The 57671-nt window shown below is 62.8% G+C and carries 48 protein-coding genes and 2 pseudogenes (1 of these 50 only partly in view); 34 read left to right on the top strand and 16 right to left on the bottom strand.

Going from position 1 to position 57671, the window contains the following annotated elements; all coding sequences use genetic code 11:
* Both ETW24_RS21185 and ETW24_RS21180 read left to right on the top strand, forming a co-directional pair.
* Positions 1-656, top strand: partial view of an SDR family NAD(P)-dependent oxidoreductase gene (locus ETW24_RS21185; protein WP_164982798.1) — the 3' portion only. It extends 79 nt beyond the left edge of the window; the window shows 656 of its 735 coding nt (coding positions 80-735); its start codon lies beyond the left edge, outside the window; it ends in the stop codon at positions 654-656.
* Entirely contained in the window at positions 653-1387 is a 735-nt protein-coding gene (locus tag ETW24_RS21180) for an SDR family NAD(P)-dependent oxidoreductase (RefSeq protein WP_129373083.1), read from the top strand. The genes ETW24_RS21185 and ETW24_RS21180 overlap by 4 nt, the downstream gene beginning before the upstream one ends.
* A gap of 93 nt (positions 1388-1480) precedes the next feature.
* Here ETW24_RS21180 and ETW24_RS21175 read toward each other — a convergent pair whose 3' ends face one another.
* The 4 genes from ETW24_RS21175 to ETW24_RS21160 are packed head-to-tail and all read right to left on the bottom strand — an operon-like array spanning position 1481 to position 5957.
* Positions 1481-2821 (bottom strand): NAD(P)/FAD-dependent oxidoreductase, encoded by a 1341-nt coding sequence (locus tag ETW24_RS21175; protein ID WP_129373082.1) that lies wholly within the window; start codon positions 2819-2821, stop codon positions 1481-1483.
* Positions 2818-4317, bottom strand: coding sequence for an aldehyde dehydrogenase (locus tag ETW24_RS21170; RefSeq protein WP_129373081.1), 1500 nt, complete (start codon positions 4315-4317; stop codon positions 2818-2820). Before ETW24_RS21170 ends, ETW24_RS21175 begins: the two co-directional genes overlap by 4 nt.
* 3 nt (positions 4318-4320) lie before the next feature.
* Positions 4321-5238, bottom strand: coding sequence for a dihydrodipicolinate synthase family protein (locus tag ETW24_RS21165; RefSeq protein ID WP_129373080.1), 918 nt, complete (start codon positions 5236-5238; stop codon positions 4321-4323).
* 8 nt (positions 5239-5246) lie between these two features.
* Entirely contained in the window at positions 5247-5957 is a 711-nt protein-coding gene (locus ETW24_RS21160; protein ID WP_129373079.1) for a GntR family transcriptional regulator, read from the bottom strand.
* A gap of 247 nt (positions 5958-6204) precedes the next feature.
* Here ETW24_RS21160 and ETW24_RS21155 point away from each other — a divergent pair, with 247 nt between their 5' ends.
* The 13 genes from ETW24_RS21155 (at position 6205) to nqrF (ending at position 19684) form a co-directional block, all read left to right on the top strand.
* Positions 6205-7155 (top strand): GlxA family transcriptional regulator, encoded by a 951-nt coding sequence (locus ETW24_RS21155; RefSeq protein WP_129373078.1) that lies wholly within the window; start codon positions 6205-6207, stop codon positions 7153-7155.
* A 109-nt stretch (positions 7156-7264) separates the two neighbouring features.
* Positions 7265-8179, top strand: coding sequence for a LysR substrate-binding domain-containing protein (locus ETW24_RS21150; protein ID WP_129373077.1), 915 nt, complete (start codon positions 7265-7267; stop codon positions 8177-8179).
* Positions 8180-8274: 95 nt separating this feature from the next.
* A complete protein-coding gene (locus ETW24_RS21145) occupies positions 8275-9429 on the top strand; it encodes an aromatic ring-hydroxylating oxygenase subunit alpha (protein WP_129373076.1) in 1155 nt (384 codons plus the stop codon).
* Positions 9426-10877, top strand: a complete 1452-nt coding sequence (locus ETW24_RS21140) for an aldehyde dehydrogenase family protein (RefSeq protein WP_129373075.1) — start codon at positions 9426-9428, stop codon at positions 10875-10877. The genes ETW24_RS21145 and ETW24_RS21140 overlap by 4 nt, the downstream gene beginning before the upstream one ends.
* 3 nt (positions 10878-10880) lie before the next feature.
* The gene (locus tag ETW24_RS21135) at positions 10881-11120 is read left to right on the top strand and encodes a hypothetical protein (RefSeq protein ID WP_129373074.1); all 240 of its coding nucleotides are present in this window, start codon (positions 10881-10883) and stop codon (positions 11118-11120) included.
* A 90-nt stretch (positions 11121-11210) separates the two neighbouring features.
* The gene (locus ETW24_RS21130) at positions 11211-12305 is read left to right on the top strand and encodes an alcohol dehydrogenase family protein (protein WP_129373073.1); all 1095 of its coding nucleotides are present in this window, start codon (positions 11211-11213) and stop codon (positions 12303-12305) included.
* Entirely contained in the window at positions 12302-13426 is a 1125-nt protein-coding gene (locus ETW24_RS21125) for a mandelate racemase/muconate lactonizing enzyme family protein (protein WP_129373072.1), read from the top strand. The genes ETW24_RS21130 and ETW24_RS21125 overlap by 4 nt, the downstream gene beginning before the upstream one ends.
* A gap of 404 nt (positions 13427-13830) precedes the next feature.
* Entirely contained in the window at positions 13831-15174 is a 1344-nt protein-coding gene (locus tag ETW24_RS21120) for a Na(+)-translocating NADH-quinone reductase subunit A (RefSeq protein ID WP_129373071.1), read from the top strand.
* Positions 15175-15179: 5 nt separating this feature from the next.
* On the top strand, positions 15180-16388 hold the full coding sequence (locus ETW24_RS21115; RefSeq protein WP_129373070.1) for an NADH:ubiquinone reductase (Na(+)-transporting) subunit B: 1209 nt from the start codon (positions 15180-15182) through the stop codon (positions 16386-16388).
* Positions 16381-17184: a Na(+)-translocating NADH-quinone reductase subunit C gene (locus ETW24_RS21110; protein ID WP_129373069.1), complete on the top strand. Its 804-nt coding sequence runs from the start codon at positions 16381-16383 to the stop codon at positions 17182-17184. The genes ETW24_RS21115 and ETW24_RS21110 overlap by 8 nt, the downstream gene beginning before the upstream one ends.
* Positions 17184-17837 (top strand): NADH:ubiquinone reductase (Na(+)-transporting) subunit D, encoded by a 654-nt coding sequence (locus tag ETW24_RS21105; RefSeq protein ID WP_129373068.1) that lies wholly within the window; start codon positions 17184-17186, stop codon positions 17835-17837. Before ETW24_RS21110 ends, ETW24_RS21105 begins: the two co-directional genes overlap by 1 nt.
* A complete protein-coding gene (gene nqrE / locus ETW24_RS21100; RefSeq protein ID WP_058284773.1) occupies positions 17837-18445 on the top strand; it encodes an NADH:ubiquinone reductase (Na(+)-transporting) subunit E in 609 nt (202 codons plus the stop codon). Before ETW24_RS21105 ends, nqrE begins: the two co-directional genes overlap by 1 nt.
* Positions 18446-18460: 15 nt before the next feature.
* The gene (gene nqrF, locus ETW24_RS21095; RefSeq protein ID WP_129373067.1) at positions 18461-19684 is read left to right on the top strand and encodes an NADH:ubiquinone reductase (Na(+)-transporting) subunit F; all 1224 of its coding nucleotides are present in this window, start codon (positions 18461-18463) and stop codon (positions 19682-19684) included.
* Between the two features lie 77 nt (positions 19685-19761).
* On the opposite strand, the gene ETW24_RS21090 is transcribed toward nqrF, so the two are convergent.
* Positions 19762-20340, bottom strand: coding sequence for a YceI family protein (locus tag ETW24_RS21090; protein WP_129373066.1), 579 nt, complete (start codon positions 20338-20340; stop codon positions 19762-19764).
* 156 nt (positions 20341-20496) lie between these two features.
* Between ETW24_RS21090 and ETW24_RS21085 the strand changes: the two genes are divergently transcribed.
* Positions 20497-20940, top strand: a complete 444-nt coding sequence (locus ETW24_RS21085; RefSeq protein ID WP_129373065.1) for a MarR family winged helix-turn-helix transcriptional regulator — start codon at positions 20497-20499, stop codon at positions 20938-20940.
* 19 nt (positions 20941-20959) lie between these two features.
* On the opposite strand, the gene ETW24_RS21080 is transcribed toward ETW24_RS21085, so the two are convergent.
* Entirely contained in the window at positions 20960-21484 is a 525-nt protein-coding gene (locus tag ETW24_RS21080) for a CBS domain-containing protein (protein WP_129373064.1), read from the bottom strand.
* Between the two features lie 110 nt (positions 21485-21594).
* Here ETW24_RS21080 and ETW24_RS21075 point away from each other — a divergent pair, with 110 nt between their 5' ends.
* The 3 genes from ETW24_RS21075 to nqrM all read left to right on the top strand — a co-directional run bounded on the left by ETW24_RS21075 (position 21595) and on the right by nqrM (position 23169).
* On the top strand, positions 21595-21783 hold the full coding sequence (locus ETW24_RS21075; protein ID WP_129373063.1) for a hypothetical protein: 189 nt from the start codon (positions 21595-21597) through the stop codon (positions 21781-21783).
* A gap of 76 nt (positions 21784-21859) precedes the next feature.
* Positions 21860-22894, top strand: a complete 1035-nt coding sequence (locus ETW24_RS21070) for an FAD:protein FMN transferase (RefSeq protein ID WP_129373062.1) — start codon at positions 21860-21862, stop codon at positions 22892-22894.
* A gap of 35 nt (positions 22895-22929) precedes the next feature.
* Positions 22930-23169 (top strand): (Na+)-NQR maturation NqrM, encoded by a 240-nt coding sequence (gene nqrM, locus ETW24_RS21065; RefSeq protein ID WP_129373061.1) that lies wholly within the window; start codon positions 22930-22932, stop codon positions 23167-23169.
* Between the two features lie 59 nt (positions 23170-23228).
* On the opposite strand, the gene ETW24_RS21060 is transcribed toward nqrM, so the two are convergent.
* A complete protein-coding gene (locus tag ETW24_RS21060) occupies positions 23229-24641 on the bottom strand; it encodes an efflux transporter outer membrane subunit (protein WP_129373060.1) in 1413 nt (470 codons plus the stop codon).
* 388 nt (positions 24642-25029) lie between these two features.
* Between ETW24_RS21060 and ETW24_RS21055 the strand changes: the two genes are divergently transcribed.
* From ETW24_RS21055 to ETW24_RS21035, 5 genes are all read left to right on the top strand, one after another.
* A complete protein-coding gene (locus ETW24_RS21055; RefSeq protein ID WP_129373059.1) occupies positions 25030-26451 on the top strand; it encodes an aldehyde dehydrogenase family protein in 1422 nt (473 codons plus the stop codon).
* Positions 26452-26713: 262 nt separating this feature from the next.
* On the top strand, positions 26714-28825 hold the full coding sequence (locus ETW24_RS21050) for a hydantoinase/oxoprolinase family protein (RefSeq protein ID WP_129373058.1): 2112 nt from the start codon (positions 26714-26716) through the stop codon (positions 28823-28825).
* The gene (locus tag ETW24_RS21045) at positions 28825-30486 is read left to right on the top strand and encodes a hydantoinase B/oxoprolinase family protein (protein WP_129373057.1); all 1662 of its coding nucleotides are present in this window, start codon (positions 28825-28827) and stop codon (positions 30484-30486) included. The genes ETW24_RS21050 and ETW24_RS21045 overlap by 1 nt, the downstream gene beginning before the upstream one ends.
* On the top strand, positions 30483-31550 hold the full coding sequence (locus tag ETW24_RS21040; protein WP_129373056.1) for a pyridoxal phosphate-dependent aminotransferase: 1068 nt from the start codon (positions 30483-30485) through the stop codon (positions 31548-31550). Before ETW24_RS21045 ends, ETW24_RS21040 begins: the two co-directional genes overlap by 4 nt.
* Positions 31547-32287, top strand: a complete 741-nt coding sequence (locus ETW24_RS21035) for a maleate cis-trans isomerase family protein (RefSeq protein ID WP_129373055.1) — start codon at positions 31547-31549, stop codon at positions 32285-32287. Before ETW24_RS21040 ends, ETW24_RS21035 begins: the two co-directional genes overlap by 4 nt.
* Before the next feature lie 94 nt (positions 32288-32381).
* Here ETW24_RS21035 and ETW24_RS21030 read toward each other — a convergent pair whose 3' ends face one another.
* Both ETW24_RS21030 and ETW24_RS21025 read right to left on the bottom strand, forming a co-directional pair.
* The gene (locus ETW24_RS21030; RefSeq protein WP_129373054.1) at positions 32382-33920 is read right to left on the bottom strand and encodes a trimethylamine methyltransferase family protein; all 1539 of its coding nucleotides are present in this window, start codon (positions 33918-33920) and stop codon (positions 32382-32384) included.
* Positions 33921-33950: 30 nt separating this feature from the next.
* On the bottom strand, positions 33951-35303 hold the full coding sequence (locus tag ETW24_RS21025; protein ID WP_129373053.1) for an MmgE/PrpD family protein: 1353 nt from the start codon (positions 35301-35303) through the stop codon (positions 33951-33953).
* A 210-nt stretch (positions 35304-35513) separates the two neighbouring features.
* Between ETW24_RS21025 and ETW24_RS21020 the strand changes: the two genes are divergently transcribed.
* From ETW24_RS21020 to ETW24_RS21010, 3 genes are all read left to right on the top strand, one after another.
* Positions 35514-36401: a LysR substrate-binding domain-containing protein gene (locus ETW24_RS21020; RefSeq protein WP_129373052.1), complete on the top strand. Its 888-nt coding sequence runs from the start codon at positions 35514-35516 to the stop codon at positions 36399-36401.
* A 79-nt stretch (positions 36402-36480) separates the two neighbouring features.
* Positions 36481-36705 (top strand): AbrB/MazE/SpoVT family DNA-binding domain-containing protein, encoded by a 225-nt coding sequence (locus ETW24_RS21015; RefSeq protein WP_024092785.1) that lies wholly within the window; start codon positions 36481-36483, stop codon positions 36703-36705.
* Positions 36702-37088: a type II toxin-antitoxin system death-on-curing family toxin gene (locus ETW24_RS21010; protein ID WP_129373051.1), complete on the top strand. Its 387-nt coding sequence runs from the start codon at positions 36702-36704 to the stop codon at positions 37086-37088. The genes ETW24_RS21015 and ETW24_RS21010 overlap by 4 nt, the downstream gene beginning before the upstream one ends.
* Before the next feature lie 98 nt (positions 37089-37186).
* Here the strand turns inward: ETW24_RS21010 and ETW24_RS21005 are convergent, their stop codons facing one another.
* A complete protein-coding gene (locus tag ETW24_RS21005) occupies positions 37187-39604 on the bottom strand; it encodes a GcvT family protein (RefSeq protein WP_129373050.1) in 2418 nt (805 codons plus the stop codon).
* A gap of 549 nt (positions 39605-40153) precedes the next feature.
* On the opposite strand from ETW24_RS21005, the pseudogene ETW24_RS21000 reads away from it, so the two are divergent.
* Together ETW24_RS21000 and ETW24_RS20995 are read left to right on the top strand one after the other, a co-directional pair.
* A pseudogene (locus tag ETW24_RS21000) lies at positions 40154-40993 on the top strand (IS5 family transposase).
* A 75-nt stretch (positions 40994-41068) separates the two neighbouring features.
* Positions 41069-41907: pseudogene (locus tag ETW24_RS20995) on the top strand (IS5 family transposase).
* Between the two features lie 738 nt (positions 41908-42645).
* Here the strand turns inward: ETW24_RS20995 and ETW24_RS20985 are convergent.
* The 5 genes from ETW24_RS20985 to ETW24_RS20965 form a co-directional block, all read right to left on the bottom strand.
* The gene (locus ETW24_RS20985; RefSeq protein WP_129373049.1) at positions 42646-43899 is read right to left on the bottom strand and encodes an aminotransferase class V-fold PLP-dependent enzyme; all 1254 of its coding nucleotides are present in this window, start codon (positions 43897-43899) and stop codon (positions 42646-42648) included.
* A 172-nt stretch (positions 43900-44071) separates the two neighbouring features.
* Positions 44072-44800: an aspartate/glutamate racemase family protein gene (locus ETW24_RS20980; protein WP_129373048.1), complete on the bottom strand. Its 729-nt coding sequence runs from the start codon at positions 44798-44800 to the stop codon at positions 44072-44074.
* The gene (locus tag ETW24_RS20975) at positions 44797-46062 is read right to left on the bottom strand and encodes an NAD(P)/FAD-dependent oxidoreductase (protein ID WP_129373047.1); all 1266 of its coding nucleotides are present in this window, start codon (positions 46060-46062) and stop codon (positions 44797-44799) included. The genes ETW24_RS20980 and ETW24_RS20975 overlap by 4 nt, the downstream gene beginning before the upstream one ends.
* Positions 46059-48284 (bottom strand): TRAP transporter permease, encoded by a 2226-nt coding sequence (locus tag ETW24_RS20970; protein WP_129373046.1) that lies wholly within the window; start codon positions 48282-48284, stop codon positions 46059-46061. Before ETW24_RS20970 ends, ETW24_RS20975 begins: the two co-directional genes overlap by 4 nt.
* A 137-nt stretch (positions 48285-48421) precedes the next feature.
* Positions 48422-49432: a TAXI family TRAP transporter solute-binding subunit gene (locus tag ETW24_RS20965; protein WP_129373045.1), complete on the bottom strand. Its 1011-nt coding sequence runs from the start codon at positions 49430-49432 to the stop codon at positions 48422-48424.
* Between the two features lie 138 nt (positions 49433-49570).
* Here ETW24_RS20965 and ETW24_RS20960 point away from each other — a divergent pair, with 138 nt between their 5' ends.
* From ETW24_RS20960 to ETW24_RS20950, 3 genes are all read left to right on the top strand, one after another.
* A complete protein-coding gene (locus tag ETW24_RS20960; protein WP_129373044.1) occupies positions 49571-50482 on the top strand; it encodes a LysR family transcriptional regulator in 912 nt (303 codons plus the stop codon).
* Between the two features lie 157 nt (positions 50483-50639).
* Complete coding sequence (locus ETW24_RS20955; RefSeq protein ID WP_129373117.1) at positions 50640-52331, top strand: thiamine pyrophosphate-binding protein; 1692 nt, start codon at positions 50640-50642, stop codon at positions 52329-52331.
* A 116-nt stretch (positions 52332-52447) separates the two neighbouring features.
* Positions 52448-53563, top strand: coding sequence for a cystathionine gamma-lyase (locus ETW24_RS20950; RefSeq protein ID WP_129373043.1), 1116 nt, complete (start codon positions 52448-52450; stop codon positions 53561-53563).
* Between the two features lie 166 nt (positions 53564-53729).
* On the opposite strand, the gene ETW24_RS20945 is transcribed toward ETW24_RS20950, so the two are convergent.
* Positions 53730-54620 (bottom strand): LysR substrate-binding domain-containing protein, encoded by an 891-nt coding sequence (locus ETW24_RS20945; RefSeq protein ID WP_129373042.1) that lies wholly within the window; start codon positions 54618-54620, stop codon positions 53730-53732.
* A gap of 102 nt (positions 54621-54722) precedes the next feature.
* Here ETW24_RS20945 and ETW24_RS20940 point away from each other — a divergent pair, with 102 nt between their 5' ends.
* Both ETW24_RS20940 and ETW24_RS20935 read left to right on the top strand, forming a co-directional pair.
* Positions 54723-56381, top strand: a complete 1659-nt coding sequence (locus tag ETW24_RS20940; RefSeq protein WP_129373041.1) for a GMC family oxidoreductase — start codon at positions 54723-54725, stop codon at positions 56379-56381.
* A 14-nt stretch (positions 56382-56395) separates the two neighbouring features.
* Complete coding sequence (locus ETW24_RS20935; protein WP_129373116.1) at positions 56396-57604, top strand: mandelate racemase/muconate lactonizing enzyme family protein; 1209 nt, start codon at positions 56396-56398, stop codon at positions 57602-57604.
* Positions 57605-57671 lie beyond the last annotated feature (67 nt).

The following is a 57671-nucleotide window of genomic DNA, read 5'->3' as shown; positions in this document are numbered from 1 at the left end:
CCGCTGGCGTCAAGGTGGCGGTTGCCGACCGCGACACCAGCGGTATTGAGGCCGAAGCGCATCTGCCCGGCGATCTGCTGGACGCGGATTATGCCAACACCCTGCCGCTGGCCACCGCAGAGGCGCTTGGCGGGCTGGATATTGTTATCAACAACGCCGGCGTCATCACCCGCGGCCCGGTGACAGAGACCTCGGATGCCGACTGGGACCTGTCGATGGGCGTCAATGTGCAGGCGCCGTTCCGCATCTGCCGCGCCGCAATCCCGCTGATGGCTGAAACCGGCGGCGGCGCCATCGTCAACACCGCGTCCTGCTGGGGCGGCAAGGCTCCGGGGCTGAACCACGCGCTTTACTGCATGACCAAGGCGGCAATTGCCTCGCTGACCCAATGCATGGGGATGGACCATGCGCATCAGGGCATCCGCATCAACGCGGTCTGCCCGAACGAGGTGAACACGCCGATGCTGCGTTCGGGCTTTGCCAAACGCGGCTTTGACCCGGACTCGGCAGTGGCCGAGCTGGGCAAATCGGTGCCGCTGGGCCGGATTGCCGAGCCCGAGGATATCGCCGATGTGGTGCTGTTCCTCGCCTCGGACGCCGCCCGCTACATGTGCGGCGCGCTGGTTGAGGTGAACGGCGGGAAACCGGTGTCATGAGCCGGTTTGAAGGCAAGGTTGCGCTGGTCACCGGCGGCCGCAGCGGTATCGGCCAGGCCATCGCCCACCGTCTGCGCGACGAGGGCGCCCGCGTCTTCACTGCGCAGCGCGGCACGGATGCAAATTTTGAGGGCATCGCCGCCGATTTCACCGAACCGGACAGCCCGGCGCAGGTCATCGCCGAGGCCGTCAACAGGGCAGGGCGCCTTGATGTGCTGGTCAACAACGCCGGCATGATGCAGGAGGCCCGGGTCGAGGACATGACCCTCGCCGACTGGCAACGCAATTTGACCGTGAACCTGACGGCACCCTTCCTGATGATCCAGGCCGCCCTGCCGCATCTGCGCAAATCCAAGGGCAGTATCGTCAACACCGGATCCATCGAAGGCCTGGGCAGCAACCCCGGCCACGCCGCCTATTGCGCCTCCAAGGCCGGGCTGCATGGCCTCACCCGCGCGGTGGCGGTGGATCACGGAGCGGAAGGCATCCGCTGCAACGCGGTGGCGCCGGGCTGGATCGACACCGAGCTGAACCTCGATTTCATCGGCGCCATGCCCGATCCGGAGGCCTTCCGCCGCGATATCGCCGGCATCCACCCGGTGGCCCGCACCGGCAAGCCGCAAGAAGTGGCGGCGCTGGTGGCTTTCCTGGCATCAGACGACGCGGGCTTCATCACCGGCCAGGTCTATACCGTTGACGGCGGGCGAATGGCCAAGCTGAGCCTGCCTTGAACCAACAGCCGGACCTTCAAGGCCCGGCCCCGCTTCATCTTTGCAAAAATACTCCGGGGGAGGCCGCAGGCCGGGGGCAGCGCCCCCAACGCCTTATTCCTTCCCGGACCGCCATTCCTTCCACATCAGATAGGTGTTCGCCCCAAGCGAGGCAAAGGGTTCCGGCGGCAGCCTCGGCGGCTCCGGCTGGGCTAGAAAATGGCTGGCAATCTCCGATCCGCCCTGCAGCAGCAGTTCAGCCGCCCCCATCCCCTGCTGGGTGCCGCGGGCAATGCCAAGGCCGTTCTGGCAGCAGGCGGAAAAGACACCCTGTTCCAGCTCGCCAAACGCCGCAGACCCGTTGCGGCTGAGGCACAGCATCCCGGCCCAGCGGTGCTCCATCTGCACATCCCCCAGATGCGGGAAGCGTTCGCGGAACTTGCGGTCATGCACCCAGCCGGCATTGCGCAGGCGCATCCGGCTGGTCTCAATCGTGGGGTGAAAACTGGCGCAGGTGCGGATCAGGATGCGGTCGCCGTATGAGCCGGAAATTCGCCGCACCGAGGTGCCGACCGGGTCCGATGGCGTCACCGACCAGCGCGCTTCGCCGCCCAGCCGGGTGATCTGTTCCGGTGTCAGGCGTTTGGTCATCGAGGCATATAGGCAGATATGCATCAGGCGGCGCTGGTAAAAGCCGAAGCTTTCCAGATGGCCGTTGTTGGCCAGGATAATCCTGCCGGTGCTGATGCGGCCCTTGGGGGTGGAAACCAGCCAGCCTCTGCCCTGTTTTTCGAACCCCGTGGCGGGGGTGTTTTCAAAGACGCTGATTTGCCTGGCCAGATGTGCCGACAAGGCCCTGATATAGCCCGCGGGCTGGATCATCACCGTACCCGGCGCATAAAGGCCGGAGGTGTAATGCGGGCTGCCTGTCAGCGCCTGCATTTCCGTTTGCGAGTAGAGCGTATGCGGCTCGCCCAGCCGCTCCAGATGGGCGGCAAAGTCGCGGTTGTGCCGATCGCCTGCACGGGTGGCGGCGGCGTTGATTTTACCGGCGGGATCAAAGATCTCCTGCGGCAGCGCACAGTCTTCGGCGATGCCCTTGGCAAACGCGATGGCCTGGCGGTTCAGGGCAATGGCGGCGCGGTCGGCCTCCAACGCGTCGCCGGCGTAATTGTCCGAGGCCAGATCATGCGGCAGGTCGATCATAAAGCCGGAATTGCGTCCGGCAGAGCCTTCGGCGAATTGCCCGGCTTCCAGTACCGCGACCGTCAGGGACGGGTCCAGCTGATGCAGGCGCCGGGCCGCCGACAGTCCGGCAAATCCGCCGCCGATGATGGTCACATCGGCGGTCAGATCCTGGTCCAGCACCGGCAGCGGATCTTGCGGCGGCAGGATGGCATTCCATCCCGCCGCTGCGGTCTGCCGGGGCAGGCGTTTGGCGGTGTAGGTGCTCAATCCACGGCCTCATCTGCGTCGTCGGCCAGATCAATCCAGATGGTTTTCAGCTGGGTGTACTGGTCATGGGCATGGACCGAGTTGTCGCGGCCGCCAAAACCCGACTGCTTGTAGCCGCCAAATGGCGTGGAGATGTCACCCTCGCCAAAGCTGTTCACCGTCACCGTGCCCGCCCGGATAGCCCGCGCGCCGCGGATGGCGCGTTTGGCATTGGCGGTGAAGATCGACGCACAGAGGCCATAGTCGGTGTCATTGGCGATCCGGATAGCCTCGTCAAAGCCAGTGACTTCGATCACCGACAGGACGGGGCCGAAAATCTCTTCGCGCGCCAGCACCGCATCATTGCCGGGCACTTCAACCACCGTGGGTTCGACAAAGGCGCCATCATGCGATTTGCCGCCCAGAACCACGTTTTCCGCCTGCTCCAGATAGCCGCAGACCTTGTCGAAATGCGCGGGTGAGACCAGCGCGCCCATGCGGACCTCCGGGTCCAGCGGATCACCGATGTTCCACTGCTTGGCGTGATGCGCAATCCGCTCCAAAAGCTCGGCCTTCACGTCCTTATGCACGATCAGCCGCGAGGAGGCCGAGCAATTCTCGCCCATGTTCCAAAACGCGCCGTTCACCACATGGGCGGCAACCCGGTCCAGGTTTTCGGCGTCGTCCATCACGATGGCGGGGTTCTTGCCGCCCATCTCCAGCACCACTTCCTTGGCGTTGCTTTCGGCCGAATAGGACAGGAACCGCTTGCCGGTCACGGTGGAGCCGGTGAAGGACACCATGTCGATATCCATATGCCGCCCGATGGGCTCGCCCACGTTGGCGCCGCCGCCGGGAACAATGTTCAAGACACCGCGGGGCAGGCCGGCTTCCATCGCCAGTTCCGCCACCCTCAGGGCGGTCAGGGTGGTCTCCGCCGCAGGCTTCACCACAACCGAGCAGCCCGCCGCCAGCGCCGGGCCGATCTTCCACGCCAGCATCAAGAGCGGAAAATTCCACGGCAGCACCAGGCCGACCACGCCGATGGGTTCGCGCACCACCATGGCGATGTGATCATCCGAGGCAGGCGATACCTGGTCGTAGATCTTGTCGATCGCCTCGGCGTGCCATTTGATGCAGTGGATGGTCTCCGGCACATCAACGGTTTCGCAGTCATAGATGGTTTTGCCGCTGTCGATGCTCTCCATCACCGCCAGTTCACGCGCGTTGCGGGTCATCAGCTTGGCCAGCCGGATCAGCACGTCCTTGCGCTCAGACGGGTGCAGGCGGGACCAGCGCCCGTCGTCAAAGGCTTCGCGGGATTTTTCAACCGCGAAATCAACATCCTCGGCGCTGCAGGCGGCAATATCGGCGAGTTTCACTCCAGTGGCCGGGTTCACCGTTTCAAAGGTGTTTCCCGAAGCTGCCGGGCGGAATTTACCGTCGATGAAGGCACCAGTGGGCAGGGCCAGCCCTGCGGCGATGGATGTGTATTCGTCCTGGGTCAGCAATGTCATGGCTCAGCCCTCCGCCTGAATGTCGGCAATTTTCTGTTTCAGCACCCGCACAACCTGTTCCAATGCGCGTTTGTCGTCCTTGTTCAGCCCTTTCAGCGGAGCACGCATGGCACCGGCTGCGATGCCGTTCAGGGTGACGCCGTGTTTGATGGTCTGGATGAACTTGCCGCCCTGCTCCAGCACATGCATCAAGGGCATCATCGCCGACATGATGCGGCGGCCCTTGGTGTAATTGCCCTCCACCACGCAGGCGTTATACAGCGCCACATGTTCGGCCGGCAGGAAGTTCGATCCGCCGCAGACCCAGAACGGCGCGCCCCAGGCAAAGAATTCCAGCGCCTGATCATCCATGCCGCAGCCCAGCTGGATATGCGGATAGTCGCGGGCCAGCAGGTGCACCCGGTTGATATCGCCCGAGCTTTCCTTGATGCCGCAGAAATTGCGGCTGCGCCCGACCCGGTCCAGGAACTCCTCGCCCATCATGGTGCCGGTGCGGTGCGGGTAATTGTACAGCATCACCGGCAGATCAGCAGCCTTGTCGATGGCCAGCGCATTCAGCGCGTTTTCGCGGTCGGTCGGTACCGAATAGGGGGGCGAGGCCAAGAGGATACTGTCGGCGCCGATGTCGCGGGCACCCGCGGCCAGCGCCACGGAGTCGCCGGTCAGCATCGCGCCGGTGCCGACAACCAGCGGCAGCCGGCCCTTGAGCTGCTCATGGGTGAACTTTGCCAGCTCCAGCCGTTCCTCGACGGTCTGGGCATAGTTTTCACCGGTCGAGCCGCCGGAGATCAGGCCATGCACGCCGTTTTCAACCAGGTATTCGATCACCTCGGCCTGCGCGTCCCAATTGACGCTGCCGTCCTCGTGATAGGGCGTCACCACAGGGGTGTAGATCCCTTCAAAGCGGAATATTGGGGTCATTTTGTCCTCTATGCAGGGGTTTTGCGTGCGACCGTGCCCAGCGGCACGTCCAGCCCGGCGGGCATGACAAACAGTTCAATCCGGTCGCGTGACAGGTTCCAGTGATCAATCGCCAGCTGCGCCGCCGCCGCCTCGTCGCCCGTCTCAATCGCGGTGATGATGGCGTCATGCTGGGCGCTGGCTTCCGAGACGTTTTCAGCCATCTCGGGGCTTTGCGGCCGGTAAAAGGTCATCGAAATACGGGCGTGATCAATCAGCAGCCGCTGAAACGAGGGCAGCAGATAGATGTTGTCGGCCATCTCGCCGGTCACTTCGTGGAAACGGTTGTTGGCCATCGCCCGCTCGGCGCTGGAGCCGCTGCGCAGGGCGGCTTTGAAATCCTCCTGCGCGGCCTTCAGCACCTCGATCTGGGCGGGCGTTGCGTGTTTCGCCGCCAGTTGCAGCACCGCGCCATAGATCATTGGCGCCGCCAGGAAGAAATCGCGCAGGGTCATATGCGACATCTCGCTGACCCGGGCACCGCGGTTTTCGCGCAGATCCACATAGCCTTCGCCTGCCAGCTGGCGCAGCACTTCGCGCAAAGGCGTGCGCGACAGGCCGGTATCCTCGGACAGTTTCGCCTCGTCCAGATCGGCGCCCGGGCGCAGCTCCAGCGTCATGATGGCCGCCTTGAGACGGCTGTGCAGCTCGGCCTTACGGGTCTTGGAGGCGTCTTTCATGGATCTCTCTCCTGCCGCTGTTGCGGGTGGGATTCGTCGGGTCGCAGTCTCTATGTCATGACTATATGCGCCCTGTACAGAAAAAATACATATTGTGTACACGGAAAAAATATGATGTGTGCAGTTTGCGGGCGCTTTGCGCTGTGCAGCAGCTTGCGGCGGACGGGGCAGGGGGCGTAGCCTGCCCGGACCGCAGGGCTGTGTTGCACAGGGCGGTCCCGCGCGGTTTTTGTCAGGCGGTCACACCATGTCCAACACCCAGCATTTTGCCTTTCTTCTGGTCGAGGAATTCTCGCATCTCGCCTTTTCCTGCGCGGTGGAGCCCTTGCGTATTGCCAATCTGGTCAGCGGGCAGGACTTGTATGACTGGTCGTTCGGATCAGAGAACGGCGAGACCGCGACCTGTTCCAATGGCTCGGTGACGCTGGTGCATTACGGCTTTGATGCGATCCCGAAATGCCGCCAGCTGTTTGCCCTGTCCGGCATCCATATGCGCAACCATGTGACCAAGCCGCTGCTGGCAGCGTTGCGGCGCGAACGGGCGCGCGGTACGCGGATCGGCGCCCTGTGTTCCGGCGCCTGGGTGCTGGCTGAAGCCGGGTTTCTCAACGGCATGCAGGCGGCAATCCACTGGGAATACCACGACAGTTTCATGGAGGGCTTTCCGGAGGTGAACCTGGTGCGCAGCGTCTTTGTGGCCGATGAAAAGCACATGACCGCCTCGGGCGGCACCGCCACAGCGGATCTGATGCTGCACCTGATCGAACGCGATCACGGCTATGACCTGGCGGTCGCGGTGGCGGATCAGATGGTTTACAACGCGGTGCGCAATGCAACTGCCGAGCAGAAGGTTTCGCTGCAATCGCGCAACGGCATGCGCAACCGGCATCTGGCGCGGGCGATCCAGATGATGCACGACCATATCAGCGATCCCATCTCGCCTGCGCTGATTGCCGAGGATATCGGCATCTCCACCCGCCAGCTGGAACGGCTGTTCGGCAAATACCTGAACACCTCGCCCAAGAAATATTCAATGGAGATGCGGTTGGAGCGCGCCCGCAATCTGTTGATCCAGACCGAATCTTCGGTGACCGAGGTGGCGTTGTCCTGCGGGTTTGACAGCCCCGGCCATTTCTCAAGGGTGTACAAGGCTGCCTTTAACGTGACGCCAATGCTGCAACGGGGCCGGATCGACTAGGCGCACCGGAACAGCGCGCGCGTCCGCAAATTCCGTGCTGGTAATCAAAGGCGTATTTCCCATATTGAAATGAAGCCCTCTCATCCGAGCCGCATGCCAGGAGCCGCAGATGTCCCGCCGCCATTACAGCCTGCCGCCGCTGACCACCCTGGCCGCGTTTGAGGCCGCCGCCCGGCATCTCAGCTTTAAGAATGCCGCGCAGGAGCTGTCCGTCACCCCCGGCGCCGTCAGCCATCAGGTCAAGGCGCTGGAGGCCGAACTGCAGGTGCCGCTGTTTCAGCGCAAGCACCGCGGAGTCGAGCTGACTGAGGAAGGCGAGGCGTTGTTTGATACGCTGGCGACCTCGTTTTCCAAGATCTCGCTTAGCCTGAAAACCATCCGCGACCGCCATACCGGCGACACAGTGACCATCGGTTCCACCTCTGCGGTGGCCTCATTGTGGCTGTCGCCGTCGGTGGTGCGGTTCTGGCGCCGGCACCCGGATGTGAACGTCAACCAAATCGTCAACGACCGGCCCTTGCGCAGTATGCCCGACGTGGATTTCTACATCCGCTACGGGCGCGAGCGCGACACCAGGCTGCAACAGACCGAGTTGTACCGCGACCACCTGGTGCCGGTGGGCAACCGGGAACTGGCTGAAAAGCTGACCGGCTGCCCGCTGGAGGAACTGGCGCAGCAGCGGCTGCTGCATCTGGAATCCGACGACAAAAGCTGGACCACCTGGGCCGACTGGTTCCAGCAGCAGGGCTATGACGGCCCCATCGCGCCAGGGGTGCGGGTCAACAACTACTCGGTCGCGCTGCAGGCCGCGCAGGACGGAACCGGGCTGGCGCTGGGGTGGCAGCGCCTGCTGAACCCCTTGCTGACCACGGGCCAGCTGGTGCCGATCGGCCCGCATGTGCTGGCCGCCCCGCACGGGTTCCACCTGGTGGGCCGCCCGGATGCGGAAATGTCGGAATCCGCCCGGTTGCTTCGCAATTGGGTGATTGACGAGCTGAGTCACGCCTCAGATGAATCCAGCTAAGGTCAGCGCGAAGTTTTCTGATATTGAGTGAATCCGCTCTCTCCTTTCAATGGCGCACAACGCGCACATCTTTATTCAGGTTTGGAGAGACCCAGATGAACAAGCATGACACGCTTGCCCCGGTGATGGCTCCGGTCAACGTGGCCAACGGCCTGCCGAACGCCCATTACATCGACCCCGCCGTCTTTGCCGAAGAGAAACGCTCGGTGCTGTTTGCCAATTGGTCCGGCATCGGCTTTGGCAAGGATGTGCCGGAACCGGGCTATGCCAAACCGGTGGATTTCCTCGGGATGCCGCTGTTGATCGTGCGCGACAATGATGGCGAAGTCGGCGTTTTTCAGAACACTTGCCGCCACCGCGGCATGATCCTGGTTGAAAAACCCGGCAAGATCCGGGGCGCCATCCGCTGCCCCTATCACAGCTGGTGCTATGGCCTGAACGGCCGCCTGGTCTCAACCCCGCATGTGGGCGGCCCCGGCAACAACAAGCATGAAGACATCAAGCTGGACGAGCTGGGCCTGGTCCGCATCCGTTCCTATGTCTGGCGCGACGTGATCTTTGCCAATGTCGACGGCAACGCGCCCGCGTTTGAAGACGCCCACGCTGGCCTTCTGGAACGCTGGAAGGAATTTGAGACCCCGGTGCATCACGGCGGCGAAACCTCGGGCTTTCAGCTGGAGGTCAAAACCAACTGGAAACTGGCGGTTGAGAACTACTGCGAAAGCTACCACCTGCCCTGGGTGCATCCGGGGCTGAACAGCTATTCCCGGCTGGAAGACCATTACAACATCGAGGTTCCGGGCCATTATTCTGGCCAGGGCACCCTGGTCTACCGCCAGATGAAGGGCGAAGACGGCACAATGTTCCCGGATTTCGAAGGGCTGAGCAGCAAATGGGACGAGGGCGGCGAATATGTGGCCGTCTACCCGAACGTGCTGCTGGGTGTGCAGCGTGACCATGCCTTTGCGATCATCCTTGAGCCGGTCGACACCGAAAACACCGTTGAACACATCGAGCTCTATTACGCCAAATCCGCCGATGACACGCCGGACCTGGAACAGCTGCGCGATGAGAACGCCAAACTGTGGAAGACCGTGTTCGAGGAAGACGTCTTTGTCGTCGAGGGCATGCAGAAGGGCCGCCACGGCGAGCTGTTCGACGGCGGCCGTTTCTCGCCCGCGATGGACGGGCCGACCCATAACTTCCACGCCTGGGTGGCCGATCAGGTGACCAAGGGCCGCGCGGCATGAGCCGTTTTTTAAACGACGGTCTGGCCAGGAATTTCCTGGCCGGAGCCTGGGCCGAGGGCGATGGCGGCAAACGCATCGCCGTTGAGGACCCTGGCAACGGCCGCCATGTGGCTGATTGCGCACTGGCGGGCGAGGAAAGCCTGGCCCGCGCACTGGAAGCCGCCCGCGCCAGTTTTGACCGCGGCGATCTGGCGGCCATGAAGCCCGCAAAACGCGGCCAGCTGATGCAGCGCATTGCAGCGGAAATCCGCGGCATCGCGGGTGAGGGCGCAGAGCTTTTGTGCCGCGAAAGCGGCAAGAGCCTCAGCGCGGCGCATGACGAATTCGAAGAAGCCGCGCAGTATTTCGAATATTACGGCGGCATGGCCGACAAGATCGAAGGCAAGTCGATCCCGCTTGGCCCGGATTACGCTGATTTTACGGTCTATGAGCCTTATGGCGTCTCTGCCCAGATCGTGCCTTGGAACTTCCCGGTTTCGATTGCCGCACGCTCGCTGGCGCCTGCGATGGCGGCGGGCAACTCGGTGATCATCAAATCGCCGGAGCTGGACCCGATGGCGCTGGCGATGCTGGGTGTCGCATTGGAACGCGCTGATGTCCCCGCGGGGACAGTGTCGATTCTGAACGGCATCGGTGCAGACCTTGGCGCGCGGCTGGTGGAAAGCAGCCAAATCGACCAGATCGTCTTTACCGGCTCGGTGCCGACCGGCCAGGCGATCCTGCGCGCCGCGGCCAATCCGGTGACGCCCGCGCTGATGGAGCTGGGCGGCAAATCCGCGGCTGTGGCGTTTGAGGATGCCAACCTCGACACGCTGATGTCCAGCTTGCAAAGCGGCATCTTCTATAACGCCGGTCAGGTGTGTTCGGCGATGTCTCGGGTGCTGGTGCACCGTTCGATCTATGACGAGGCGGTGGAACGCGCCGCGGCGCTGGCAAATGGTCTCAGCGTTGGCCACGGATTGGACAACCCCGGCCTCACCCCGGTGATCTCGGCGCGTCAGCTGGACGGCATCGAAACACTGGTGGCCACCGCCCGCCAAAGCGGTGCCCGCGCAGCATCTGGCGGTGCCCGGCTGGAACGCGACGGCTACTTTATGGCGCCGACCATTCTGGCGGATGTGGATCCCGCGTCCCGTGTCGCGCAGGAAGAGATCTTTGGCCCCGTCACCTGCTTCACCCCCTTCGACACCGAGGCCGAGGCGATCGCCATGGCCAACGGCACCGCGTTCGGGCTGGTGGCCGGCGTCTTTACCCGAGACCTCGCACGGGCGCACCGGGTCGCGAACCGCCTGCGCGCCGGGCAGGTGTTTGTGAACGAATGGTTCGCTGGCGGCATCTCGACCCCGTTCGGCGGCGTTGGCAAATCGGGCTTTGGTCGTGAAAAGGGATTGGAGGCGCTTTATAATTATGTGCGCACCAAGAACATCGCGATCTCGCTGAAGGGCTGAGGGATGGAGCGTGCAGATCTCGACCGCGCACTTTTGCAGGCGCATGAAGATAAGGACAATGCCGAGCTGGTGCGGCTCTATACGCTGGCCGGGGACAGGGCTGAGGAGGCAGGCAATATCGACGCCGCCTGCTTCTACCTGACCCACGCATTTGTCTTTGCGCTGGAAGCGGGTCTGCCGGAAGCCAGGGAACTGAACCGCCGCCTGGCGGAGCGGGGCCGGGCGCATCCGCTGGATCTATGACACAGGTTTCAGGGTGTTGTCCCCACGGGGACAGCAGCCTGTTTGGCCGGCAGGGGAGGGCCGGCCAGTTTTATTCAGGGAGAGACACTCATGATCCCCAGTAAAATGGCAGCCGTGCTGCTAACCGGCCACGGCGGTATCGGCAAACTGGACTACCGCACCGATGTGCCGGTGCCGCAGCCCAAGGCCGGCGAGGTGCTGATCCGCATTGCGGCGGCGGGCATTAACAACACCGACATCAACACCCGGATCGGCTGGTACTCCAAGGCGGTGGATGCGGACACCAATGCGGGCGGCGCCACCGGGTTTGACAGCGTCGATGACGACGATGCCAGCTGGTCCGGCAAGCCGCTGGAATTCCCGCGCATTCAGGGCGCGGATGCCTGCGGGCACATCGCAGCGGTGGGGGAGAGGGTCGACCCGTCCCGTATCGGCGAGCGGGTGCTGGTGCGCAACATGCTGCGCTCTTACGTCGATTACCGCCCCTTTGAGTGCTGGACCTTCGGCAGCGAATGCGACGGCGGTTTTGCCCAGTTCGCGGTCGCCCCGGCGCGCGAGACCCATGCAGTGAACTGCAACTGGTCCGATGCCGAGCTGGCCTCGATCCCTTGCGCCTATTCGACGGCTGAGAACATGCTGCACCGGGTTGGCCTTGGCGCCGAAACCGTGCTGATCTCGGGCGCGTCGGGCGGCGTCGGCTCTGCCGCCGTGCAATTGGCCAAGCGCCGCGGTGCCACCGTGATCGCGCTGTCCTCTGCTGCGAAGGCGGAGGAGGTGCTGGCGCTTGGCGCCGACCGTGTGGTGGACCGCAACGCTGATCTGCGCACAGAGCTGGGCGAGGGATCCGTCGATGTGGTGGTCGATCTGGTCGCTGGCCCGCAGTGGCCTGCGTTTATGGACGTTTTACGGCGCGGCGGGCGTTATGCCACCGCCGGCGCCATTGCAGGGCCGATTGCTGAGATCGACGTGCGCACGCTGTACCTGAAGGACCTGACCCTGATGGGCTGCACCTTTCAGGAGGATGAGGTGTTCGCCAATCTGATCTCATATATCGAGGCCGGGGAAATCCGCCCGCTGGTCGCCAAGACTTATCCGCTGGCTGAGATTGCAACCGCGCAGGAGGACTTCCTGAGCAAGAAACATACCGGCAAGCTGGTGCTGATGATCCCGGAGGCCGAGGCGTGAAGATCAAGAAAATCGAATTGTATCAGCTGGACCTGCCCTATTCCGGCGGCACCTACATGCTGTCAGGCGGACGGGAGTACCGCAGTTTTGATGCCTCTTTTGTGCGGATCACCACCGACACCGGACTGGAAGGCTGGGGCGAGAGCACGCCGTTCGGCGCCACCTATATCGCCGCGCACGCCTTGGGTGCGCGAGCGGGGATCGTCGAGATTGCGCCGTATCTGCTGGACCGTGATCCGCGGCAGATGGACCGCATCAACGATGCGATGGACGAGGCGCTGCTGGGCCACAATCACGCCAAATCGGCAATTGATCTGGCCTGCTGGGACCTGTTCGGGAAATCGGTGAACCTGCCGGTCTGCGAATTGCTGGGCGGCTCTACGGGCAAACGCCTGCCGGTGATCTCTTCGATCTATGCGGGCAGCCCTGAGGACATGCGCGCGCGCGTCGCGCAGCACCGCGAGATGGGCTATCTGGGGCATTCGGTCAAGGTCGGCGCGCTGGACAGCGAAGGCGGCCCGGCGCTGGACGCGGAGCGTATCCGCGCGTCCTTGGCGGACCGGCAGCCGGGGGAGTTCTTTCTGGTCGATGCCAATGGCGGGCTGACGCCGGAGACCGCCTTGCGGATACTGCGGATGCTGCCCGAGGGGCTGGATTTTGTGCTGGAGGCGCCTTGCAAGACCTGGCGCGAGACGATGTCGCTGCGCAAGCGCTGCAGCGTGCCGATCATCCTGGATGAGCTGGTGCAGCAGGATGAGGACATCGCGCTGATGCTGGTCGAGGACGTGGCCGACGGCATCGGCCTCAAGATCTCCAAGGCGGGCGGGCTGACCCATGGACGGCGGCACCGGGACATGTGCCTGGCTGCCGGTGCGACGGTCAGTGTGCAGGATACCGTCGGCTCTGCCGTGGCGTTTTCCGCCATTGCGCATCTGGGCGCCACGGTGCCGGAGCGGTCCCTGCGCTGCATTTTGGACTGCCGCGATATGGTGACGCTGAAAACCGCGGAATTCGACGCGCCTGTGCAGGACGGCGGCGTGCTGGTGCCGGATGCGCCGGGGCTTGGGATCACCGTTGACCGTGATCTGATGGGCGCGCCGCAGGCTGTCTGGGAAGCGTGAGATTAGCGCAAAATCCGCAGGCCTGTCGCGAATCACATGCGGGCTGCCGCAGGCGTTAGCGCCATCACATTGGACCGCCCCGGCAAGCGTTGCTTGGACGGGGTGTTTTGTCCACAGGCAGGGCGTGCGATTGCCGCTTCCGGGTGGCGCATCTGACGTATTGGCAGGCTGCAGATGCGGCATTCTGGCTTAGAAGCTGCGATCACGGAGGAATCTGCCCGGCAAGCAGGGGGGCGGCCTTGCCATTCGGCGGCAAATTTGATTCGAGTGCGCCCGATCAAACAGGGCCGGACCCGGCTGGTGAAGAGTCAAAAGCGACCGTATCTTGCGTTTTCTTTGTCTCCGCCGCCGGAAACAGATAAGTACCGCCACGGGAATCGGCCTCACAAGGACGTAGCGCAAATATGAAGACATTTAACTTGAGGAAGGGGCTGGATCTGCCGGTGACAGGCGCGCCGGAACAGACCATTCACCCCGGCCCGGCCATCACTTCGGTGGCGGTTCTGGGCCCCGATTATCTGGGTTTGAAACCCCGCATGCTGGTGCAGGAAGGCGAGGAGGTCCAGCGCGGAACTCCGCTGTTCTGCCACAAGGATGCCGAAGCCGCGATGATGGTCGCGCCGATGACCGGCAAGGTCGTGGCAATCAACCGCGGTGCGCGCCGGGTGCTGGAAAGCGTGGTGATCGCGGTTTCCGATGCGGACGACAACGGCGTTGATTTCTCGGCCACCGGCAATGCCGATACTGCCGAGGGGCTGACCGAAAAGCTGTGCGCGGCTGGTCTGTGGACCGCGTTCCGCACCCGTCCTTATTCCAAGATGCCGCAGCCGGGTTCCAAGCCGGGCGCGATCTTTGTGACTGCGATCGACAGCGAGCCGCTGGCGGCTGACGCTGCCGTGATCATCAATGATGCGGCTGAGGCATTTGCGGCAGGTCTGAAAGCGCTGACCCTGCTGACCGAGGGCACCACCTATCTGTGCCAGAAGGCTGGCGACAGCATTCCGGGCACCGATGTTGCCGGGGTTGAGGCGGCGGCCTTCTCCGGCCCGCACCCTGCAGGTCTTGCCGGGACCCACATCCATTTCCTGAAACCGCTGCGCGCCGAGGATCAGGTCTGGACGATTTCCTATCAGGATGTGATCGCCATCGGCCGCCTGCTGCTGACCGGCCATCTGGACCCTTCCATTGTTGTTGCGCTCGCCGGGCCTGCGGCGCGCGAGCCGCGTCTGGTCCGCACCGTGATGGGGGCCTCCACCGATGAGCTGACCCGCGGCGAGATTGCTGCGGACGGCCCGGTGCGGGTGATCTCCGGCTCTATCCTGTCGGGCCGTCAGGCTGCGGGCTCGTTTGCATATCTGGGCCGGTTCGCCCGTCAGGTTGCCCTGATGGAAGAAGACCGCAAGCAGATCCCGCTGGGCTGGATCCGCCCCATGGGCGGCAAATACGCGGTGCAGCCTGTGCTGGGGTCCGCCCTGTCGCGCAAGCTGTTCAGCCTGACCAGCAATCTGAACGGCGGCCGCCGCGCGATGGTGCCCACCGGCACGTTTGAGCAGCTGATGCCGCAGGACTATCTGCCGACACAGCTGTTGCGGGCATTGCTGGTGATGGACACCGACACCGCGCAGGCGCTGGGTGCGCTGGAGCTGGACGAAGAGGACATGGGCCTCGTCGGTTTTGCCTGCCCCGCCAAATATGAATACGGGCAAGCGCTGCGCGACTGCCTCGCCAAGATTGAAAAGGAGGGCTGAGCCGGATGGGATTGCGCAGCTTCTTTGACAGGATCGAGCCGCACTTTGAAAAGGGCGGCAAATACGAGAAACTCTTCCCCGTCTATGAGATGGTGGAGAGCTTTCTTTACACCCCCAAGACTGTGACCACCGCAGCGCCGCATGCGCGTTCATACGTCGATATGAAGCGGATCATGACCTATGTGGTGATCGCCACTATCCCCTGCATTCTGTGGGGTATGTGGAACACCGGCTATCAGGCGAACGCGGCGATTGCCGGGCTTGGCGCTGATGCCGCGACCGGCTGGCGCATTGCCATTCTGCAGATGTTCGGCATTTCGCTGGATGCGGCGAACCCGATGGCCAATATCGCGCACGGGTTCCTGTATTTCCTGCCGATCTATTTGGTGACGCTGATTGCCGGCGGCATTTTCGAGGTGATCTTTGCCACCGTGCGCGGCCACGAGGTGAACGAGGGCTTCCTTGTGACTTCGATGCTTTACACGCTGATCATGCCGGCCTCGGCGCCGCTGTGGCAGGTGGCATTGGGCATCATCTTTGGCGTGGTGATCGGCAAGGAAGTTTTTGGCGGCACCGGCAAGAACTTTCTGAACCCCGCATTGACCGGCAGGGCGTTCCTGTATTTCGCCTATCCGGCGAACATGTCGGGCGACAGTGTCTGGACCCCGGTTGACGGGTTTTCCGGCGCCACCGCGCTGGGTGTGACAGCCGCCGACGGTGTGCAGGCGCTGGCTGCCAAGGGCATCGAATGGTCGGACGCCTTCATTGGCACCATTCAGGGCAGCTTTGGCGAGACCTCGACCGTGGCCTGCGCCATTGGTCTGGCCTTCCTGCTGTTCACCAAGATCGCCAACTGGCGCCTGATCGCGGGCTGTTTGGGCGGGATGATTGCGTTCTCGCTGCTGCTGAACCTCATCGGCTCCGACACCAACCCGATGTTTGCAATGCCGTGGTACTGGCACCTGGTGCTGGGCGGCTATGCGTTCGGTCTGGTGTTCATGGTCACGGAACCTGTGTCCGCATCGCACACCAACGCGGGCCGCTATATCTATGGTGCTCTCATCGGTGTGATGGTTGTGCTGATCCGGGTGCTGAACCCGGCCTTCCCCGAAGGCATGATGCTGGCGATCCTGTTCGGCAACGTCTTTGCACCGCTGATCGACTACTTCGTCGTGCAGGCCAACATCAAACGGAGGGCGCGCCGCCATGGCTGATACCCAAAGCAAGGGCCTGATCGGCCGTTTCCTTGCCGCATCGCCGGATTCGGTTGGCAAGACCGTGTTCATTGCTGTCGCCGTCTGTCTGGTGGCCTCGATGATCGTGTCCTCCGCCGCTGTCAGCTTGCGCCCGGTGCAGGAAACCAACCGCAAACGCGACAAGCAGCTGAACGTGCTGCAGGTGGCGGGATTGTATGAGCCGGGCACAGATGTCGCCGAAGCTTTTGCCGCGTTTGAACCGCAGGTGCTGGATCTGCAGACCGGTGAATTCACCGATCAGTTCGACGCCGCCAGCTTTGACGGTCTGGCCGCCGCGCAGGACCCGGAGCTGAGCCGCGCGCTGGACAATGATCCGGCCGGCATCGGCCGCCAGTCGCGCTACAAGACCGTTTACCTGCTGCGCGACGACGCGGGTGCGCTGGACAAGGTGATCCTGCCGATCCACGGCTATGGCCTGTGGTCGACCCTCTATGGCTTTATCGCGGTTGAGGAGAACGGCAACGACATCTTTGGTCTGCAATTCTACCAGCACGGCGAAACCCCCGGCCTGGGCGCCGAGGTGGACAACCCGCGCTGGAAATCCCTGTGGAGCGGCAAGAAGCTGCATGACGCTGATGGCGAATTGCAGATCACCGTTGCCAAGGCGCAAGGCCCGGCCGGGCCGGAGCACCACATTGATGCGCTGGCCGGCGCGACGCTGACCTCTGTCGGTGTCGACAACCTGGTGAAATTCTGGATGGGCGAAGAGGGTTACGCACCCTTCCTGACCGCCCTGCAAGCGGGAGACTTCTGATGTCGCAGACCAAGAAGGAAATGCTGGTCGACCCGCTGGTCGACAACAACCCGATCACGCTGCAGGTTCTGGGCATCTGCTCGGCGCTGGCGGTGACATCGTCGCTGCAGGTGGCCTTTGTTATGACCCTGGCGGTGACTTTTGTGACCGCGTTCTCGTCAATGTTCATCTCGGTCCTGCGCAACCAGATCCCCGGCTCGATCCGGATCATCGTGCAGATGGTGATCATCGCGTCCCTGGTGATCCTGGTGGATCAGGTGCTGAAGGCCTATGCGTTCGAGATCTCAAAAACCCTGTCGGTCTTTGTTGGCCTGATCATCACCAACTGTATCGTGATGGGCCGCGCCGAAGCGTTTGCGATGAAGAACCCGCCGGTCGCGTCCTTTATCGACGGCATCGGCAACGGTCTGGGCTATGGGTTGATCCTGATGCTGGTCGGCGTGATCCGAGAGCTGTTCGGCTCTGGCTCGCTGTTCGGGATCACCATCCTGGAGACCGTGAACAACGGCGGCTGGTATGTGCCCAACGGCCTGCTGCTGCTGCCGCCCTCGGCGTTCTTTGTCATCGGCTTGCTGATCTGGGGCTTCCGCACTTGGAAACCGAACCAGGTGGAAGAGCGTGAATATAAAATCCAAACCGTGGAGGCGCACTGATGGAAGGGCTGATTTCACTCGCCGTCAAGGCCATCTTTGTTGAAAACCTGGCGCTGTCCTTCTTCCTGGGTATGTGTACCTTCATTGCGGTGTCGAAAAAGATCTCGACCGCGCTGGGGCTGGGGATTTCGGTCATGGTGGTGCAGGCCATCACCGTGCCGGCCAACAACCTGCTGCTGACTTACCTGCTGAAACCCGGCGCGCTGGCCTGGGCCGGCTTCCCGGATGTGGATCTGACCTTTCTTGGTCTGATTTCGTACATCGGGGTGATTGCGGCGATGGTGCAGATCCTGGAGATGATCCTGGATAAGTATTTCCCGCCGCTCTACAACGCGCTGGGGATCTTCCTGCCGCTGATCACGGTGAACTGCGCCATTCTGGGCGGTTCGCTGTTCATGGTGGAACGCGATTACAATTTTGCCGAAGCAACCACCTATGGCCTGTCTTCCGGCTTTGGCTGGGCGCTGGCGATCACCGCGATGGCCGGTGTGCGCGAGAAGCTGAAGTATTCCGACGTGCCGGACGGTCTGCAGGGCCTTGGCATCACCTTTATCACCGCGGGACTGATGGCGATGGCCTTTATGTCCTTCAGCGGCGTCAAACTGTAAGGAGAGCGCGGAAACATGGAAACTTTCACGCTCGGCGTAGCCCTTTTCACGGTGATCGTGCTGGCGCTGGTGACCATCATCCTGGTCGCCCGTTCCCGCCTGGTCTCAACCGGCAACGTCAATATCACCATCAACGGTGAAAAAACCATCTCGGTGCCTGCGGGCGGCAAGCTGCTGCAAACGCTGGCGGCGGAAAAACTGTTCGTCCCCTCCGCCTGCGGCGGCGGCGGCACCTGTGCCCAGTGCCGGGTGCGGGTGCATTCGGGCGGCGGGTCGATCCTGCCGACCGAGGAAAGCCATATAACCAAGCGCGAAGCGGGCTGCGGCGACCGCCTGTCCTGCCAGGTTGCGGTCAAGCAGGACATGGAAGTCGAAGTCCCCGAGGAAGTCTTTGGCGTCAAGAAGTGGCGCTGCAAGGTGCGCTCGAACGACAACGTGGCGACCTTTATCAAGGCGCTGGTGCTGGAACTGCCCGAAGGCGAGGATGTGAACTTCCGCGCCGGCGGCTACATCCAGATCGAGGCACCCGCGCACCAGCTGGCCTATACCGATTTCGACATCCAGGAAGAATACCGCGAGGACTGGGACCGTTTCAATCTGTGGCAGTATAAGTCCCAGGTGAACGAACCGGTTGAACGCGCCTATTCAATGGCGAACTACCCGGACGAAAAGGGCATTATCATGCTGAACGTCCGTGTCGCCTCGCCGCCTCCGGGCTCCGAGGGCATTCCTGCGGGCATGATGTCGTCCTACATCTTTAACCTGAAGCCGGGTGATGAAGTCACTATTTCCGGTCCGTTCGGCGAATTCTTTGCCCGCGACACCCAAAAGGAAATGGTGTTCATCGGCGGCGGTGCCGGCATGGCGCCGATGCGCAGCCACATCTTCGACCAGCTGAAGCGGCTGCAAAACCGCGACCGCAAGATCAGCTTCTGGTACGGTGCGCGTTCCAAGAAAGAGATGTTCTTTGTCGAGGATTTCGACAGCCTGGCCGAGGAGTTCGACAACTTTGACTGGCATGTGGCGCTGTCGGATGCCCAGCCCGAGGACGATTGGAAAGGCTATACCGGCTTTATCCATAACGTTCTGTTCGAGGAATACCTCAAGAACCATCCGGCGCCGGAAGACTGCGAATTCTACATGTGCGGCCCGCCGATCATGAACCAGTCGGTTATCAACATGCTGCTGGATCTGGGTGTGGACCGCGAGGACATCATGCTGGACGACTTCGGCGGCTAAGCCGGAACGCAGCGCGGAAAATCAAAAGCCCCGGATGTTTTCTCCGGGGCTTTCTTTGTTCCAACGCCTGGCGGCGTTTACTGTGCTCTCATCTCGGTGCTGATGCGGATGGTGATCGGCCCGGTGGAAAAGCCGCCGACGCCGAAGGCCTGATGGTCGATGGTGGTGCTGGCCTTAAATGCGGCCCAATCGCCCTGGTAATATTCAATCGCGCCGCCCAGCGGATGCGGGCCGAAATGGGTCATGGTGGTTTCCAGCACAACCGGCTTGGTGGTGCCATGGATGGTCAGGTCGCCGGTGACATTGGCCGTGTTTTCGCCGGTCTTTTCAACGCTGGTGCTGACAAAGGTGATTTCGGGATAGGTCGCAACCTCCAGAAAATCGGCGCTGGAAATGTGATCGTCCAGCGGGCCAAAGCCGGTGGCCAGGCTGTCTGTCTTGATGGTGACATTCAACGATGCGGCTTCGGGGTTTTCGGGGTCGATTTCCAGCGTGCCCTCGGCTTGGGTGAACTCGCCGGACTGGACCGAAACGCCGGCGTGGCTCCAGCTGAACTGAACTTCGGTGTGGCCCTGATCGGTTTTATACGTGGCAGCAAAAGCGGCGGGCGCGGCCAGCAGTGCGGCGGCGGCAAGCGGTGCAATCTTGATCAGCATGACGGTATCCCTGTTTGGATTTGCCCTTGGGGCGGTATTGAATTGCGGGGTTCAATCCTGGCGCGGAACCCCGTATAGATGTTATGGCATCTATTCCGCCGCATCCGCATGCAAAAATGCCTGCCGCGTGCTTCGTTCACCAATTCGTGATTGCCTATGACGCCGAGCAAACGGGAAACCGAGATATGGATCCTGCTGAACCGGGCCTGCCGGCAGACCCATCGGGATATTGAAACGGAACTGCGCGAGGCGGGGCTGCCCGGCATGCGCTGGTACGACGTGCTGTGGGGGATCGAATTGGCGGGGGACGGCGGGGTGCGTGCTTTTGAGCTGACCAGGAACCTGCTGTTTGAGCAATCGAACCTGTCGCGCATCCTGGCACAGATGGCAAAGCAGGGTCTGGTGCGCGAAGCGGTCTATGAACACGACCGGCGCGGCAAGGTGCTGCACCTGACCGCGGCTGGCGCAGCGCTGCGCCTGCGGATGTGGGGGATCTACGGACCGGCAATCAAACGCAGCATGGCGGCGCTGGCCGAAGCAGAAGATGTTCAGTCGTTCCTGACCATTCTGCAGGAAACAGGCGGCGGGCCGTTTCCGTGACCCGCCGCCGTCAAAAACCTTAGCCGACGATCATCTGTTTCATCCGCAGGGTTTCATATTCCAGCTCTTTCAGGCGGAAATTCACCACGTCGCCCACGGTGATCATGCCGGCCAGCTTGCCGTCCTTCAGGACTGGCATGTGGCGGAAGCGGCCTTCGCTCATGGTTTTCAGCACGTCATGCAGATAGTCATCGGGGGTGCAGGATTTGACGGCTGTGGTCATCAGCGCCGAAACTTCCTGCGGCAGGGTGTGGCCGGGCGTTTCCGCCATCCGCCGCACGATGTCGCGTTCCGACAGGATGCCCTGCAGGTCGCCGTTCTGATCGGTCACCACCAGCGCGCCGATGTGCTTTTCCTTCAGCACATCCACCACATGGCCGATGGTATCATTGGGGCGCACCGCAAAGATGGCATCGCCCTTGCCCTCCAGCAGCTTGGCCACTGTTGTCTGCGAATGCGACAGGTTTGACTCGGCGGACTGGCTGTATGTGTGCTTGTCCTCCTTGTCGCCCCGCATCGGAGCTTGGTATGAGGTCGGTGCCATTGCGCGGGTCTCCTCCTATCCTGGATCAGGTGATATGCTCATCTTAACGCGGGATTACGATCCGGGAAGGGGCGAAATGACGCGAGCGCTAACATAGGCCGGAAAACAACATGTTCGACACCCTTTATCTGACCCCCGTGACCGGTGCGCTGACCGTGTTCCTGGTGGTGGTCTGCGGCCATATGTACCGGCAGACCTGGAAGAGCGAAGCGCCGAACGGTCGGCTGCGGGCCTGGCTGTTCGGGGTGCCTGCCGCCTTGGGCCTGCTGGCGCTGGCTTTTGTGCCGCTGAAGTTCTGATCCTTGGTGCGCCAAATTTGACTCTGGCGCAGGGCGGGGGCATAGCAGCGCCAGTTTTGCCGCCGGAGATGTACCAATGCCCAGAAGGTTTTTGTTTGCCCTGATCCTGCCCGCGGTGCTGGCGGTGTCCGGCTGCTGGTTCGAAAGCGCGCCGCAAGAGGTGCGGCTGTCGGGTGAAACCATGGGCACCACTTACAGCGTGATAGCGATTGGCGAGGATCTGGACGCCGAGGCGCTGGGGTCCGCGGTGGAGGGCACCCTGGCGGCAGTCAATGCCAAGATGTCGAACTGGGATCCGGCCTCGGAGGTCTCCACCTTCTCGGCCGAGCGCAGCACTGCGCCGGTGCGGGTGTCGCCGGAGTTTGCCCATGTGCTGGCTGCGGCCAATGATGTGCATGAAAAGACAGGCGGCAAGTTTGACGTGACCCTGGGGCCGCTGATCGAGCTGTGGGGCTTCGGCCCGCGCCAGCCCGAGGATCCGGTGCCATCCGATGCCGCTATTGCCAAGGCGCTGGAAAATGTGGGACAGGCCCGGCTGCTGGTGCTGGATGCTGCGGCGGGCACGCTGAAGAAATCCGCGCCGGGCACCGGCATCAACCTGTCCGCCATCGCCAAGGGCTATGGCGTTGATGCGGTGGCCGGGGCTTTGCAGGGGTTCGGTATCGAGCACTACATGGTGGAAATCGGCGGCGATTTGGTGACCAAGGGCGAAAACGCCAAAGGCGAGGCATGGCGCATCGGCATCGAAAAACCCGATGCGGCGGCGCAGACGGTGCAACTGATTGTGCCGGTCAGCAATCTGGGGCTGGCGACATCCGGTGATTACCGGAATTACTTTGAGCATGAGGGCACGCGCTATTCCCATATCCTGGATCCGGTGGCGGGGCGGCCGGTGACGCACAGCACCACTTCTGTCACGGTGATTGCGGAAAACGCGATGCTGGCGGATGCCTGGGCCACCGCGATGCTGGTTTTGGGCCGCGAAAACGGGCTTAAGCTTGCCCAAGAGCATAAACTTGCCGTGTTTTTCATTGATCGGGACGTGCAAGCCGGTGCGGATGCCTATATGACCACTGCCAGCAGCGCATTCGAGGCGCTGACCGGAAACTGAAGCCGCGCACCAAGCCATCCTGCGAGGGACCACACATGAGCACCTTTCTTCTGGCCTTCATCCTGCTGCTGATCGTCACCCTGGGGATGTCGCTGGGCGTGATCCTGATGGGCAAGAAGATCAAGGGCAGCTGCGGCGGGCTGAATGCGATCTCGGGCGCCGACAAATGCGTGGTCTGCTCGAAGGACATCGACCCCGACAGCCCGCTGCGCGACAAGCTGCAGTGCAAGCGCGCGCGCCGGATGGTCGAACAGATGCAGCAGGAACAGGCCTGAGACCGCTCGGGACCTATCCCGCGCTGAACCTGCTCTGCACCGGAACAAGACGCCTGAAGTTACTCAGCCTTTGCTGACAAAGCTGCTGCTGCGCTGGCCGGGGTTTGATCCGGTGCCCAGCCTTTGCCCAGTGAAATCTGCAGCCCGGCCCAGGCCAGCGCCAGGTCACGGCGGGCGGAGATCAGGTTCAGCTCGTTGGCACGCAGTGCTTCTTCGGTGTTGAGCAGGTCGAACAAGGTGATTTCGCTGGCGGTGAAGGTTTCGCGCGCCAGATCGGCAACTTTGGTGCCCAGATTGACCGCCCGGACCTGCGCCGCGGTGCGCTGGCGGGCGGCGCGCAGCGTGCTTTGCTGGGACTGGACTTCTTCAACGGCGCCGCGCACGGCTGCGCGGTAATCGTACTCCGTCGCTTTGGCCTCGGCGATGGCCCGTTTGTGGAAGGCACGCAGCACAGGACGGTTGAACAGCGGGAAATTCAGGCTCGGACCGATGGAGTAGAGATCGGGCACATGCCGGACCGCCTGCACCGAGCCGGTAATTTCCAGCGACGGGTAGAGTTCCGCCTCGGTGACGCCGATATCGGCGGTGGCGCTGCGCAGCTGGGCCTCGGCCAGCAGGATGTCCGGGCGGTTGCGCAGCAGGGTGGCGGGCACGCCCAGTTCCGGCTTGGTCGCCGGGTAGGGCTGGCTGTAGCTGCCCTTCATCATCGCAAAAACTTCGGACGCGTCGCGGTCCAGCAAGGTGGCCAGGGCAAACACCGAGGATTCATAGCTGGCAATAAAGCCGGGCAGGTCTGCCTTGGCACTGGCAACCTGCAGTTTGGTGCGTTCCACATCCAGCGCCAGCACGGCGCGGGCTTCCTGCAGTTCAACCACGGTTCCCAGTATCTGTTCGCGCAGGCGGATCGTCTTGCGGGTGACAGCTGCGCCGCGCTGGAAAAAGCGGGCCTGGATATAGGTGCGGGTGATCGCGTCGGTGATCGCCAGCCGGGTGGTGGCCATCTGATAAAACTGCGCGTCCCGGTCGGCAACGGCGCGTTCAGAGCGGCGTTCGAATTCGCCGAACAGGTCAAAGACGTAGGTTGCGCCAACCTCGGCAACATCCTGGCTGGAGGAATTGTTCTGGGATTCGCGGCGCGAAAAGATCGAACTGCCTTCCAGGCTGCCGCTGACCTGCTGCGGCCGGCCGCTGCCGCGGCGCAGGGCTTCGGCGGCTTTCAGGCGTTCGCGGGCGGCCTTGATGCCAAGGTTTTGCGCCAGGCCTGCGTCAACCATGCGGTTCAGCGTGGCATCGTTCAGCCCCTGCCACCAGGTCTCAGCCGCGCCCTGCGCGGTCGCATAGCTGCGGGATTGGTAATAGGCCGCCGGCACCGCAAAGTCCGGGCGCTGGTAGTCAACGCCAACAACGGTGCAGCTGCACAGGATGGTCCCGGCCAGCAGCACACAACGGGCTGTCCACTTGGATCTGCTCATGACTTGCCTCTAGACGCCCGGTCTTTTTGGTGCGGGCTTTTGAAAAACCTAAACCGGGCAGCGCGGGCCGCGAACAGATTCCTGCCGCAATCGGCGTCTTTGTCGGGCACTGATGCGCGCAACCCACAACCCGGGGACTGCGCAAAATGATGTCGTCTTGCCGTTTTTGCTGTGCCGGCGCGGCGCCAGGCCGGTCATTCTCCGGTGTCAGCACGCGCAGCCCGGGAGGGCTGGAAGAGTTTACAGCAGGGCTGTCCCTGCGCTTGACGGCGGCAGGGCCCCCGTCCACTGTTTCTGAAACGGCTGAGGTGCGCCCGGTGCCGGCGCATCGGCCCCGGCTCCTTGAGCTTCTGAACCGAAATCACCACGCAAAAGTGAGACTGATCTGATGGACCTGCAAAAATTCTATATCGGCGGCGCCTGGGTGACACCGCATTCCAGCCGCGAATTCCCGGTTCTGAACCCCGCGACCGAGGGCCGGATCGGGACAATAATCCTGGGCGACGAAGTGGATGTGAACGCCGCGGTGGCGGCGGCCAAAGCGGCGTTTGAGAGTTTCTCCCGCACTTCGCGCGATGAGCGGATCGCGCTTTTGGAGCGGTTGCTGGAGATCAGCAACGCGCGCCGCGAGGAGATGGCGCAGGCATTGAGCGCGGAAATGGGCGCGCCGATCTCGATGGCGCGCGACGCCCAGGCGGATGCGGGCATCGGCCATTTGGAGGGGATTCTTGAGGCGCTGAAAACCCAGGAGCTGCGCGAAACCCTGCCCAACGGCGACATTCTGGTACGCGAGCCGATTGGCGTTTGCGGGTTGATCACGCCGTGGAACTGGCCGGTGAACCAGATCGCGCTGAAGGTGCTGCCGGCGCTTGCGACCGGGTCCACCTGCGTGCTGAAACCGTCAGAGCACACGCCGGTGTCGGCAGCGGTCTATGCGCAGATGATCCATGATGCGGGCTATCCCGCCGGTGTGTTCAACCTGATCCATGGCGACGGGCCAACCGTGGGTGCGGGGCTGTCGCGGCACAGGGACGTGGACATGATGTCCTTTACCGGTTCAACCCGGGCGGGCGTTGCGGTGGCCAAGGATTCCGCGGAAACGGTCAAACGGGTGACGCTGGAACTGGGGGGCAAGTCCCCGAACCTGGTGTTCGCCGATGCCGATCTGCCGGAGAAGGTAACGGCCTCGGTGCTGGAGTGCATGTATAACACCGGCCAAAGCTGTGACGCGCCGACCCGGATGCTGGTGGAGCGCAGCTGTTACGATCAAGTGCTGGAGATTGCCAAGGCGGCAGCTGAAGGGCAGGCGGTTGGTGATCCTGCGCAGGAGGGCGGCCACATCGGCCCGATGTTCGACCGCATCCAGTTCGACCGGGTACAGTCGATGATCCAAACGGGCATTGACGAAGGCGCCACGGTACTGGCGGGCGGACTGGGCCGTCCCGAAGGGCTGGACAAGGGCTGGTACGTGCGCCCGACGGTTTTTGCCGATGTGACCAACGGGATGGCGATCGCGCAGCAAGAGATCTTTGGCCCGGTCCTGGTGATCATCCCGTTTGAGGATGAAGAAGACGCCATCCGCATCGCCAACGACACGCCTTATGGCCTGGCGGCCTATTTGCAGACCGGCAACCCGGAACGCGCGGAACGTGTCGCCGCCCGCCTGCGGGCAGGTGCCGTGCATATCAACGGCGGCGGCTTCAACTACGGCTCGCCTTTTGGCGGCTACAAACAGTCCGGCAACGGCCGCGAAGGCGGCATGCTGGGGCTGGAGGACTATCAGGAAGTCAAAACCCTGCACTTCGGCTAAGTCATTTCCCCTTCCGGCGGAATTTGCTGCCGGGAGGGGAAGGCTGCTGCCTGTGGGTTTTGCGGCGCAATCAGACAATTTACATGTCGCAATCCGCCAAGCTGTCCGAGGGGCTGCACCGCAGAATACAAGCATGAAGCACACCTTCATTCCCAAACGCATGGATCGCCGCGCAACCGGATGCAATCTGGTCGCTGCCTGAAGTCTGTCAGCCCTGACCGGGCGTTGGACGGATCCCTAAAGGCAGACTTTGGAATGAAACATGACAGCCTCAAACACGCTGCGCCTTGCCATTGATATAGGCGGCACCTTTACCGACACTGTTCTGGTGGCGGGCGAAGACACGATTCTGGCCTCGGCCAAGACCCTGACCACCCATCAGAACCCGGCAGACGGCGCCATGGAAGGTGCCGCACGGGTGATGGCGCAATCGGGGCGTTCTCTGGGGGAAGTGACGGGCTTCATCCATGGCACCACGCTGGCCACCAACGCGCTGATCGAGCGGCGCGGGGCAACGGTGGCGACGGTGACCACCGAGGGGTTCCGGGACATTCTGGAAATCGCCTATGAGCGGCGTTATTCGCAGTATGACATCAATCTGGAAAAGCCCGGCCTGCTGGTGCCGCGCGAACGCGCGCTGACCATCCGCGAACGGATGTCGGCCGCGGGCGAGGTGCTGATCGGCATGGAGGACAGCGCGGTCGACGCGCTGATTGCCGGGCTGGATGCCTGCAGTGCTGATGCGGTGGCGGTCTGCCTGATGCATTCTTACGCCAATCCGGATCATGAACGCTGGCTGCGGGATGCCTTGGCTGAGCGCCGTCCCGGCCTGACGGTGTCGATCTCGTCCGAGGTCAGCCCCGAGGCGCGGGAATTCGACCGGCTTTGCACCACCGTGGCCAATGCCTGTATCCAGCCGCTGATGGAGACCTACCTCGCGCGCTTTGCCGACCAGTTTGCGGCGGAAGGCGTGACCTGCCCGATCCTGATGATGACCGCCGGCGGCGGCATGTGCACCATCCAGACCGCGGCGCGCTTTCCGGTCCGGCTGGTGGAGAGCGGACCCGCCGGCGGTGCAATCCTTGCCGCCCGTATCGCGGCACAGGCGGGGCTGGATCAGGTCTTGTCATTCGACGTCGGCGGCACCACAGCCAAGCTGTGCCTGATTGATAACGCCCGCCCGCAAACCTCGCGCCAGTTTGAAATCGCCCGCGCGGCGCGGTTCATCAAAGGGTCGGGCATGCCGGTGCGCATCCCGGTGATCGAGATGATCGAGATTGGTGCGGGCGGCGGCTCCATTGCCGGGGTGGACCGGCTGGGGCGGCTGACCGTGGGGCCGAAATCAGCGGGGTCTGAACCCGGCCCGGTGGCGTTCGGGCGCGGCGGGACGGAACCGACGGTGACCGACAGCGACATTACGCTGGGCTACATCGTGCCGGATACTTTTGCCGAAGGGTTTATCAAGATCGACCCGGCAGCCTCCAAGGAGGCGCTGGGGCGGGTGATCGGTTCACGGCTGGAGCTGGACGGCGTTGGCGCCGCCGATGGCGTCAGCCGCATTGTTGATGAAAGCATGGCCAGCGCCGGGCGGATGCATGCCGTGGAATCGGGCAAGGATCTGGGGCCGCGCACCATGATTGCATTTGGCGGCAACGGCCCGCTGCATGCAAGCCGGGTGGCGCGCTCGGCAGGCGTGTCGCGCATCTTGATCCCGCCGAACCCGGGTGTCGGGTCGGCTGTGGGGTTCCTGTTTGCGCCGGTCAGTTTCGAGATCGTGCGCTCGCGTTATTCGCTGCTCGAAACCATGGGTTTGGGCGGCATCAACAGCCTGTTTGCCCAGATGATCGACGAGGCGAAATCGGTGGTGGCACAGGGCGCTGGCGACGCGGAAACAGAGATCCGGCGCACCGCCTTCATGCGTTATAACGGGCAGGGGCATGAGATTGAGATCACCCTGCCGGACCGCGATCTGACGGCTGAGGATCGTGGCCCCCTGACCGCGGCGTTTGAGCGTGAGTACGCCAAGCAGTTCTCGCGCCCGGTGCCGGGTATGAAGATCGAGATCCTGAACTGGGCGGTGCGGGTGGCGACGCCGGACGCTGGGGTCACGGCGGTGCCGGAAACGCCGGAACTCAAGAACATCTGTGCCGCAGCCTTCCGCCCGATCACCTGCGACGTGGATGGCACGGTGAAGCAAGCAGCATTTGTCCCGCGCGACAGCTTGCGGCCCGGCGACCAGGTTTGCGGCCCCGCTCTGATCACCGAACCGCAAACCACCACGCTGGTCTCGGCGGATTTCTCTGCCCATGTGGACGCAATTGGCAACCTCGTCCTGATCCAGGATCAGAAAGACGACCAGAAAGGAGGCGCATGATGGCCGACCTCTCACACGATCTCTCGCCGGCCCGCCTTCAAGTCATGTGGAACCGCCTGCTAGCGGTGGTTGAGGAGCAGGGCCAGACCCTGATCCGCGCCGCGTTTAGCCCCATCGTGCGTGAATGCGGCGACATCTCGGCCGGCATCTTTGATGTGCAGGGCCGGATGCTGGCCCAGGCCGTGACCGGCACGCCCGGCCATATCAACACCATGGCCGAAGCGGTGCTGCATCTGCGCGAACGCTTCCCGGTGCAGACCATGAAGCCCGGCGATATCTACATGACCAACGATCCCTGGCTGGCCTCAGGGCATCTGAACGACTTCCTTTTGATGATGCCCGCCTTCAAGGGGGGCAAGGTGGTGGGCTTCACCTCCTGCACCTCGCATCTGGTGGATCTGGGCGGTCTGGGCATGGGGCCGGAGGGCTCCGACATCTATGACGAGGGTCTGCTGATCCCGCCCTGCAAGCTGGTCGAGGAAGGCGAGCTGAATGCGCTGCTGATGGACATCATCCGTGCCAACAGCCGCGAGCCGGTTGCCAATGAGGGCGATATTTACGCGCTGATTGCCTGCTGCGAGGCGGGGGCGGCGCGGCTTGTGGACATGATGGAGGAGTTCCGCATCGATGATCTGGATGCCTTGGGCGCCTACATCATCGACACCTCCCGCCGCGGCACGCTGGAGGCGATCGCGGAAGTGCCAGAAGGCGTCTACAAGAACGTCCTGAAAATGGACGGCTATGAGAATGAGCTGGAGCTGCACGCAACGCTGACGGTCTCCAAAACCGGAATGCATGTGGATTTCACCGGCACCTCGGGCTGTTCCAAGAAGGGTATCAACGTGCCCTTGAACTATGCCACCGCCTATACCGTGTTTGCGCTGCGCTGCATTGTGGGGCCGGATATTCCCAACAATGCCGGGTCTTTGGAGCTGTTCACGGTGGATGGCCCCAAGGGCTGCATCCTGAACGCGCGACGCCCGGTGCCGGTCGCGATGCGCCACACGCTGGGGCAGGTGACGCCGGATCTGGTGCTGGGTTGCTTGCATCAGGCGCTGCCCGATCAGGTGCCGGCCGAAGGCGCCAGCTGCATGTTCGACCTGCCGATGCGCCACGCACCCGAAGTGGCCCGAGGCGGCGGCCGCGAATTCGCCATTGAGCCGGTCCACAATGGCGGCACCGGAGCGCGGCCCAACGCGGACGGGCTGTCGGCGACTGCCTATCCCTCTGGCGTCTATGGCAGCCAGGTGGAAATCACCGAGTCGGTTGCCCCGGTCATCCTGTGGCGGCGAGAGCTGCGGCCTGACTCCGGCGGGGCCGGCAAATATCGCGGCGGGCTGGGCCAGCGGATCGAAATGACCGCCTCCAACGATGCGCCCTTCATCGTGTTCCTGTCGGTGGAGCGGCTGAAGTTCCCGGCGCTTGGCAGGATGGGCGGTTTACCCGGCGCCCCGGGCCGCATCCGCTTGCGCGATGGCGGGCAGGACATCCCCGGCAAGGGCGAGCTGCGGGTGGAGGCAGGCGACTATCTGATCTTTGAAACCCCAGGCGGCGGCGGTTTTGGCGACCCGGCGGAACGCGACCCGGACGCCCTGGCGCTGGATCTGAAACGCGGGCTGGTGACCGCGGAAGGCGCAAGCGCCTATGGAGGTGCCAAATGATCCGCGCCGTTCCGCATGTTGCCGCCATGGCGCCTTATGCGCTGGCGGATCTCGGCGGCGAGGGGGTCATTTCCCTCGCCCAGAACGAAAGCGCCTTTGCTGCCAGCCCGGCGGCGATTGCGGCAGGCAAGAGGGTGCTGGATCAGATGCCGCTTTATCCGGACCCGGAATGGCCCGATCTGCGCGCCGCGGTGGCGGAGGTACACAGGCTGGACCCGGCCAAGGTGCTGTGCGGCGCCGGTTCGATGGAGCTGATCACCTGCCTGATCCGCGCCTTTGCCGGGCCGGGCGACAGGGTCTTGGGCACCGATTACGGCTATGCCTTTGTGTCCTCGGCCTCGGCCCAGGTGCAGGCGGAGTACGTCAAGGCGCGGGAACGGGCGCTTACGGTCTCAGTCGATGACATTCTTGCCGCCGTTACGCCGCAAACCCGTATTGTCTTTGTCTGCAATCCTGGCAATCCTACCGGAACGCTGATCCCCAACGCTGAAATTCAGCGCCTGCGCGCGGGCCTGCCTGCAGATGTGCTGCTGGTGGTGGATCAGGCCTATGCCGAGTTTGCCGATGCGGAAAACAACCCTGCCGAAATCTTCGCCCTGGCAGAGCGCGGCGATACCGTGGTGATGCGCACATTGTCCAAGGCTTATGGTCTGGCAGGTGCCCGGGCAGGTTGGGGCTATTTCCCGCCTCAGATCGCGGGCGAAGTGCGCAAGCTGTTGAACCCAAACAATATCTCCATCCCGTCACAGGTGATGGCGGCAGCAGCAATGCAGGACCAGGCGCATATGCGTGATACAGTGGCCAAAACTGCCGCGATCCGTGATGGCTTTGCCGCGGGCTGCCGCGCGCTGGGGCTGACGGTGCCGCAAAGCCACACCAATTTCGTGCTGATGCGCTTTGCCTCGCCCGTGCAGGCGCAGGCAGCGGATGCGGCGCTGCGGGCGGAAAAGCTGCTGATGCGCGGCATGGGCGGCTATGGCCTCAGCGATTGCCTGCGCGCCACCATCAGCAGCCAGAACGTGATGGACCGGGCGCTGGCGGTGCTGAAAGGAGTGCTCACATGACTCATGAAACCCGCACCCGCGCGAAAATCGGCGTGCTGGTGCCTTACACCAACACCAATCTGGAACCGGACATGATGCTGATGCGCGCACCGGGTACCACGGTGCACTTTCAGCGCTTGGGAGGTTATGATGTGGACGAGATCCCGGGTTCCAATCAGATGGCCGGGCTTGGCGTCTCCGACATCAGCCATGATCTCAGGATGATCTCGGGCGTGCGCCCTGATGTGGTGCTTTACGGTTGCACCTCGGCAACGCTGACCCATGGGCCGGAGTTTGATAAGAAGCTGGCGCAGGACATCAAGGCAGGCTGCGGCGCGCTGTCCTTTACCGCTGCCGGGGCGCTGGTTGACGCGATCAAGGCCCTCGGCGCAACCAAAGTGGGCTTCTCCTCTCCCTACCTGGGCGAGATCAACACGCAAGCAATGGACTTCCTGTCGCAGAACCGGATTGCCACAGTGAAATGCGCCGATGCGGGGCGCGAGCTTGGCAACTACGGCCAGGGGGAGCTGACACCGGAGGAGGTATTCGACCTGGCCCGCCAGGCCGATCACCCGGAAGCCCAGGCCATTGTGCTCAGCTGCACGGACATGCGTGCGGTTGAGGCTGTCAGCCGGATCGAAACGGCGCTTGATAAACCGGTTGTCACTTCAAACCAGGCAATGATGTTTGCGGTGATGCGGGCGCTCGGGCTGCCCCGTCAAAGCAATGTGCCGGGCCGGTTGTTCGAATTGCTGTAAAACGAAGACCAGGGTGCCTGCCGGTCCCTGACTGTTTCATCTTTCCCAAAATACTCCGGGGAGCGCGAGGGGCAGGCCCCTCGCACCCGCCTTCTCAAGGCTCGCCGGACCCGATTTCCTCGCGCCGCTTGGCCGCATAGGCCTCCAGCTCTTCCTTGATGGCCGGATCCATCGGCGGTTCCGCATAATCCCGCAGCGCCTGCTGCCAGAGGCCGGTGGCGCGGCTCAGCGCATCCTTGGCGCCGGCCGCTTCCCAATTCTCGTAGTTCTGCCAGTCCGACAGCATCGGGGTGTAGAACGCGGTTTCATAGCGTGCCATGGTGTGCCCGGCGCCAAAGAAATGGCCGCCGGCGGGCACCGACTGGATGGCGTCAAAGCCCAGCTCATCGGCGTCGAATTTCATCGGCTTCAGGAATTCGATCATGTTCTGGATGATCTCCACATCCATAATGAATTTCTCATAAGACGCGGTCAGGCCGCCCTCCAGCCAGCCGGCCGCGTGATAGATCACATTGGCACCGCCCAGCACCGCGCCCCAGGTGGCCATCATGGTTTCATAGGCCGCCTGCAGGTCCACCGCGTTGGAGGCATTGGCGTTGGAGGTCCGGTAGGGGATGCCATAGCGCCGCGCCAGCTGGCCGCCGGCGATATTGGCCTTGGCGTTTTCCGGCGTGCCAAAGGCCGGCGCGCCGGAGCGCATGTCGACGTTTGACGTGAAAGAGCCGTACATCACCGGGGTGCCGGGATTGACCAGCTGGGTCAGCACCACCCCGAACAGCGCCTCGGCATTCTGCTGCGCCAAGGCGGCGGGCAAGGTCACCGGGGTCATGGCGCCCATCAGGGTGAACGGCGTCACTGTCACCGGCTGGCCGTACTCTGCCATGGCAATCAGCCCGTCGCCCATCGCATCGTCGAACAGCCGCGGCGAGTTGACTGAGATGATGGTGATGACGCCCGGATCCCCCTTCATATCTTCCGGTTTCTGGCCTCGGGTGATCGCCATCATGTTGATCCCGTCCAGAGCCCGGCCGCGGCCGATGGCGGAACAGTGGAACGATAGGTCCGAATAGGTCAGGTTGGCCAGATAAGTGTCCAGATGACGGTTGTTGGCGGGCAGCTCCAGCGGCGCGGTCACCTGGTTGCCGATCAAGTGGATGGCGTTGAAGTGATGCGCCAGCTTGATGAAGTTCTGATAATCAGTGAGGTTGCCTGACCGGCGCCCATTGATGCAGTCATGCACATTGGGCGGTCCGGCCACCAGGCCGAAGGTCACGTTGTTGCCGCCCAGGGTGATCTGCTTGGCGCGGTTGCGCGCGGTCAGTGTGAAGGTGCGCGGCACCGTCTTCAGCGCCTCCATGACGAGGCTTTCATCCATGCGGATGGTCTTGCTGTCCCGGTCAACGATGGCGCCTGCACACTCGAAGATGTCCATGACATTATCGCCCATCACCCGGATGCCGACCTCCGACAGGATCCGCATCGAGGTGACGTGCAGCTGGTCCATCTGGTCCGGGTTCAGCAGCTTAAACGGCGGATAGGTGTTTTTCACCTGTTGCCACGGCAGCTGTTCGATACTGCCGCCGGATCGGCTGGATTTCCCGCGGCGTCCGCCGCCGCGTCTTTCACGTGCCATGTCTTTCATCTTTCTGGTCAGTTTGCAGGCTTAGGTTTCCGGCGCATCGTAGATCAGACGGCCCAGACCGGAGAATTTGCTGCCGTCGCTGGTGAACCCCAGCACCGCATCGCGGATGCCGCTGGCGCGGGCCTCGCCCAGCACCGGGGCGGCAAATTCCATGAATTTGCGCACCACATCCGCCTGCGAGAATGGCGCCTCGGGGCCGCCGCGGGCATGCACGTCGCCGCTCTCTATCACCCGCCCGTCGGTTAGCGTCACCACCACATCGGCAACCCGGCAAACCGGGAAGCGCACCGAATGGCGCGCGGCCTCGGCGACCGAAATCCGCTGGTGGATCGAGGCCACCAGCGGATCTGCAAGCCCCTCGCCGGTGATATGTTCAACCCCGATCCGGCCATAGGCGGCCTGGGTTGCGACGGCAAAGCCCAGCGAATACTGCGCCTGGCTGGTGGTCGACGGGATGCCGGGATAGAGGCAGGCGCTTTCGTGAAAGGTGTTGATGCGGATCCTGGCGATCTGTTCATGGGTCAGATCGTGCTCCAGCATCACCTGGCGCAGAGCGTCGATCGGCGCATGGGCCCAGCGGCAGATCGGGTAGGGCTTCACGTATTGATGCTCCATTTGCCAGAAGCTGCCTAGGTCCTGCCAGTATTCCGCAACCCGGTCTTCCTCGAGGGTGATCGCGGGCGCGCCGGTAAAACCTTTCTCGGCCAGAATTGCCGAGGACATGCCCGCCATCGCCCCCCAGCCGGAGCCGTCATGCAGCATCGAGGGGTTGGCGATCTCGCGCATCATCTGACTGCGCGGGCCGTGGAATTCGGCAATCCCCAGCGCCTCGCGCAGCTGGGTGCGGCTGAGGCCGCGCATCCGGGCTGCAATGGCTGCAACCCCCAGGGCGTTCCAGGCGCCGGAGGTGTGGTAGTCGCTGACGGTGCTGTGCAGCGACAGCGCCGCGCGGCCCGCCAGCTCATAGCCCAGTGTGGTGATCGCCAGCACCTCCGGTCCCGAAAAATCCGGCACGGTTTCTGCCAGCGCCGCAATTGCCGGGATCACCACCACACCGATGTGGCCCTTGGTCGGGTAATAGCCGTCATGGCCGTCCAGATTGTCGGTGGCGGCGGCGGCGGCATAGGCGGCGCCTGCGACGCTTACCCTGCGGCCGTCGAACAACATGCGCGCCGCCAATCCAGGCTCGCCGCAGCCATAAAGCGCCACGGCGGTTTCGCGGGCGATGCGGCCGGCCTCCATCGGGGTGGCGCCGATGGTGATGCCCAAGGTGTCGAGGAACATCAGTGCTGCCGCCTTGCGGGTGCTGTCCGGCAGAGCGGCGGGGGTGAGGCCGAAGGTGAAGTCGGCGGCGCGGTCGAAAGTGGCGGTCATGGCGGATCTCTCGCAGGGGCGGTTTCCGCGTCAGGCTAGGGTGTCCTGGATCCGGTGACCCGCAAATAAACCGGGGTCATAGGGATGGGTTATTTCGTGAAATGCGTGTTAGACGTCGTTTTTTGACCATTCCGGGCCGCTAACCCTTGGGAATTGCGGCGCATTCCAAAGCATGTGAACATGGCCCCGAAACCGCCAGCGGACCGCCTGATGAAGAATCTCCCCCACCTGACTTTCCTGCGCTCGTTTGAGGCCGCCGCCCGCTATCTTAGCTTCACTTCGGCGGCGGATGAGCTGAACTGCACCCAGTCGGCGGTGTCGAACCACGTGCGCAGCCTGGAGGAATTCATCGGCCGGCCGTTGTTCGTACGGCACCCGCGGTCCTTGTCGCTGACGGATGTGGGCGAGGCCTATCTGCCTTCGGTCCGACACGCGCTGCAGGAGATCGATAGTGCCACCCAGCTGTTGATCTCGCAAAGCCACAAACGGGAGGTGGTGATTTCCTGCCCGGTCAGCCTGGCAGAGAAATGGCTGATCGACGTGATCGAGGATTTCACCAAGGTGCATCCCGATATCGATCTGACCATTCACAGCACCATCTGGGTGGATGTGGAGACCAACGTTTCGGACATTTCGATCACCATCAACCATGTCGATGATGTGATGGGGCCGGCGGTCAAACTGTGGGATGAAAAACTGGCGCTGGTCTGCTCCCCTGACTTCCGGGTGAATGGCGCGGCGCTGAGCAGGCCGGAGCAGCTGATGGAGGCCAAGCTGATCCACATTCTGGGCCGCCCGATCTATTGGGAGAAAATCGCCAAGCATTATGGGCTGTCCGGGATTGAACTGAGGGGCGGCTTGCAGACCAACTCCTCCAATATGGGGCTGGAATTTGCGGTCAACGCGCTTGGCTGCGTGGTTTTGCCGAAATCCCTGGTGCGGAGCCATGTGGAGGCCGGGCGGCTGGTGGCGCCCTTCGCCTTTGATCTCGACTGCCCGTGGACCTATTTCGCCACGTTCAAGGACAAGGCGGCGACGCCCTCGGTCAAGCATTTCAAGACTTGGCTGCTGAAGGCCGCGGCGGGGATGGAACTGTAGCTTTAACGTTGCCTGCAGGCGGCATTGAAATTTGGCGGCATTCAGCGTATATACGGGTATATATACGCGAGGCCTGCCAATGATTGAGACCAAGATCAGGAAAGTCGGAAACTCTGCCGTCATCACGCTGACGACGGAGATGCTGACGATGCTGGACGCCAAGGAAGGCGATACGCTGTTTGTGGTGCGCGGCGATGATGGCAGCCTGCGGGTGATGGCGCATGATCCCTCGGTGGCCGAGGCGCTGGCCGCGGCTGAGATTGTGATGGACGAGAACCGGGATTTGCTTCAGGCCCTGGCGTGAGCCGCTTTAAATGGGTGCCGCTGGCCGCCGTCATAGTTTTTCATGACCGGCAGATCGCCCGCCATGGCGGCGCTGCGGGGATGCGCGACAAGGCACTGCTCGAAATGGGCTGTGCGCGGGCGATGAATTTGGCAGCCTATTCGGACGCGGGAGTGGCCGAGGTTGCCGCGGCTTATGCATTTGGCATCGCCAAGGCGCATGCCTTTGTCGATGGCAACAAGCGCACGGCCTTTGTGACCGCTGTGACCTTTCTGCGCCTCAATGGCTACCAGTTCCGCCCGGACCCGGTGGAGGGCGTGCGGATGATGGAAGACCTCGCCACGGGGGATGTGGATGAGGCTGCATTTGCAGAATGGCTGACAGCGGGAATGGCGCCGATCTGAACCAGCGCCTTGCCTGGAAGTATCACGGTGCGCGCCCGCCGTGGGGCGGGCGGACGCGTGCCCGCCGCAGACGCGACGGGCCAAGTGCTCAATCCTGATCAGGCCCGCAGCCGTGCGCCGGAGGGATCAAAGGCCGCCGCTTCCAGAATACGCGCCTTATGCGGCTTGCCCAGGATGAAAACCTCGACCTCGTCACCGGGTTTGGCAACTGCAGGGTTCGCGTATCCCAGCGCCAGCGACTTGCCGACGGAGTAGCCATAGGCACCAGACGTCACCCGGCCCACCGGTTTGCCTTCGGGCGTGAAAATGGGCTCACCGCCAGAAGCATCGGCATCGTTCACCGCGTCGATCTCGAAGGCGGACAGCATTTCGCGCGGGGCGTTGTCCTTGACCTTCAGATAGGCGTCCTTGTGGAGGAAATCCTTGTCCAGCTTGATGAGACCGGCCAGGCCCACCTCCTGCGGCCAGTATTCCTGGCTGTACTCGCGGCCCCAGGAGCCATAGCCCTTTTCGATCCGTAAGCTCCCCAGCGCGCGGCCGCCAACCGGGCCGCCGCCGAACTCTGCGGCAGCTGCCAGCAGGGCAGAGTACAGTTTGACCTGGTCGTCCTCGGCACAGTGCAGTTCCCAGCCCAGATCGCCAGTGAAGGACACCCGGATTGCCAGGCATTCCACCCCCGCCACCTCGATGGTGCGCGAGCGCATGAAGCGGAAGTTTTCATTGCTCAGATCCGCATTGGTCAGCCGCTGCAGCATGTCGCGGGATTTCGGACCGGCCACGTTGAAACCCGCGATGCGGTTGGTGGCGACCTCGAATGTGGTGCCTTCCGGCAGCTCGACCATGTTGAAAAAGCGCTGGTGATAGCGTTCCGCCATGCCGGAGCCGACCATCATGTATTCGTCATCCGCTACCTTGGTGATGGTGAAATCGCCGGCCACGCCGCCGCGGACCGAAATCAGCGGGGTCAGGCAGGAACGGCCCGCTTCGGTTGGCACCTTGTTGGCGACCAGCTTGTCCAGCCAGTCAAACGCGCCCGGACCCTTGACCACGTAGTTGGCGAAGTTCGAGATGTCGATCACGCCGACGTTTTCGCGCAGCATGCTGACCTCGCGGCCCACCGGCTCCCACCAGTTCTGGCGGTTGAAGCTGTTGGTGTCCTTGGTGCCGGGGGTGCCGGAGAACCACAGCGGATGTTCCCAGCCGCAGTTCAGGCCAAAGACGCAGCCCAGTTCCTGCTGCATTTCATATGCGGGGCGCACACGGGCCGGACGGCCGGCGCTGCGTTCCTCGTTCGGGAAGTGAATGGCGAACCGGTGTGCATACTGGTCTTCGACGCGGGATTTGGTGAATGCCTTGTCGGCCCAGTCGCCAAAACGCGCCAGATCCCAGGCGAACATGTCGTATTGCGGCTCGCCCTCGATCATCCACTGGGCGGCCAGCAGGCCAAGGCCGCCGGACTGCGAGAAGCCGGGGATAATGCCGGTGCAGCAGAAGTAGTTTTTCAGTTCCGGCACCGGGCCCCAGATTGCGTTGGAATCCGGCGACCAGATCATCGGGCCGTTGATCACGCGCTTGACGCCGGCTGTTTCGGCGCAGGGCACCCGTTCGGTGGCGCGGATAACGTTCTCCATGATCCGGTCCAGATCGTCGGGGAACAGCTCATGGGCAAAGTCCAAGGGCGTGCCGTTTTCGGCCCAGAACCGCATGTCCTTTTCATAAGCGCCGATCAGGAAGCCGTTGCCCTCCTGCCGGAAGTAGTATTCGCCGTCACGGTCCGCGATCGAAGGCAGGCGGCGGCCCATGTTTGCCACTTCGTCGATGGACTCGGTCACAAAATACTGGTGTTCGGTCGGCTGCAGCGGCAGGGTGAGGCCCGCCATCGCCGCCACCTCTCGGCCCCAAAGACCACCTGCGTTCACCACCCATTGCGTATGTATGTCGCCCTTGTCGGTCTTCACGATCCAGCTGCCGTCGGGCTGCTGTTCGGTGCCGGTCACCGGGCAGAACCGTTCGATCTGCGCACCCATGGCGCGGGCGCCGGCCGCATAGGCCATGGTCACGCCCGAAGGGTCCACGTTGCCGCCGTCGGGTTCGAACATGATGCAGCGGATATCGTCGAACTGCGCCAGCGGGTGCAGCTCCTTGGCCTGTTCGCGGCTGACCTCGTGGAAGTTCAGGCCATAATACTTCGCCTTGGCCTCCTGCAGGCGCAACTGGTGCTCGCGCTGTTCGGTCTTGGCCAGGTACAGCGAGCCGGGCTGGAACACGCCGCAGCCCTGGCCGGTTTCCTTCTCCAGTTCCTTGTAAAGATTCATCGTGTAGTGCTGAACGCGGGTCACGTTGTTGTTGTCGTGCAGCCCGTGGATGTTGGCCGCCGCGTGCCAGGTGGAGCCGGCGGTCAGCTCGTCGCGTTCCAGCAGAACCACGTCGGTCCAGCCAAGTTTCGCGAGGTGGTAGAGGATAGAGCAGCCGACCAGGCCCCCGCCGATCACAACTGCCTGTGCATGGGTTTTCATGCGTTTGTTTCCCTTGCCTGCGTGTGGGATGCGGCACGCCCTGCAGGCCCGGAAGTGCCGCCAATTCCTTAACCGAGACCCTAGTTGCGGGGGGCTGGGATGACCCGTGAAGAATTCAGACCCAATGCCCCCGGATTTCTTTGGTCATCGGACCCGGCTTACCCTTGCAGTGAAGCGTCTCCTGTTGACTGATGTCGGACCCAAGAAATAACTGCCATTGGTGGGGGTTTTCTGCCATTCTGACACGAGGTTAATTGCCACCGGCCGATCTTCGGCCGGTGGTTTTATTTTAAAACAATGACTTATGTGATCTCTGCCTTCTACATGCTGAAGGGATCCGTTTCCCCTCCGAAGATCAGCGCACCTGTTGACTGAAACAGCCGTATTGAGCAGGACTGAAGCTCACACCTGGCCAGGTTCTTTCCTTCAATTCCCCAACCGCACAGTGTGCAATCGGGGGCCAGACGGCGCGGCGCGCCGTGAAAGGGCCAGCTTGAGCCTCCCCCAAAGAAGTGGTCCGTCCCTATGATTAGCAAACGGTGCGGTGACATGAGCGACCTTTACTGGCTGACCGACGAGCAGATGGCCAAACTTGCCCCTTTCTTCCCGAAGTCTCACGGCAAGCCACGGGTCGATGACAGGCGGGTGTTGAGTGGGATTATCTTCATCAATCGCAATGGGTTGCGCTGGCGGGATGCGCCGCGGGAATATGCTCCGCACAAGACGCTGTACAGCCGATGGAAGCGTTGGAGCGAGAAAGGCATCTTCGCGCAGATGATGGTCGGCCTGGCTGTCGAACACGGCGAGGAAAAGACCGTGATGATCCCCTTTCGGGACATTGCTGCGCAATGCCCTGCCGGGCAGCGGACGCGACCTATTTGAAGGCACACCGCACTGCGACCAGCATGGCCGCGAAAAAGGGGGGCGTGGACGCCTGATCGGTCGGACCAAGGGCGGCATGAACACCAAACTGCACGCCATCTGCGATAGCCAAGGGCGGCCGCTCAACCTGTTCGTCACCGCCGGCCAAGTCAGCGGCTACATCGGCGCGCGGGCACTGCTCAGTAGCCTGCCAAAGGTCGACTGGTTGCACGGGGATCGTGGCTATGACGCCGACTGGTTCAGGGACGCGTTGAAAGACAAAGGGATACGCGCCTGCATCCCCGGCAGAAAGCAACGCAAGACCCCGGTCAAATACGACAAGCGCCGATACAAACGACGCAACCGCCCCTCTCGTGACATTGCTGCGCAATGCACTGCCGGGCAGTGATTGAGATCATGTTCGGCAGGCTAAAAGACTGGCGGCGTGTGGCGACACGCTATGATCGCTGTCCCAAGGTCTTCCTCTCAGCCATCGCTCTGGCCGCGACCGTCATCTATTGGTTATGAATCCTGACCCTAGGCTCAGGACCCATTGATTTCCGGTGGGTGGCGTGATTCACGGTTCGAAAAATGAGCGGTGATATGTCTGATCTTTTCTGGCTGACGGACTCGCAGATGGCCCGTCTTGAGCCTTATTTCCCGAAGTCCCACGGTAAGCCGCGTGTTGATGACCGGCGTGTTCTGAGCGGAATTATCTTCATCAATCGCAATGGCTTGCGCTGGCGTGATGCGCCCAAAGATTACGGCCCGCACAAGACCTTGTACAACCGTTGGAAGCGGTGGAGCGACAAAGGCATCTTTGCCCAGATGATGGCCGGTCTGGCTGCTGATAACGGTGAGGAAAAGACCGTGATGATCGACGCGACTTACCTGAAGGCACATCGTACGGCCTCCAGTCTTGGGGTTAAAAAGGGGGGCGCGGGCGCCTGATCCCTTGCCCGGCAGGGCGTTGCGCAGCAATGTCCCGAGAGGGGGCGCACTAAGGGCGGCATGAACACTAAGCTGCACGCAATCTGTGACAGCCAGGGGCGTCCACTGAACCTGTTCGTGACCGCCGGACAGGTCAGTGATTACACCGGTGTAAAGGCGCTGCTGAGTGGCCTGCCTGACGTCCAATGGCTTCTCGGAGATCGCGGGTATGATGCCGATTGGTTTAGAGAAGCGTTGAAAGACAAAGGGATACGCGCCTGCATCTCCGGTCGAAAGCAGCGCAAGAAAGCCATCGGTTACGACAAACGCCGAAATAGGCGGCGCAACCGCCCCTCTCGTGACATTGCTGCGCAATGCCCTGCCGGGCAGTGATTGAGATTATGTTCGGCAGGCTGAAGGACTGGCGGCGGGTTGCGACACGATACGACAGATGCCCAAAAGTCTTCCTGTCAGCAATCGCGCTTGCAGCACTCGTTATCTACTGGCTTTGAAACTCAATGAGTCCAGAGCCTAGGCAGTTCGAAGATTCTGCCAGGAGCCATGGCATCTGGGGGGCAGAGACAAAGCTTGAAGAGTTACACAGAGAAAACCGGCGATGATTGATTTAAAGGACGTTGTCTATTGCCGGCTTGGGACGCAGGATCTAGCCGCAGCAGAGTAGTACGCTGTCAATATCCCGGGGCTGGAAGTGTCTGAGCGCCGGATCAATGCGGTCTATTTCAAATCTGATCAGCGTGCGCATTCACTTTGCTGCATTGATGGAGGCCTTGCGGATCAAGCCGCCGCCTTTGGCTTGGGCCGCGCTGGGGATTTCCAGAAAGCGGCCGCCGCTTTGGAAGCCATCGGGCAGGAGGTATCTTACGGCACAGGCGAGGAATGCGGGCAGCGCCTGGTGCAGGAATTCATACGGTTCCGCAATCCCACAGGAAATACGAATTGAATTCGTCGTGCGCCCGGAGACCAGTGGTGTGCGGTATCACGGCACCCGGGATCACGGGCTTTTCACATGTTGGCCTTTACATCACGAATGCCACACGGGACGAGGCATTCTGGACGCAAGTATGCAATGCGCGGGCAAGTGACCGTATCGGCGATGCGCCGCTGATGCGGCTGGGAACCATCCATCACTCCCTGGCTCTGTTCCCGTACCACACCCGCGACAGGTGAAGCGTTTTGCAGCGTGCGTCCGGCGGGCCGGCAGCAGGTTGACACGGCCGTCGCGGCGGTTCTTAATCCGCAATCTCTTTCATAACGCCCAAAAACTTGGAGACTTCGCCAACACTGTTGTAGTGGCACAGGGAAACCCTGACGCAGCTGTCCAAGCCCAAAGGCGTCAGGATATTGCCCGAGTAGTGATCCGCCTTGCGCAGATGGGTGCGGATGCCCTGTTCGTTCAACCGCTTTACCACATCCACCGACGGCACGCCGTCCACGGTCAACGACACCAGCCCCTCGCGCGCGGGGTTGTCCGCGCCGCCCAGGATGGTGACGCCCTCCATTTCCGCGAGACCGGGCAGATTGCCGGTGCCATGGATCATTGCGTCGGTCAGGGCTTTTTCATGCGCGTGGATCGCCTCGCCCGCCGCCAGGAATTTCGCGCGCCGGTCCGTGGCGTCGCTCACCTCGCCGCCAAGCCATTCGAGGTATTCGGCCACATCCGACAGGGTGGCATAGCTGCCGGTGTCGCGGGTGCCCATTTCCCAGTTGTCCTCCGGCCCGTCGATCAGCGCGTTATGCGGCAGCCTGGTCAGCCGGTCCGAGATCCAGGCAAGGCCATAGCCGTGGCGCGAGAACATCTTGTAGGGTGAGATCACATAGCCATCGACGCCGTATGCCGTCAGATCAATCCGCCCGTGGGCGGCGTGCTGGATGCCGTCGACAATGATCAGGCAGTCCGGCGCCACTTCACGGATGGCCGCGGCGCAGGCGGCCACGTCGACACCCATGCCGGTGACCGGCGAGGTGTGGACGATGGTGGCGACAACCGTGTCAGGCGTGACCGCCTTGGCGTAGGATTCGGCTGCAATTGTACCGATGGCGTCGTCATGCGGGATCAGCACATGGTTCTGCCGTGCCACCCCGGCCCAGCGGGCACAGGCAGAGCGGGTGGCGGGATGCTCCAGCGTTGAGCCCAGAACAGTGCCGCCCTCAGGCGAGCCGAGGCAGGCGTTCGTGATCAGGCGGAACAACAGCTCGGTGCCGCTTTCACCGGCAAAGAACTGGCCGCCGAGCGCGTTCATGAAGACGCGCATGTCGTCCTTGGCCTTGGCGATCACCCGCACCAGTTCATGGCTGCCGGGATTGTCGCGGCCCTGGTTGTCGGGGATGGCGGCATATCGGGCAGAGGTTTCCACCACCGAGTTCAGCGTCAGCGCGCCGCCGGCGTTTTCAAAGAAGATGCGGCTGCCCTGTTCGGGGCAGTCGTCGATCTGGGCAAAGCGGGCGCGGATTTGGGCAAGAATGGCGTCGGTGATCTGGGGCATGGCAAGTCCAACCGGGAAAAGAGTTCAATTTGCCGCAACAGTAGGGCGGTTGCCGGGCTGGAGCATGCAAAAAATTCCGGGGCTGAGGGCTGGAAATCTCTGTGCAATTTCGCCAGGCAGCGCACCGGGCAGCACCCGTTCGCCCGCAGGAGCGGGCGCGCCGGTCACGGTCTTAGGTGATAAAGCCCGGAAACGGCACGCGCAGCGCAGCCCGGTGTACCATTTCCGTCAAGGTAATGATGTCGAACACCGGCCGGTTCAGCTCTGCCTGCAGCGCATGGGCGTAGGGCGGCAGATCGGTGCATTCCAGCACGATCGGGCCGATCTCCGGATTGCGGGCGATCATGCCTTTGGCTGCGGCCAGCAATTCTGCCTCGACCTTGGCCAGATCCATCGCCGTGCGCTCATTGCGCAGGATCACGGTTGAGAATTCTTCCGCATCGTCCAGCCCCTGCACCGCAATCGGCGTGTGTTCGGCGCCGACGCCTTGCAGATGGGCCGACGTCAGGCTGCCGGCGGAGGCGGTGATCACCCCCACCGTGCGCCCGGTCATCAGATGCGCCAGCGGCACCTGGATCAGCGAGGAGACAAACACCGGCACATTCACTGCCGCGGCAATCTCGCGCTGGAAGATCGCCAGAAACCCGCAGGAGCCGGTGATCGCCCGCACGCCCTTGGCCTCCAGCCGCCGGGCCGCCTCGATCAGCCGGTCCTTCATTTCGCCGGTGGGGCTGGCCAGCAGTTTCGGCACGGTGATGCCGTCCAGCATTTCATAAAGCGTGGTGAACTGCAGGCTGGAAGGGTTCTTGATATGGCCGGGAGGTTTGGGGAAATAGCTTTCCAGTGCCAGCACGCCGATGGAGACGCCGCAGATGTTCTGGCCGCCGGGGTGGATGGTCATGTCGTGATCCTTTCATACCGCCGCGCGCGGAACGGCGCGAGGTCTTCGTTCACCGGTGTGCCGCTGACGATATCCGCCACTAGCCGTCCGGTTTTCGGGGCCATCATCAGCCCGTAATGGCTGTGGCCGAAGGCGGCGATCAGGTCCGGAAAACCCTCAACCTCGCCGATGCAGGGCAGGCTGTCGGGCAGGCTGGGGCGCTGGCCGGACCAGGTGTCCATATCGCCGGCCTGCAAATCGGGCAGCAGCGCACGGGCCAGCTCCGCCAGCCCGTCGAGCCGTTTCTGATTGAGCGGCTGGTCCAGGCCTGCAAATTCGGCCGTGCCGGCCACCCGCAACCCTTCCTGCATCGAGGAGGCCACGAATTTCATGTCCATATCCATGATCGAGTTGTTCAGCGCGACGCCAGGGTTTTTGAAGGACACATGATAGCCGCGCTCGGATTCCATCGGGATCCTGATGCCCAAGGGCCTCAGCAGCTCCCCGGACCAGACGCCCATCGCCAGCACCAGCTTGGGCGTCCAGTCCTGGCCCGCCTCGGTGGTATAGGTCCAGCCGCCGGTTTGTGCAGGCAGGATGCCCCGCACGGTTTGCTGCAGGATTTCACCGCCCATGGATTGGAGCTTTGCTGCCAGAACGGTGCCGATACGCCCGGGAGAGGTCGCCCGTGCCTGGCCCTTGATCAGGATTGCGGCCTGGAATTCCGGCGTCAGGGCAGGCTCCAGATCGCGCAGCTCAGCTGCACCAATCCGTTCCATATCTGCGCCGCGCTCGGCCCGCATCCGGTAGTCGACCGAACCTAGATCGGCAGCGTCCGCGTTGCGGAACGCATGAACGTAATAGCTGTCCTGCACCAGATCCTCGTGGCCGGTGCCCGCCAGATGCAGCCGGTACATCTCGACGCAATTGCGGTTCAGCGTGTCCATCGCGTCAGAGATCTGCTGGACCCGCCCCGCGCGCCCTTCCGACAGGAACCGCAGCCCCCAGGGCGCAACCCTGGGCAGGTAGGCGGGTTTCACCGTGACTGGCCCCAGCGGATCAATCAGCCAGCCTGGTACTTTCTTCCACAACCCCGGCATCGATTGCGGCACCACCGACCAGGGCGAGATAATGCCGGCATTGCCAAAGGAGGTCGCCTGACCCGGCGCATCCCGGTCGATCAGCCGGACCTGCAGGCCCCGCTCTGCCAATGACAGGGCCGAGCAGATGCCGACGATCCCGGCGCCCAGAACCGTTACATCGGGGGCGGCGGGGGTGCTCATCGGGCGGCCTCAGCCTGCAGTTTGCGCTGCTGGCCCAGCTGCTGCAGCAGCACCGGCGCCATCACCGCAAGAGCGGCAAGGTCGGAGCCGCCCGAAGGCGCCACCAGCAGCAGGCCGCCAATCGCCATCAGCAACCGCCACAGCCCCGTGAGCGGTGCCAGGAAATAGGCCGATACCGCGGTGGCGATAGCAAAGACACCTGCTGCGCAGGTCACGGTCACCTGCGTGAAGCTGAGCAGGGTGAAATGCTCGGGCAGCACGATCAGCATGGTGGGCGCATAGACAAACACCATCGGCACCATCAGCTTGCCCAGCCCCAGGGTGAAGGCATTCAATCCGGTGCGGAACGGGTTGGATCCTGCAATCCCCGCCGCCGCATAGGCCGAGGCACAGACCGGCGGGGTGATCTCGGATATCACACCGTAGTAGAGCACGAACATATGGGTGGCGAGCGGCGGCACGCCCAGCTGGCTGAGGGCCGGCGTCGCGACGGCGACCAGCATGATATAAAGCGCAGTGGTCGGCAGCCCGGCCCCCATCAGGATGCAGGCCATGGCGATCAGCACCAGCGACAGGAACTGCTGGATCGACGGCTGACTGAACGCTTCGATCGTGGTCCAGTCCAACAGCGGCGCAATCGCCGTGGCCATATCCGCCGCACCGCCGGTGACCATAAAGCCAAGCCGGAAGCCAACGCCGGTGGTGTTGATCACACCGACCACGATGCCCACCGCAGCCGAGGCCGCACCCACCGCCAGCGCGTATTGCACACCGACATGGAAGCTGTCGAACAGATCGCGGAAGCTTTGCCGTTCATTGCGGTGCAGGCAGCCCACCAGCGTCAGCGCGGCCAGCATCCCGGCCATCACCGGCGAATACCCCTCACCGGAATAGGGCGAAGCCTTCCAGAAAATAAACCCAAGCAAGGCCAAGGGCACCAGCAGGGTTGCGGGCTTGTCAAAGGCGCAGAAGCCAACCACCACACAAAGGCTAAGGCCGATAAAGGCCGCCATATTCGGCGAATAGCCCGAGAACAGCACCAGAAGCAGCGCAATCAGCGGCACGATGGTGTACCAGCCGTCCTTCCACACTGCCAGGAACTTGGGCAGCTGCTCTTTCGGGTAGGCGGTCAGCCCCAGTTTCTTGGCAGTGAAATGCACAATCGAGATCACCCCGATATAGTGCATCAACGCCGGCACAATCGCCGCAATCACGATGGTAGTGTAAGGCACCTCCAGATACTCGGCCATCAGGAAGGACGCCGCCCCCATGATCGGCGGGGTGATCTGCCCGCCTGCAGAGGCCGCGGCCTCAACCCCGCCTGCGAAATGGCCGGGATAGCCCATCTTCTTCATATTGGGGATGGTGAGCGAGCCGGTGGAAACCGTGTTGGCAATCGACGAGCCGGAGATGGTGCCGAAAAAGGCCGAGGAGACCACGGATACTTTGGCCGGGCCGCCGGTGTAACGCCCGGCCATGATCATCGCATTATCGACAAAGAACTGCCCCAGCCCCATCCGCTGCGCCACCACACCAAACAGCACAAAGTGGAACACAACGGTGGAGACCACCCACAGCGTCACGCCGAATATGCCTTCGGACGGGAAATACATGTTGTTGACGAACTGCTGCCAGTTGACGCCCGGATGCTTCAGGATCTGCGCGGGCATATAGGGGCCGAACAGCGCATAAATCATGAACACCAGGATGATCAGCGGCAGCACAAAGCCGATGGTGCGCCGCGCGATTTCCAGCACCGTCAGGATCAGCACCGAGCCAAAGAACACGTCCAGGCTGGACGGGTTGCCCTGCCGCAGCGCCTGTTCGGCAATGTCGAACCCGAACATATCGAAGCCGCGCCAGCTGACCCAGAGGAACAGCGCCGCCGCCATGCTGAGACCGGTCAGCGCCCAGTCATAAAGCGGCACATTGCCGGGGCGCAGCGCGCTGGCACCGCGCCATTCCAGGCTGCGCGCCGATTTGATCAGCGGGAAGCCGACAAAGATGAAAAGGAACAGGCCTGCCAGGTGAATGCCCATATGCACATGGTCCACCGGGGTGCCGAACCCGGCCGTCCACAGATGATACAGGGCAAAGGCGATGCTGGCCCAATAGATGAACCCCGTCAGCCTGGGTCCGTTGTCGCGCGTGTTCAGAGCGGAGTCATACTGCTTCTCCAGCTCCTCCAGCGCCTTATTGTCAAGGTGAGTGTCCAGGGACATCGGGGGTTCCAGTCTAGCAGGGTAAACGGCGCGTGCGTCATGCATCCGCGCAATGCGGGCTGCAGGCGGGCAGGGGCACCGGGAAACAAAAGGCGGCAGCAAGGCGGACCCTGCTGCCGCAGTTCAGGGGGGAGGAGTTACTTCAGCAGGCCGATTTCGCGGTAGAACCGCTCAGCACCCGGATGCAGCGGAACGCCGATGCCCTCAACGCCTTCCAGCGCGGTTTCCAGGGTGATCGCCTTGCCCTTGGGGTGGCCGTTGTCCAGCAGTTTGCGGGCGGTATCGGACCACATCGCCTTGGTGATGCCATAGATCAGCTCTTCGTCCATATTGGCATTGGTGACCAGCATGCCGGAAACCGCCACGGTGTTCACGTCATAGTCCACACCCGGATAGGTGCCCGCCGGAATGGTTGAGGGGATGTAGTAAGGCACGGTGGTATTGGCCTGTTTGATCTCTTCCGCGGACCAGTTGTGCAGCTCCATGCCCTTGGTGTTATCCAGCTGGATCATCGCTGCGACGGGCGTGCCGGCAGCATAGAAATAGGCGTCCAGCTGGCCGTCGGCGATGCGCTCGGCGGATTGGGCGTTGTTCAGCTCGGCCTCATCCATGTTGTCGCGGTTGACACCGTGGTCGTCCAGAATCAGCTCAACCGCGATCTGGGTGCCAGAGCCGGCCTGGGCGATGCCCACGCGTTTGCCCTTGAGATCGGCAAGCCCGTCCAGCTTGTGGCCCTCGGGCAGCACCAGATGCAGGTCTTCCGGGAACAGATTGGCGATCACCCGCAAGTCGGGCTTGGCATTGCCTTCGAACTTGCCGGTGCCGTGATAGGCGAAATGCAGGGTCGCGGCGCCGGACAGGCCTGCTTCCATCTGGCCGTTCTGGATGGCATTCACATTATGCGCCGAGGCATTGGTCGACTGCGCCATCGCCACAAGGCCGGGCACGCCGCAATTGCCGCCTTCGTCACAGGCGCGTGAGCCGGGCGGGTTGGAAATCGCATTGGCGATGATGCCGCCGATCGGGAAGTAAGTGCCGCCCGCGCCGCCGGTGCCGATGCGGAAAAAGGTCATATCCTGTGCGGCTGCAGCACCGGTCAGCATGGTACAGGCCAATGCGGCCCCGGTCAGTTTCTTGAAAATTCCCATAATCTCTTCCCTTGATTATTGGCCGCAGCTTTGCCGCTGCAGCTTTCTCCTCCGATCTTTGCATCATGGAAAAGGAAATGCATAAGTACAAATTTAAAATTATACGGTATGTATAGATTGAATTTATGGTGGCTTAACATGAACTCTCATCAGCTTGCGGTTTTCCACGAGGTCATGAAAACAGGCTCTGTCAGCCAGGCGGCGCGCAACCTGCACCGCACCCAGCCCGCAATCAGCGCTGCCATCAAGGCGCTGGAGGAGGAGCTGGGCCTGACCCTGTTTTTGCGCGAGGGCCGCCGTTTGGTGCCGGTGCCCGAGGCGCAGTATCTGATGGAAGAAGCGACCGAGATCCTGTCGCGGCTGGAAACCGCGCAGCAGAACCTGGCGAACATGCGCGACCGGGTGCAGGGCTCTATCCGGATCGTGGCGATGCCGGGGCCGTCAACCTATCTGCTGCCGGAATTCATCAGCCGCTTTGTGGATGGCAAACCCGAGGTGCGGGTGACGCTGGCTACGCGCTCCTCGCCGCAGGTGCGCAGCCTGGTGGCGGCCGGCAGTTTCGACATCGGCTTTTGCGACATGAGCCGGTTCCGCGGCGACCGCAAGCTGTACACGGCAGAAGAACTGCCCAGCAATTGCCTGTGCGCGGTGCCGGCCGGCCATCCGCTGGCACACCGCGGCGTGATCACCGCCGCGGATCTGAACGGAGTGCCAATGGGCGCGCTGCAGCCGGATCACAACACCTATCAGGCCACCTCGCAGGCGTTTCAGCAGGCGGAGGCCGAATTCAACCTGCGCTATGACGCGCAGTATTTCCTGCCGCTGTTCCACTTCATCGCCGCCGGTCAGGCTTGCGCCATTGTCGATGTCCTCAGCGCTGAAAGCTACCGCCGCAGCAACCCGGATGAGGACCGGATCCGGTTTCTGCCGTTTGAGCCGCAGATCCCTTTTGGCTATTCGATTCTGACCCCCAGCGCGCGGCCGTTGTCGCAATTGGCGGCCAGTTTTGCCAAGGCCTGGCGGGAGTACATCCAGAATATACTTGCGTAAGCTGCTGTGCAGGAAAGATAAATTCGTCCGCACAGGATGCCCGAATTTCAGTCTTCACATCTATCTACAGAATTGTATACAGTTAAGAACACGAATCCTGGGCGTGCGCTCCAGGACAGATCTCACGACGGCTTAAGGGGGCCCCATGAAAGACTCGATGACCAACGCGCTGACCGGGGCCGAGGCGATGGTGCGCTCTTTGGAGGCGCATGGCGTCACCCATATCTTTGGCCTGTGCGGCGACACCACGCTGCCATTCTATGACGCGATGAACCGGCTGGAGCATGGCATCGCCCATGTCCTGACCCGGGATGAGCGCAGTGCGGCCTATATGGCCGACGGGTTTTCCCGCGTGACCGGCCGGGTGGGTGTTTGCGAAGGCCCCTCAGGCGGTGGCGCCACTTACATCCTGCCGGGGCTTATTGAGGCCAATGAGAGCTCTTATGCGGTGCTGGCGATCACCACCGACATCTCGGTCGGCTCTTACGGGAAATACCCGCTGACCGAGGTCAATCAGGAGGTCCTGATGGCGCCGCTGACCAAGTTCAACACGGTGATCAAACGCGCCGAACACATCCCGCGCATGGTGCGCCAGGCGTTCCGGGCGATGACCACCGGGCGTTCCGGCTCGGCGCATCTGGGGCTGCCCTATGACATCCAGTATGACGATGTTCCGGCGGAAGACATTTGGGGTGATCCCAAACACCAAAGCTACCCGTCCTACCGCGCAGCCCCCGAACCGGGTGCGGCAGAAGCCGCGGTTGAGGCCATCCTCACCGCCAAATCACCGCTGATCGTCTGCGGCGGCGGTGTGGTGATCTCCGGCGCGATGGAGGAGCTGGGCAGGCTTGCTTCCCGCCTTGACATCGCCGTGGGCACCTCTATCTCCGGCAAGGGTTCGCTGGCTGATACGCATCCGCAATCGCTGGGCGTGGTCGGCTCCAACGGCGGCACAGATGAGACCTGGGAGATGATGGAGGGTGCCGATCTGGTCATCTTCATGGGCTGCCGGGCAGGCTCCACCACCACCTCGCGCTGGGAGGCGCCCAAGCCTGGCCGCCGCATCGTGCATTTTGACAACGACCCGATGACCATCGGCGCCAATTACCCGACAGAGGTCGGCGTGGTGGCCGACCTGAAACTGGCGCTGCAGGCGGTCAATGCCTATCTGGACGGACGCAAGGGCGAAGTGCCAACGTTCAGCGGGGCCGCGAAAACCGCGGACATCAAACAGCGCAAGTTCGCCAAGTTCGAGGCGCTGGCAAACAGCGCAACCGATCAGGTCCTGCCGGAGCAGATCATCCACGCGCTGAACCGGAACCTGCCCGATGACGCCATCGTGGTCTCCGACCCCGGCACCAGCTGCCCCTATTTCAACGCCTATTCACAGCAGCAGCATTCGGGGCGGCAGTATATCACCAACCGGGCGCATGGCGCCTTGGGCTATTCCTTGTCGGCGTCGCTGGGTGCCTGGTTCGGGCGTCCCGGCTCCAAGGTTGTCGGGATGATGGGCGACGGCTCCTTCAACTTCACCTGCGGCGAGCTGGAAACCGTGGTGCGCTGCAATGCACCGATCACCTATGTGGTGTTCTCCAACGCCAACTTCGGCTGGATCAAGGCCAGCCAGCGCGACGACTGCGATAAGCGGTATTACAATGTCGACTTCAACCGCACCAACCACGCCGCCGTGGCCGAAGCGTTCGGCGTCAAGACCTGGCGGGTGGAACACCCTGAGGATCTGGACCCAGCCATCAAAGAAGCCTTTGCCCATGACGGCCCGACCCTGATTGACGTGGTCTGCCAGGCGCTGGAAGAGGCCGCCGCGCCTGTCCGCCGCTGGATGGGGTAATCCGTTCTTAAACCGGGAAATCGGAAGGCCGGGAAACATGCGCTCCCGGCCTTGTTTCTTTCACACGCTGCCCGCTATGAATTCGTGATACCCGAATTCACGAAAGGCGCCATCCCATGGACACCCCCACCGCCCCCAAAGCCGGCGCCATGCTGCACCTGCGCGGCAACATGCTGTCCGAAGGCGAGCCGGTGGCGCTGCCGCTCACGCAAAGCTCAATGTACCACCTGCCCGGCGACTGGACCGGCGGCCCCAGCTATGGCCGGGCGGACAATGCCACCTGGGAGCAGCTGGAGCATATGCTGGCCTATCTGGAGGACGCGCCTGCGCTGGCGTTTCCGTCGGGCATGGCGGCGATTTCGGCGGCGCTGTTTGCCACCTTGAAAGCAGGTTCGAAACTGCTGATCCCGTCTGACGGATATTATGTCACCCGGCGGCTGAGCGAGCGGTTTTTACAGAACCTTGGCGTGGAGGTCGAACAGCGCCCCACCACCGGATTTGCCGAGGGCGGATTTGAGGGCATTGACGTTGTTTTTGCAGAGACGCCTTCGAACCCCGGCCTGGATCTCTGCGATCTGCGCGCGATTGCTGGTGCGGTCCACGCGGCGGGCGGGCTGCTGATCGTTGACAACACCACCATGACCCCGCTGGGCCAGCGCCCGCTGGAGCTGGGGGCGGATGTGGTTGTGGCCTCCGACACCAAGGCGCCGGGCGGCCATTCGGATGTACTGATGGGGCATCTGGCCACCCGCAACGCCGGGATCCTTCAGGCTGCACGCGAATGGCGCCAGTTCGGCGGCGGCATTCCCGGCCCGCAGGAGGCCTGGCTGGCGCACCGGGGTTTAGAGACGTTGGAGGTGCGCTTTGACCGGATGTGCAGCACGGCGGAGGTTCTGGCCGAACGGCTGGCGGCGCACCCGCGGGTGCAGGAAATCCGGTTTCCGGGGCTGGCGTCCGACCCCTCTCACGCCCTCGCCAAGCAACAGATGTCCCGGTCCGGCTTCCTGATCTCGGTCACACTGGACTGCGCCGGACAGGCGGATGCATTCATCAACAACTGCCCGCTGATCCGCGCGGCGACGTCGTTTGGCGGGGTGCATACCTCGGCAGAACGCCGCGCCCGCTGGGGCGATGCGGTAGCGCCGGGGTTCATCCGTATCTCGGTTGGCACCGAACCGGCCGAGGAACTGTGGAGCGCCATGAAGGCTTCGTTGGAGGCGCTTGACGGCTAGGGGGCACGCGAAAAAGACAAGCTGTCCCCGCGGGGACAGCTGGCGGGTGCAGTCCGGCATCCCGGCTCTCTCTGCTTGCGCTTGGGGGAGAGGCTGGGGCAAGCGGGGCGCGGCTTTGGCGCGCAAAACCCGGCGGCGCGCAAGTGTTTGGCATTGCAGGAGGGTTTCAGGTCAGAGACTGATAAAGCGACGTGATCCAGTTGCTGACCGCTTTCACCTCGTCCCGCTGGCCTGCGCGGTCGTTGATCACCATGTAGTGGGACCGGCGTTTGGGCAGTTTGTATGCGGCCGGCGCGGTCACCAGCCCCTGCTCGACGTATTGCCGGGCAAAGCTTTCCAGCACCATTGTTACCCCGTGCCCCGCGGCCACCGTCTGCAGGGCCAGCAGCGAGGAGTCAGCCTTGAGCCAGCCGGCAGTGACCTGCAGGGTCAGCCCGTGCAGGTCTGCCAAGCGGCCCCAGTCGGTTTCAGATCCAATGATCTGCACCACATCGGCGCGGGCCAGATCTTCGATTGAGGGCGTCCTGCCCAGGGTCGCTGCATAGGCGGGGCTGCAGACCGGGATGGCGTTTTCGTGGCCCAGATGCAGGATCCGGGCCTCTTGCCAGTCGCCCGATCCATAGCGGATGTCAATGTCCAGCGCCTCCTCGTCAAAGCGGCTGGACCAGACGGTGGAGGACAGCTGCACGTGAATATCCGGGTGTTCAGCCTGGAACCGCGCCAGTTGCGGCGCGATCACCAGTGCGGCGCAGGAGATCGTCGCACGCAGGCGCACCACCCGCTTGCGTTTCTTGCTGAACAGCCCGGTGGTGGCGCGCAGCATTTCGTCAAAGGATTTGCGGATCGGCTGGGCATAGGCCTGGCCGGTATCCGTAAGCGCGACGCCGCGGGGCAGGCGTTTGAACAGCTGGGTGTCCAGGTGTTTTTCCAGCAGCCGGATCTGCTGGCTGATGGCAGCGGGGGTCAGGCCCAGCTCCTCGGCGGCGGCAGAAAAACTGCTGAGCCGCGCGGCGGCCTCAAAAGCTTTCAGCCAAGTGACATGGGGCAGATCGGTCATTCATACCTTTAAGCACAGCTTAGCCTTAGGGGCAAAACCCATTGTTTGAATTAACTGTACGCCAATGCGCAAGCTGGCGGCATCAAGGGACCCGGGTTCGCCATGGCACAAACATATGACTTCATTATCGCAGGGGCCGGTTCGGCGGGCTGTGTGCTGGCAGACAAGCTGACAGCGAATGGCCGCTACACTGTGCTGCTAATTGAAGCAGGCGGTACAGACCGGCGGTTTTGGATCAAGGTTCCAGTGGGTTACGGGTTCACCTTTTCGGATCCAGCAGTGAACTGGCGCTATTCGGCGGCACCGGATCCGGGCCTGAACGGGCGTCAGGCCTATTGGCCGCGGGGCAAGGTCCTGGGCGGTTCCAGCTCGATCAACGCGATGGCCTATGTGCGCGGGTTGCCGCATGATTTTGACGACTGGGAAGCGGCTGGCGCCAAGGGCTGGGGCTGGAAAAATGTCCGCCGCAGCTATGAGGCGCTGGAATGCCATGATGAGTGGCAGGGCGGCAATCGACGGCTGCGGGGCAAAGGCCCGGTGCGGGTCACCGATCTGAGCGAGCGGATGCATCCTTTTGCCCGGAACTTTCTGGCCGGTGCCCGGGAAATGGGCTGGCCGTTCCTGCCGGATATGAACGCGCGCGCTGAAGCCGGGGCCAATACGCTGCCGGGTGAAGGCATGGGCTATGTGCGCAGCACGGTGAAAGACGGGCGGCGCTGGTCCTCGGCTGACGCCTTCCTAAGGCCCGCAATGAAGCGCGGCAATCTGACCGTGGTCAGCGGCGCGCTGGTGGAAAAGGTGCTGACAGCGGGCGGGCGGGCGACTGGCGTCGCCTACCGGGTGAAGGGCCGGGTGATACAGGCAAAGGCCGCGCGGGAGGTGATCCTGAGCGCTGGCGCGGTGAACTCGCCGCAGCTCCTGCAATTGTCCGGCATCGGCCCGGCTAATCTGCTTCAGCGCCATGGCATCGAGGTCGCCCATGATCTGCCGCAAGTGGGGCAGGGACTGCAGGATCATCTGGCGGTGTCGCATTTCTTTTGGGCAAATACGGCAACTTTGAACGACAGGCTGGGCAGCTTTGCCGGCCAGATGAAGGCCGGGCTGCGCTATGTGCTGACCCGTAACGGACCCTTAAGCGTTCCGGTGAACCAGTGCAGCGGTTTTGTCCGCACCAAAGGCGCAGCACTGCCGGATGTGCAGGTCTACTGCAACCCGGCGTCTTATTCGACACGCGCCAGCGGCAAGCCGCAGATCGACAAGGACAACGGGTTCCTGCTGTGCGTGCAGCCAAGCCGGCCGACCAGCCGGGGGCAGATCACAATCCAATCCGCCGACCCGGCGCAGGCGCCGCGGATCGAGCCGAACGCGCTGTCTACCGACGAGGATAAGGCAACCGCGGTGCGTGCCAGCCATCTGCTGCAAGCATTGGCGCAGACCCCGGCCATCAAGGCGGTGACGCGGGAGCGGCGGGCGCCGGATATTCTGGAAATGGACGATGCGGCGCTGCTGGAGAATTTCCGGGAACGCGCCGGCAGCGTGTTCCATGCGGCCTGCACCTGCCGGATGGGCAGGGATGCCGCCGGCTCGGTGCTGGACGCGCGGCTAAGGGTGCATGGCATGGACGGACTGCGGGTGATTGACGCGTCCGCGTTCCCGAATGTGACCTCGGGCAACACCAATGCGCCTACCATGATGCTGGCGGCGCGTGGCGCGGAACTGGTTCTGGAAGACAATGAAAACAGGCCGTTGGCGGCTGAATGACAGGGAACCCCGTGATGAAACTCGACAAGATCGAAACCTTTGTGTTCGGCAATCCGCCGCCGCGCCACGGCGGGCGGTATTTCATCTTTGTGCGTCTGACCACCGCTTGCGGCATCACCGGAGCGGGGGAGATTTACAACGCCACATTCGGCCCCGATCTGTGCTGTGCGATGGCCGAGGAGATGTTTGCGCGCCAGTTCGCAGGCTGTGATCCGCATCATATCGAGAAGCTGTGGCGCAAATCTTATGGCGCGGGATACACGCTGCGGCCTGACGTGACCGTGATGGGTGTGCTCAGCGGTTTGGAAATGGCCTGCTGGGACATCATCGGCAAGGCAGCCGGCAAGCCGGTTTATGAGCTGATGGGCGGCCAGGTGCACGAGAAACTGCGCAGCTATACCTATTTGTACCCAGCGGACGGCGACGTCTACCCGGACCCGGACACGCCCAATGTCTACAACGACCCGGACATGGCGGCAGAGGCGGCCCTGATACAGGTGGACAAGGGCTTCACCGCGGTGAAGTTCGACCCTGCCGGGCCGTATACGATCTATGACGGGCATCAGCCGCGGCTGGAGGATCTGGAGCGCAGCGAGCTGTTCGTCAAACGCATCCGCGAGGCGGTCGGCACCCGCGCCGATCTGTTGTTCGGTACCCACGGTCAATTCACTGTCTCTGGCGCCAAACGCATGGCGCGGCGGCTGGAACCCTATGAGCCGCTGTGGTTCGAGGAGCCGACCACGCCGGAAAACCCCGCCGATATGGCCGAGGTGGCGCGGTTTACTTCGGTGCCGATATCCACCGGCGAGCGGCTGTGCACCAAACATGAATTCGCCCGCGTGCTGGAGGCCGGTGCTGCGTCAATCCTGCAGATGGACCTGGGGCGCGTTGGCGGCCTGCTGGAGGCCAAGAAAATCGCCAGCATGGCCGAAACACGGCAGGCGCAGATCGCGCCGCATCTCTATTGCGGGCCGGTGGTGGCGGCGGCGAACATCCAGATTGCAACCTGCAGTCCGAATTTTCTGATCCTGGAGTCGATCGGCACCTTTGAGGGACCGTATATGTCCTGTCTCAAATCCTCGATCACCTGGGAAGACGGCTATGTGATCCCGTCGGCTGAGCCAGGGCTGGGCGTCGAACTGGACGAGGCCGCAATTGCCGCTAGCCCTTACACCGGCAACGAATTGCATCTGGAACTGGCGCAGGAGCCGGTGGTGCAATAAGGGGTCCTGCCCCCTAACGCTGACAGCGCCGTTGACTGGCACCGGATCAGCAGCGGTGCCCGCCGGG

Origin of the sequence: Leisingera sp. NJS204 (assembly GCF_004123675.1) — a bacterium.
GTDB lineage: Bacteria > Pseudomonadota > Alphaproteobacteria > Rhodobacterales > Rhodobacteraceae > Leisingera.
Note: the sequence above shows the minus strand (reverse complement) of the source record. Positions and strands in the feature narration are given on the sequence as shown.

Excerpts from the sequence above, each read along its gene's own strand:
- ETW24_RS21105 (WP_129373068.1), top strand. The coding sequence starts at position 17,184 with ATGTCGCAGACCAAGAAGGAAATGCTGGTCGACCCGCTGGTCGACAAC.
- ETW24_RS21135 (WP_129373074.1), top strand. The coding sequence starts at position 10,881 with ATGGAGCGTGCAGATCTCGACCGCGCACTTTTGCAGGCGCATGAAGAT.
- ETW24_RS21035 (WP_129373055.1), top strand. The coding sequence starts at position 31,547 with ATGACTCATGAAACCCGCACCCGCGCGAAAATCGGCGTGCTGGTGCCT.
- ETW24_RS21140 (WP_129373075.1), top strand. The coding sequence starts at position 9,426 with ATGAGCCGTTTTTTAAACGACGGTCTGGCCAGGAATTTCCTGGCCGGA.
- ETW24_RS20935 (WP_129373116.1), top strand. The coding sequence starts at position 56,396 with ATGAAACTCGACAAGATCGAAACCTTTGTGTTCGGCAATCCGCCGCCG.
- ETW24_RS21015 (WP_024092785.1), top strand. The coding sequence starts at position 36,481 with ATGATTGAGACCAAGATCAGGAAAGTCGGAAACTCTGCCGTCATCACG.
- ETW24_RS21075 (WP_129373063.1), top strand. The coding sequence starts at position 21,595 with ATGTTCGACACCCTTTATCTGACCCCCGTGACCGGTGCGCTGACCGTG.
- ETW24_RS20970 (WP_129373046.1), bottom strand. The coding sequence starts at position 48,284 with ATGTCCCTGGACACTCACCTTGACAATAAGGCGCTGGAGGAGCTGGAG.
- ETW24_RS21045 (WP_129373057.1), top strand. The coding sequence starts at position 28,825 with ATGGCCGACCTCTCACACGATCTCTCGCCGGCCCGCCTTCAAGTCATG.
- ETW24_RS20945 (WP_129373042.1), bottom strand. The coding sequence starts at position 54,620 with ATGACCGATCTGCCCCATGTCACTTGGCTGAAAGCTTTTGAGGCCGCC.
- ETW24_RS21080 (WP_129373064.1), bottom strand. The coding sequence starts at position 21,484 with ATGGCACCGACCTCATACCAAGCTCCGATGCGGGGCGACAAGGAGGAC.
- ETW24_RS21030 (WP_129373054.1), bottom strand. The coding sequence starts at position 33,920 with ATGGCACGTGAAAGACGCGGCGGCGGACGCCGCGGGAAATCCAGCCGA.
- ETW24_RS21020 (WP_129373052.1), top strand. The coding sequence starts at position 35,514 with ATGAAGAATCTCCCCCACCTGACTTTCCTGCGCTCGTTTGAGGCCGCC.
- ETW24_RS21050 (WP_129373058.1), top strand. The coding sequence starts at position 26,714 with ATGACAGCCTCAAACACGCTGCGCCTTGCCATTGATATAGGCGGCACC.
- ETW24_RS21070 (WP_129373062.1), top strand. The coding sequence starts at position 21,860 with ATGCCCAGAAGGTTTTTGTTTGCCCTGATCCTGCCCGCGGTGCTGGCG.
- ETW24_RS20955 (WP_129373117.1), top strand. The coding sequence starts at position 50,640 with ATGACCAACGCGCTGACCGGGGCCGAGGCGATGGTGCGCTCTTTGGAG.
- ETW24_RS21090 (WP_129373066.1), bottom strand. The coding sequence starts at position 20,340 with ATGCTGATCAAGATTGCACCGCTTGCCGCCGCCGCACTGCTGGCCGCG.
- ETW24_RS21040 (WP_129373056.1), top strand. The coding sequence starts at position 30,483 with ATGATCCGCGCCGTTCCGCATGTTGCCGCCATGGCGCCTTATGCGCTG.
- ETW24_RS20950 (WP_129373043.1), top strand. The coding sequence starts at position 52,448 with ATGGACACCCCCACCGCCCCCAAAGCCGGCGCCATGCTGCACCTGCGC.
- ETW24_RS21025 (WP_129373053.1), bottom strand. The coding sequence starts at position 35,303 with ATGACCGCCACTTTCGACCGCGCCGCCGACTTCACCTTCGGCCTCACC.
- ETW24_RS21155 (WP_129373078.1), top strand. The coding sequence starts at position 6,205 with ATGTCCAACACCCAGCATTTTGCCTTTCTTCTGGTCGAGGAATTCTCG.
- ETW24_RS21085 (WP_129373065.1), top strand. The coding sequence starts at position 20,497 with ATGACGCCGAGCAAACGGGAAACCGAGATATGGATCCTGCTGAACCGG.
- ETW24_RS21110 (WP_129373069.1), top strand. The coding sequence starts at position 16,381 with ATGGCTGATACCCAAAGCAAGGGCCTGATCGGCCGTTTCCTTGCCGCA.
- ETW24_RS21160 (WP_129373079.1), bottom strand. The coding sequence starts at position 5,957 with ATGAAAGACGCCTCCAAGACCCGTAAGGCCGAGCTGCACAGCCGTCTC.
- ETW24_RS20985 (WP_129373049.1), bottom strand. The coding sequence starts at position 43,899 with ATGCCCCAGATCACCGACGCCATTCTTGCCCAAATCCGCGCCCGCTTT.
- ETW24_RS21180 (WP_129373083.1), top strand. The coding sequence starts at position 653 with ATGAGCCGGTTTGAAGGCAAGGTTGCGCTGGTCACCGGCGGCCGCAGC.
- ETW24_RS21130 (WP_129373073.1), top strand. The coding sequence starts at position 11,211 with ATGATCCCCAGTAAAATGGCAGCCGTGCTGCTAACCGGCCACGGCGGT.
- nqrE (WP_058284773.1), top strand. The coding sequence starts at position 17,837 with ATGGAAGGGCTGATTTCACTCGCCGTCAAGGCCATCTTTGTTGAAAAC.
- ETW24_RS21055 (WP_129373059.1), top strand. The coding sequence starts at position 25,030 with ATGGACCTGCAAAAATTCTATATCGGCGGCGCCTGGGTGACACCGCAT.
- nqrF (WP_129373067.1), top strand. The coding sequence starts at position 18,461 with ATGGAAACTTTCACGCTCGGCGTAGCCCTTTTCACGGTGATCGTGCTG.
- ETW24_RS21120 (WP_129373071.1), top strand. The coding sequence starts at position 13,831 with ATGAAGACATTTAACTTGAGGAAGGGGCTGGATCTGCCGGTGACAGGC.
- ETW24_RS21145 (WP_129373076.1), top strand. The coding sequence starts at position 8,275 with ATGAACAAGCATGACACGCTTGCCCCGGTGATGGCTCCGGTCAACGTG.
- ETW24_RS21115 (WP_129373070.1), top strand. The coding sequence starts at position 15,180 with ATGGGATTGCGCAGCTTCTTTGACAGGATCGAGCCGCACTTTGAAAAG.
- ETW24_RS21060 (WP_129373060.1), bottom strand. The coding sequence starts at position 24,641 with ATGAGCAGATCCAAGTGGACAGCCCGTTGTGTGCTGCTGGCCGGGACC.
- ETW24_RS21170 (WP_129373081.1), bottom strand. The coding sequence starts at position 4,317 with ATGACATTGCTGACCCAGGACGAATACACATCCATCGCCGCAGGGCTG.
- ETW24_RS20965 (WP_129373045.1), bottom strand. The coding sequence starts at position 49,432 with ATGGGAATTTTCAAGAAACTGACCGGGGCCGCATTGGCCTGTACCATG.
- ETW24_RS20960 (WP_129373044.1), top strand. The coding sequence starts at position 49,571 with ATGAACTCTCATCAGCTTGCGGTTTTCCACGAGGTCATGAAAACAGGC.
- ETW24_RS20940 (WP_129373041.1), top strand. The coding sequence starts at position 54,723 with ATGGCACAAACATATGACTTCATTATCGCAGGGGCCGGTTCGGCGGGC.
- ETW24_RS20975 (WP_129373047.1), bottom strand. The coding sequence starts at position 46,062 with ATGAGCACCCCCGCCGCCCCCGATGTAACGGTTCTGGGCGCCGGGATC.
- ETW24_RS21005 (WP_129373050.1), bottom strand. The coding sequence starts at position 39,604 with ATGAAAACCCATGCACAGGCAGTTGTGATCGGCGGGGGCCTGGTCGGC.
- nqrM (WP_129373061.1), top strand. The coding sequence starts at position 22,930 with ATGAGCACCTTTCTTCTGGCCTTCATCCTGCTGCTGATCGTCACCCTG.
- ETW24_RS21150 (WP_129373077.1), top strand. The coding sequence starts at position 7,265 with ATGTCCCGCCGCCATTACAGCCTGCCGCCGCTGACCACCCTGGCCGCG.
- ETW24_RS20980 (WP_129373048.1), bottom strand. The coding sequence starts at position 44,800 with ATGACCATCCACCCCGGCGGCCAGAACATCTGCGGCGTCTCCATCGGC.
- ETW24_RS21165 (WP_129373080.1), bottom strand. The coding sequence starts at position 5,238 with ATGACCCCAATATTCCGCTTTGAAGGGATCTACACCCCTGTGGTGACG.